Consider the following 55,519-nt stretch of genomic DNA (forward strand, 5'->3'; position numbering starts at 1 on the left):
GCGCCGAGCGAAAGCCCTCGCAGGCCGTTGCCCGGCAATCCGTTCAGCGGTATGACGGCCGTTTTGAAATCACCCTACCTGCTCGGCATCTGCGGCTTTGTGGTGCTGCTGGCGACAGTCTCCACCTTCCTTTATTTCGAGCAGGCACGCGTCGTCGCCGAACACTTCCCGGACCGCGAGGCGCAGGTGCGCGTGTTCGGCATCATCGACTTTGTCGTGCAGGCGGGCGCCCTGCTCTGTCAGCTGTTCATCACTGGACGCCTCGCGCAAAGGCTCGGCGTCGGCGTGCTGTTGGCCATGGTGCCGCTGGTCATGTGCGCGGGGTTTATCGGACTGATCTTCGCGCCCAGTTTTGGCCTGATCGCCGCGCTGATGATCGTGCGCCGCATCGGTGAATACGCCTTCGTGCGCCCAGGCCGGGAGATGCTGTTCGCCCCGCTCGATGCCGAAAGCAAATACAAGGCGAAGAACTTCATCGACACCGTGGTCTATCGCGCCGGCGACGCCATCAGTGCCTGGGCAAAAAGCGCGCTGGACGCCCTCAGCCAAGGTGCAGGCATGGCAGCGCTGGTCGGCGCGTTGTGTGCATTGCTGTGGGGGCTGCTGGGATGGCGGCTCGGCGAGCGGGCGGACCGCCGAGCCAGTTTGTCGGCGGCGCGGCAAAACCCCGCCTAGCGTTCATCGGTCATTGACTGAGACAGGCATTGCCGTAGAATCGCCCGCCCAAAAAATCAGCTTGCAGAGCGAGAAGGAGCTTCGATGCAACGGGTGATGATTGTTGGTCAGCCTGGGTCTGGCAAAAGTACGTTGGCACGCAAGCTGGGTAAGCGCACGGGGTTGCCGGTCGTGCATATCGACACGATCCATTGGCAGCCAGGCTGGATCGAGCGAAGCCCGGATGAGAAGACCCGACTCTGCCTGGAGGTCGAGGTGCGTGATCGCTGGATATTCGAAGGTGGCCATTCAACCACTTGGGAAAATCGCATCGCCCGTGCAGATCTGATGATCTGGATCGATCGTTCGCCACCGCTTCGATTCTTGCGCGTCCTGCGTAGAAGGCTGCTCAACCACGGTCAGTCTCGGCCTGACTTGCCGGAAAACTGCCCCGAACAGCTGGCGAATCTGCCGGAGTTTCTAAAGTTCATGTGGCGGACGAGAAAAACCTCGCGAGCCAAAATGCGCCAATTCGTGTCAATGGCGCCATCGGCTTGCCGGGTGGTTCATCTGCGGTCCAATCGAGAGACGAGGATTTTTCTCGAAAGCATTCGCCATGCACAGGGCCAGTCTTTGCAGACTGACTGACGGCTGACCGCTCCACCAGGGAACTGCCGGTGCCAGGCATCGTCCGAGCTTAAGCGTTTAAGCAAACTGCTCGCCACGAGGTTTCCGTTTGAAAGCTGCCATCGTCAAAAAATACCGTCTGATCATCAAGACCCTCGGCTACGTGGGCTGGTCTTTGTTCTGGTTGCTGCTCTGGGACATCGCCGTCACCGTCGACTTCATGCTGTTTCTCAACGCCAAGCTGAACCTGCCGTTGATGCCGCTGACCTTGCTCGGTTCAGCGTTGATCGTGTTGATCAGTTTTCGCAACAGCAGCGCTTACAACCGCTGGTGGGAAGCGCGGACGCTGTGGGGATCGATGATCAACAATTCCCGCAGCTTCGCCCGGCAGGTGCTGACGCTGCTGGACGACGCTGGTGGCGAGGTGAATCCGGTCAAATCCACGCTGCTGCGCCGCCACGTCGCTTACGTAAATTGCCTCGCCGCGCATCTGCAAGGCCAGCCATGTCCCGACGAGGTGCGGGCGTTTATTCCCGCTGAAGAATTCGCCCGCAGTGGCACGACCAATAACTTTGCCAACGATATCCTCACCGGCTCGGCGACTTTGCTCGCTCGCGAATACAAGGCCGGGCACCTGGACAGTATTCGCCTGGCGCGGCTTGAGTCGACCCTGGTGGACTTGTCCAACAGCCAAGGCGGCATGGAGCGGATCGCCAACACCCCGCTGCCCTACCCTTACGTGTATTTTCCACGGCTGTTCATTTCGCTGTTCTGCCTGATCGTCCCGATAGGACTGGTGGAATCCCTCGGTTGGTTCACGCCGCTGGCGTCGACCGTGGTCGGGTTCATGCTGCTGGCCATCGAGCGCATTGGCACCGATCTGCAGAGTCCGTTCCGCCACAGCGAACACCAGATTCAAATGGAAGCGCTGTGCGAAACCATCGAAAAGAATTTGCAATCGATGCAGCGTGATTCCTTGGGGGATGTGCGCAGGGTTGAGGAGCCCGCATGAGGCGCTGCTTAAGCAGCAGCGCTTTTCATCAGATGCGCAGTGACTATTGACGAGTGTCCGCCGCCTCGGCCGGGTAAAACTCGCCCTGCTTGCCCATTTCTTCGAGTCGTTCGCGCGCTACCGCCTCAACGCGGGCCACTGCGTCTCGATCGTCAGGGTCAACCAACTGCAAGCACAGGCGTCGCACATTTTGGTCATGGGTCCCCTCGCTGAGCATTTCGTGGGTGAAGACTTGTTCAGCACGCCATAGGCATAACTGGGTATGGGTCCCGCCGAGCCATATCTCGTTGATTGATCCAAGATCAGTGGTTGCGAGTTGATCCACGGTGATTGTCTTATCCATTGCGCCGTACCTTGAAAGAGCTTGTGTACAGGTACGACTTGCAGGCGTAGCTAGACGTTCAAGTCGTCGACAGTCCACCCACGCCCCACTTATTCGGAAGACTCTTATGAAATCGCCAAAAATTGAAGATTACATCGCTCAATGGCCATTACTGGGCGTGGACTCCGCTGCCCCTTGGGCGGTGGTTCAGGATTGCGAGAGCCGGATTCTGGAATTGCTTGAAACGCTCGGCCCGGGATACCGGCGCCACAGCAATTGTGCGATTCATGAAACCGCCATTGTTGAGCAAGGCGCCGTTCTCAAAGGCGCAATCATCATCGGCGAAGGCTGTTTCGTCGCGGCGGGCGCTTACCTCCGTGGAGGCGTTTACCTGGGCAGAAACTGCATCATTGGCCCCAGCAGTGAGCTGAAAAGTACCTTCATGCTCGATGGCAGCAAGCTTGCCCACTTCAACTTCGTCGGCGACTCATTGATTGGTGAAGCGGTCAATATTGAAGCCGGCGCGATCATCGCCAACTATCGTAACGAACTGGACGGGGCTGATATCAGGATCCGCCACGAAGATCAGGTGATCGACACAGGCGTCAGCAAGTTCGGAGCGCTGGTGGGTGACGGCTGCAAGATTGGCGCAAACGCTGTGATTGCTCCTGGCGCTTTGTTGCGGCCCCACACACGTGTTCCTCGTCTGGGGTTGATTGATCAGTTTGCTTATGAGTGAAACCAATTTTGGCGAGAGTACGTCTTCGGCCAATGGCATCCATCTTCATAGGCGCGTCCGTTATGCCCGCTTTCATAACATCGATTTTTCCTGGCCCAGATCCCAAACACCTCTTGCACAAAGGATGACCGCTTTGGGCCGAAATCGGCCAATAGCAAAAATCCGACCTTCGCCACCCCACCGACTGACACCTTGTTCAATCAGAATGCTTGGGCAAAGTCTGCTTGTGCACGCGATTTCTTGGTTCACCTCCAGCCATTTCGTATGATGAGCAATCTAAGTTTGGGATGCTTGGCGTGAAACCGTCATCAAAAAAAGCTTCAACCACTCCGCCCGTACCAACCGGCGTCACCCAGAATTTAAGCGATGCTGTAAGTCAGCTTTCTTGGGACGACTTGCGAATCATCAAAACGCTAAGCGAATGCGGTAATAGAGCCACGACAGCGAAACGGTTGGGGATCAATGTATCCACCGTATCGCGTCGCGTGGCTCAAGTGGAAAAGACACTTGGGGTCGCCCTATTTGACCACCGTCGCTCTGGGTACATGCTCACGCCAGAAGGCATCGAGTTAAGGGCGCTCGCCGAACGCGTCGAGCTTGATATCGTCAGCGTTACACGTCGGGTTTCTCGGGCAGGTCAAGGGCCACAGGGAAAGCTTCGGATCACTACCAGCGACTCCCTGCTTTTGTATTTCCTCACACCGATCATCGCCGACTTCAAGGCGCTTAATGAAGGAATTGCCATCGAGGTGCTGGTCGGCAACGAGACGTTAAGTCTCGCCCGCGATGAATCTGACGTAGCGGTAAGAGCGACCAAAAAACCTGCCGAAAGTCTCGTCGGGCGCAAGCTCGCTTCGATCGCATGGGCGCCTTATGGCAGCATAAAACACGCGACTACTACCCCCTTCGCAGAAGGCCAGCGATGGGTGTCGTATTCCGCAGGATTATGTGGACTGAAGGCCAAAAGCTACGTCGAAGACAGAATCGGCGCCGACTGTATTTCTTATCGTACGGACTCCGTCGCGGCCGCGAGCGTCGCCATTGCGGCAGGACTTGGTTACGGCTTTCTTCCGTGCATGCTGGGAGACATTACGCCTGGGTTAACACGCGTAGGGCCAGTTGTGCGCGAACTACAGGACGAGCTCTGGCTGCTTACGCATCAGGACATTCGAAAGTCATGGAGAGTCAAAGCATTCATGACTTTTTGTGCAGCAGCCGTAGCGCATCAAAAGCCTTTGATCGAAGGGCAATTGGATCTCCCGGTTGCGCAGGGCGAAACCGGGAGCGTCTCTTAGTCGGCGCGAGATCCGATGACAGCTTTGCAGACAATTTCAATCAGCTGTGAACGTTGAGCCAACCTGGATACACCGATGATATTGCTCGCGCACTGTGGCCGCTCAGTGCGATATGCGGCTTTGCGCACATCACCTACGACGGCGAATGCTGCGTCCATATCCAATACGTACAGCGTTTCTTCGACGACATCATCAAGGGTTGCTCCATAGAGCGCGAGCAGCTTTGCGATATTGTCGTAGGAGGCGCGCATTTGCTCTCCTATCGCCGAGAAATCGCTGGGTTTACCCTCGCTATTCAGGGGCGCGGGAGCAACGAGATTACCCTCCTCATTGTGGTTGAACTGACCCGAGATATAGATCTCGTTTCCGACTTTTCTGGCCTGGGGATAGCCGTAGCCCTCCTCCCATGAGACTCCCCAGTAAGCGGTGTTTTTGCCGTGCGGTTGTGAGGCAGCCATTGCTTTCTCCTTGCAGATGACGAATCGAATGATGTCGATTCGAGTTGTCGGGAGGCAAAGGCTAGCATCGGGAACGCGACTGGGAATGTGCATTTTTGCGCCTCCAGTAGCGCAAAATTGCGCCCCCATCCCGTCGCGCCTTCCGTTAGATTTTTCCCATCGACTGACCGCTGGATTGAGCTGATCAACCGGCTAATGGGAAAAAGGAATCAGGATGAACAAGGAAACATGCGCGTCCTCACAAAAGGATCCGGCTAAACAAACCGGACAATTGAAACCCTGGCAGATCCAGCGCGCCAAGCAGCTGATGCTCGATAACCTGGACGCACATATCTCCGTGGCAGCTATCGCACAGGCGTGTGCGCTGTCGCGCAGCCATTTCACTCGTCAGTTCAAAAAAAGCACTCTCGTCTCACCCAAAGAATGGATGCGAGAGCAAAGGATTCTACGGGGCAAGCAGCTGCTTCAGACGTCAAGATTGTTGGTTGCAGAGATCGCACTAGAATGTGGTTTCTTTGATCAGTCTCACTTCAGTCGAACATTTGTGCAAACCGAAGGTGTGACTCCCAGGGCTTGGAAACAGAACAGTCAATCGCCTGCGCTGTGATTTGATGAGCTGCATAACGGGGCTAATTCGTACTTGCAGATTTAACCCCAGAATGCTGCGAATGGAGATAACAGAATCAGTCCGCCGACGACAACTGCCCAACCCCATGCTAAACCACTCTCTACCTTGAAACGGCCGTCATTCATTAAGTCCAACACGAACACGCCAATCCGATGACCTAACAAATCGATAATCAAGTCCATGGTCCTTTCTCATAACAATCTTTGCATGAGAAGTCAGAACCCGCTTTTAACTCATAGCTGCTGGTCAGGTCAGCAATTGCAACTCTGCGCAGACATTGCACAGGATGTGCGTTGGATTATATCCAGACGTCGTTCAAAGCCGTTCTTTCGCCATCTTCATGCCCCGTGTTCAAGATGCCTCGCGGCTCGATCATCATCAGCTTGGCTTCACCTTGGGCAGCCGTGCGATGTTTCACGCCGCGGGGTACCACATAGAGTTCACCTGGATTCACATAGACGCAGCCTTCCAGCAGATCAATGCGCACGGTGCCTTCCAAAACAAGAAATGCTTCATCGGTCTCAGGATGCGAGTGCCAGATGAATTCGCCTTCGATTCGCACAACCTTGAACTGGTAGTCATTCATCTCTGCCACAACCCTGGGACTCCATTGTTGTTCGATCAGCGAAGCCTTATGTGCCAGGTTTACAGGAACTGATGGATATTGATGACGGAGCTCTGCCATGACGAATCCTCTGTGGTTGAAGTCGCCAGCCTATAGAGCAAGGAATAGGGTCTCTTGTACGATCCTGCAACTCAGCGTGCGGCGCGCAATCGTTCCAGCCAGCGCATGGGCGAGATGCCGTAACAGCGGGTGAAATGTCGCGTCATATGACTTTGATCGTGAAACCCCGCGACGAGCGCTGCATCGACCAGGGTGAAACCTTCAACCACCAATGAGCGGAACCGGTCCAGGCGGCGCAGGGTGACAAATCGGTAAGGACTCGTACCGTAAAGCGTTCTGAAGTCGCGTGACAGGCTCCAGCGTTCGCGCCCGCTGGCACACTCGAGCATCTCCAGCGTGATGCATGAATCCAAGTGTTCCAGGATGAACGCTCTGGCACGCTCGGCTGCGCGGTAATCCAGGCGCTTGCGCCCGCGCGGCTTGCCCGCGACGGCACGCAACGCCATTGCCAAGTCATACAGCGCGTCCTGTTGCTCCAATGCTTCCAGCGGATGATCCACTGCTTGCACAAATGTTTCACTGGCATGGAACAGCCGTGGGTCGTTTGAAAGCCCCCCCGTGATAAAAGGCAAGGGCTCGCCACCCAGGATGTTTTGAATCATTGCCGGATCAATGTAAGCCATCCGATAACGAAAGCCTGCATCAGTCCCGGCCATACCATCGTGAAGTTCGTCTGGATGAAGCACGAGCGTATTGCCGGGGATACCGTGGCGCAACGAGCCTACATAGTGAAAGCTCTGGACGCCCGCCAACGTGCGGCCGATGGAGTAGGTGTCATGTCGATGAGGATCGTAGCCGTGGCTGCCGAACCACGCTTCAATACGCTCGATTCCTCCTGGTTGAACACTGCGGATGACCCAGTCAGTGCTGTCTGGTTGGCCTTTTTTCCTATCCATGAATGCGTACGTTCCCGAGTCTGTTCGGTCGTGGTGATCCGTCTGCCGGGAATATACAAGTGCAAGTATTGGCTGTCTGCTTTTGCCTGAAAGCAGTCCATGGTTCCAGCCTTGTCACTGAACCGTCACACCCGCCTCCTACGCTCGACCGATCTCGACCGTCGCCCCAAGAGCCCGCATTCCAAAATGCCGCCCATCACCGCCACCTCCCCACTCCGCCAAAAGATCATCCTGCGCTCCGACAACCTCACCTCTTCCGACTTCGGCGCCCTGTTCTCCAGGCTCTTCGGCAACCGCTACGCCGATACTCCGCCGCCACCTTCCAACATCATCATCGGCGGGGTCTACGGGCGGCACGACGGGGTGAGTTTTCGGCGTATGCATTACCACGGCGACTTCAGCGTCGCCCTCCCCGAGCCGCAGAACGAAATCACTTTCGTCATCCCTACCGCCGGCAAGATCGTTTTCAACCACGTCACTGAATCCATTGGCATGGCGCACATCGGTCTGGCGATCGACAAGGCGGATATCCGTTCGATGCGCTTTGTCGATGATCACGCCCATCACGGCATTTCGATCAATCGTCAGCAGCTCACCGAGCGGTTGTCGGCGCTGCTGGAGAAACCGGTCGTGCAGAAGATCGTGTTTGAGCCAAGCGTGGATCTGAATACCCCGGTATTTCAGGGCCTCAAGGCGTTGATTGATCTGGCCACGGGCACTGAGTTCGATGCCTTGATCAACAGCGGCACGTTGATGCCGTCACGGTTGCGCGAGATGTTGATCGATGCGGTGCTGGAGGCGTGGCCGCACAATTTCACCGAGGCTTTACGGGGGCCGGCGCCGTGTGTGGCGCCGCGACATGTGAAGGTGGCGATGGAGTTTATTCAGGCGCATCCGCAGCAGTTGGTCAGTGGCGTGGATCTGGCGCGGTTGAGCCATGTCAGCCAGCGCGCCTTGCAGGAAGGCTTTCGACGTTTTGTCGGGATGTCGATCGTGGCGTATCAGCGCCAGGTGCGTTTGCAGCGCGCCTATGAGGCGTTGGCGCGAGGGCATGCAGGCTCTGTGACGGAGGTGGCGTTGCGTTTTGGCTTCAGCAATGTCGGGCGCTTTTGTCAGTATTTTCAGAGTGCTTACGGCGTAAGCCCAGCGGAGTTGAAGGCCAGGCGTTGACCATTCGGTCCGGTGAAACCTGCATTTGATTGAACAGCAGGAATCTCAGGGCGACTAACCCCAGACAGGTCACTTGGCGAAAAGGGGGTTTCCATGACCGAGGATTTCATCGGCTTTTTCACGGCTCACACGATTTTAGGAATTTCACTGGCGAACTGGGTGCTGGCATTTCTCGCCGCGACGCTCAGTTATCTGCTGACCACCACGGCTATCCGTTTCGTTTTCCGCAAGGTGCAGGCGCGGGCCAGCGCCGGCAATGGGCATCTGACCTACATGGCCAGCGAAGTGCTGGCGGCGACCAGCACCACGTTGCTGCTGTTGGCATCGATTCTGGTCGGCATCGGTTTGCTGGATTTGCCGGAGCGCTGGCTCGGGAGGGTCAGCAGTTTATGGTTCGTAGTGGCGGCGTTGCAGGTCGGCCTGTGGACCAACCGCGCGCTGGCGCTGGGGTTGCATCGCTATTTCTCGCGGCATAACGCGACCGGCACTTTTCAGGCGAGCGCCCTGGCGACCCTGAGCCTGTGGGGCGTCAAGGTGTTGCTGTGGGCGGTTATTCTGCTGGCGATGCTGTCGAATCTGGGCGTGAACATCACTGCATTCGTCGCCAGCCTGGGTGTCGGCGGTATCGCGGTGGCGCTGGCGGTGCAGAACATTCTCGGCGACGTGTTCGCCTCGCTGTCGATTGCCGTCGACAAGCCGTTTGAGGTGGGTGATTTCATCGTCGTCGGCACGCTGGCCGGTACGGTCGAGCACGTCGGCCTGAAGACCACGCGCATCCGCAGTCTCGGCGGTGAGCAGATTGTCATGGCCAACGCCGACATGATCGGCAGCACCATTCAGAACTACAAGCGCTTGCAGGAGCGTCGAGTTGTGTTTGAGTTTCGTCTGACTTACGAGTGCACCAGCGAACAGATCCGCCAGATCACTCAACGCGTTGAAAGCATCATCAAGAACGAAAAACAGGCCCGCTTCGACCGCTGCCATTTCCGCAGTTTTGGTGAGAGCGCGCTGGAATTCGAGACGGTGTACATCGTTCTGGACGCCAGCTACAACGTCTACATGGACGTGCAGCAACGCATCAACCTGGCAATCATGGAAGCGGTGGCCGAGCTGGACGCGACGTTCGCCTTCCCGGCGCGCACCGTGCATGTCGCCTCCCTGCCCGAACCCAGCGCGCAGCCAGCACGCACACAGCAACCTTCGCGTGCGCAGCATGCTTGAGCGCAAGAGCCCGGCAATTTGCCGGGCTCGCTGTGTTCAAAACGCGTAACTGGCCTTGAGTCCGCCATTGAAACCATGGCTGTCACCGCCACCGTTGGCGCCGACCTCAGCGCCTACACTCAGAGCGCCGAGGTTGGCCATCAAGCTAACGCCGCCGCTGAACTGGTCGCGGTTGTCGAACGCCGCGCGCTGCTCGATATCCAGCCCCAGCAGGTGGCCTTCGCTGTCGACTTGCTGATTGCCAAGCGCACGTTCATAGCCCACGCGAACCCCCGGGACCAACTGCCACGCACCCATGGCCACTGGGGCAAATGACACGTCGAGATTGGCTACCGCGCTGCGGCGGGTCTGCTTGATGCCATCGACGTCGAGCGCCAGCTCACTGCCCTTCTCTTTGAAACCTTGCAAGTCGAGATGACTGACGCGAAAGCCCAGGCTCGGTTCGACAATCACGCTGCTGAGCGGCAGGCGATAACCCAACGCCACGGTCGCGCCAGTGAGATTGCCGTGAGTGTCGCCCTTGGCAGTGCCGAGGCCACCGCCAAGCTCGCGTTTGCTGTCGTAGTCGACATAACCGGCGCTGGCGTTGGCGTCGACAAACAAGCCGCGCTCAAGGCTGATGAAGCCGTAACGCGCACCGAGGTTGAGGAAGGTGAAGTCCGTATCGGCCTCGCCACCCGCTCCGCCCACGCTGCCCTTGCTGTAGCCAAAGCTGCCGCGCGCGCTGAGTTGTTCGCTGAAGCGCTGGGTGATGCCGAGCATCAGGCCCTGGCTGTGTTCGTTGCTGCTCTCGGCGTGGGCCGAGCCGTCCGTGCCGACGTAGCTGGCGAGCGCGGTGCTCCAGAGGCGGTATTGGCCGACCTTCAAATCGCTGCCGCTGGCGAACGGCGCAGCGGCTTGTTCGATCATCGCGTTCTGCCGCAATAGATAACTGGCCGCATCGGCGTGGACCTGACCGCCGACTTGAGATTCGACACCGCCCAGAGTGCCGGCGTCGATCGCCGATTGCAGGTAGTAGTTATAGGCGCTGTAGGTGCCGGACAGCTCGGAGTTCTGCAACTGCCGCAGCAATTCGGCACCAGCGGCGGCGTTGCCGACCAGCCCGGCCTGCCCCGGCAAGCTGTTGTACTCGACCAGTTTGCCGCGCAGTACGTAAATGGTTTCCTGGGACAGACCGAGGCCCTGCTTGAGGTAGTTGTCCATGCTGCCGTACTCAGCGGCGACCTGGTCGAGACCGGCCTGCAAGTAACTGGCCTGCACCCCGAGCAGCGGCCCGTAGACAGCGGCCATGCTCGGCGGCAGCGCTTTCAGGGTCGCGGCGACACGGGCGGCGGTGTAGTCGTTGGTCGCCAGATAGTTGGCCATGATCGTCGCCTCATCGACGCCAGCGATGCTCTGCAACACGGCGGCGGTCCAGCCGGTGCGGTCCTTGCCGGCGGTGCAGTGGAACAGCTGCGCGGCGTCGACACTGGCCAGCTCATTGAACAACTGGCCGAACTGCCCACGCATGCCGGCATCGCTGACGAAAGCGCGGTTGGTTTCCTCCATCATTGCCACCGCTTCGACGGCGCTGTGGAATGAGATATTGGTGATGTCCGCACCCGAGGTGGTGCTGCCGATGATGTCGATATTGCGGTAGGCCGCGCCGCTGATCATCGTGTCGGGCGTGGCGGCAATTTCGCTGGGCGTGCGCAAGTCGTAAATGGCTTTGATGCCGAGGCCATTGAGTGTCGCCAGATCCGCCGCCGACGGCGTCAATGCGTTGGAGCGGTAGAACACGCCGCTGCGCATAACGCCGTCGTGGGCGGTGGAGTACGCGGTGGTGATGCCGGCGATGTCGCGAAAGTTGTCGATGCCGGACAAGCGCGGCGTATCAAGGGTGACAGGCTCGGCCGCGTGGGCAGCGGCGATGGACAGGCTCAGAACGGACAGCGAACACAGAAGACGTTGGAACACAGTGCAGCCTCATGAAATCAGCGTTGGGCTGGTCACTATGGGCAGACGAGTGGGAGGGAATATGACAGTTTCGGCTGGCTACAAAATGCCTGCGCGAATGGGCCGTGGAGTGCGTGATCGGTCCATCAATCCTGCTTGGATATGTTGAAGATCCCTGTGGCAGCGAGCCTGCTCATGAAAGCGGCGTGTCAGCCGATTATATTCAAACTGAAAAAAAGCTTTCGCGAGCAGGCTCGCTCCCACAGGGTTTGGGGAAGTATCCGTTTTTTCAATTTGTCGCGCGCAATGCCAACGCCTTATAAGACTGCCATCACTTTCAAGAACAAGAGGCTGTACCCATGAGCAACGCCTGGAACGAAGGTTATTTCACCGACGAAGGCTACACCTACAGCTATAGCCGGGAGATCAATCCGGTGTTCCTGCGTTACTGCCTGTTGTTGCGCGGGTTCGCCACGCTGGAAAGCAACGACGGCGTGCACTGCGAACTGGGCTTCGGTCAGGGCGTGTCGATCAACATCCACGCCACCGCCAACCCGGGCTCGTTTGTCGGTACGGACTTTCATCCGGGTATGGCGGCCCATGCCATCGACCTCGCGACTGCCGCCAACAACGGCGCCCGCCTGTACGACGACAGTTTCGAACAGCTGCTGGCGCGCAATGATCTGCCGCAGTTCGACAGCATCAGCCTGCACGGTATCTGGACCTGGGTCAGCCGCGACAACCAGAAGCTGATCGTCGAATTCGCCCGCCGCCACCTGAAACCGGGCGGCATGCTCTACGTCAGCTACAACTGCTTCCCCGGCTGGTCGCCGTCGGCGCCGCTGCGCAATCTGTTCAGCCTGCATGACCGCTTTGCCAATGCCTCGGCGCGCTCCGATGAGCGTATTGACGCCGCACTGGAGTTTTCCGAAGCGCTGCTCGCGGCCAATCCGAAGTATGCCGCTGCGGCGCCGAGTCTCGGCGCGCGGCTGCAAAGCATCAAGGGCCAGGATCGTCACTACGTCGCCCACGAATATTTCAACCGCGACTGGAACTGCATGTACTTCGCCGACATGGTCGACGCGCTGGCCCCGGCCAAACTCGACTACGCCACCACGGCAGTGCCGCTGGACTCAATCGACCCGCTCAACCTGAGCGCCGAAGGCATGGACTTTCTGGAAACCATCGAACACCCGATCATGCGCGAGCAAGCGCGGGACTACTTCGTCAACCAGCACTTCCGCCGCGATCTGTACGTGCGTGGCGCGACGCGCCTGTCCGCTGCCGAACGCCGGGCGAGGATGCTGCACAGCCGTTTCGCGTTGCTGCAACCCTGGGAAACTGTCGCGGGTTCGGTCACCGGTCCTGCCGGCGAAGCGACCCTGCAAGCGGAAATCTACGGCCCGGTGCTCGATGCCTTGGCGGCGCAGAACTATGCGGCCAAATCCATGCGCCAATTGCTCTCCGAGACTGCAATGGCTTACGACGACCTCGAACAAGCCCTGGCCGTGCTGATCGGTATGGGCGCGGTCGCTCCGTGCCAGAGCGAGGCCGCCGAGTCGCAGGTCAGCGGCCGCTGCGCCGCGCTCAATCTGCAACTGTGCAAACGCTCACTGTACGGCGCCAACATCCAGACCCTGGCCAGCCCGGTCACCGGTGGTGGGGTGACGGTCAGCCGCTTCCAGCAGTTGTTCCTGATCTCGATCAAGCAAGGCAAACAGCAGCCGGCCGAATGGGCGCAACTGGCGTGGGGGGTGATCAGCGAACAAGGTGAAGTGCTGGTCGACAATGGCCAACCGCTGCTCACTGCCGAAGCCAACATTGCCGCACTGACTGCACAGGCGCAGGTGTTCGCCGAGCAGACGCTGCCTGTGCTGAGGGCGCTTAAAATCGCTTGATTGCAAACGAACCAAGGTGGGAGCGAGCCTGCTCGCGAAAGCGCTGGATCAGCCGCCAAATCGGTGACTGACGTACCGCATTCGCGAGCAGGCTCGCTCCCACATTGGTCGAGGAACGTGGCTAAGCCAACCGTCCTGTTTGCGGAACTTTCCGCCCTCTGCCGCCCGTCCTGTCACTTGGCAAAAAACGAAATTTCTGCTGCGCGCCCTCCTCACAAACTATGCATGCGCCAACGCCCACAAGGGCAAGGCGCGATAGCCTGGTCTGAGGAAAATTTGAATGTTCATACATAACAAGCGACTTCAGTACACCGTTCGCGTGGCCGAGCCCAACCCGGGTCTGGCCAATCTGCTGTTGGAACAATTCGGGGGCGCCAATGGCGAACTGGCTGCGGCAGCGCGCTATTTCACCCAAGCCTTGGCTGAAGAAGATCCGGGGCGCAAAGACCTTCTGCTGGACATTGCTACCGAAGAGTTGAGTCACCTGGAGGTGGTCGGCTCGATCATCGTCATGCTCAACAAAGGCGCCAAGGGCCAACTGGCAGAGGGCGTTCAAGAGGAAGGCGAGCTGTACCGCGCGCTGAATGGCGCCGGCAATGACTCGCACATCACCAGCCTGCTTTATGGTGCCGGCGCGCCTCTGGTCAATTCGGCTGGTGTGCCGTGGACGGCGGCCTACGTTGACTCGATCACCGAGCCGACCGCCGACTTCCGCTCCAACATCGCAGCCGAAGCGCGGGCGAAAATTCTCTACGAGCGCTTGATCAACATCACCGATGATCCGGGCGTCAAAGAGGCGCTGGGCTTTTTGATGACGCGGGAAATCGCCCATCAACAGTCCTTCGAAAAAGCCCTGCATTCGATCCAGCCCAACTTCCCGCAGGGCAAACTGCCGGGCATGCCGGAGTTCACCAACAAGTACTTCAATATGTCTGGCGAGCCCAACGTTCGTGGTCCGTGGAACGAGGGCGGTGCGTGGGAGTACGTGGAAACTCCAGAGCCGGCAGTTGACGGCGGTGACGGTCTGGCGACCGTCAGCCTCCCTGCTGACGACGCAGAGGTCCTGGAAGCCATGAAGATCCGCACGGCGTCTGACCCACTCAGCGAGCCGGTGACCGGTGCTGATCTGGGCTCCGGTTACGTGCAAGGCAAAGATGTCTGAACCCCGTCCGGCGGCCCCGGATCGGGGTCGCCACCTGCTCAAGGTGATCAACATGAAAAACAGCAAAGTCCTGGCACTGACCTCTGAACATTTTCAACGTTTGATGGAGCACGCATACGCCGGTTTTGAGCTGGACTGCAAACAGGCCTGTCGGGGATTGAAAGTCAGCATGGCGGTGAATGTATTTGGCCTGGGCACCCTGCTGCCGAATAATTTCGCTGAGGAGACTGCCGTCCCGCCAGCGGACGCACATCCAGCCGTCGACGACGCCTTGCCCACGATGCCTGTGGTCGCCAAGCGCGTATTGGCGCAGCGCAACCGTTCAATCGACGGGGCGGAAAGTTTTCATCGGTAACAGGAGCGCGACATGAGAATTGATAAAAACCTGAGTTTCCCCTCAAGCCTGGGTGTCGCCCCGGGACTCCAGTTTCTGCTGGGCTGTGCGATATTCGCCGGCGGAACGCTGATCCTGATGAACGAACTGGCGGCAACCTTCTTTACGATGTGAGCCTTGGTTCGCTATCGGCCATTCAAAACAGCACCGCAGCCGCTTCCCTCATGAAGATCTCAACGGTCTTCGGCCCTATCCCCTCGAACTCGGACAGGCGCTTCTCCAGCGCCTTACGATCCGCGCTCGCCGCCACGATATTGGTGACCTTACCGGCGTACTCGCTGTTGAGCTTGTTGGCCAGCGCAAGTAATCGCGACGCCGTGCTTTCGTCGTAACGAACGTAACGCGCCTGCCCCAGCATTGACACCAGTTGACGGTGCGTACACTGCGCGAGCTTTTGCGGGGTGTCTCGGTGATGCTGCTCTACTATGACTTGATACGCCTTGGCGGCAATGGCCCCCTGAATTCTTTTGCCCATCAGAAAACTCGCCAGCAACCATTTGAACAGGCCAGTTTCGTTGGCATTGCGCAGGTCGATGTTCAAGTCACCGGCGGTGATGATTTCGCTCACAAGTCTCACCTCAAGGCGCGCTTCAATTACAGATGTTGACCCGGCACGGCTTTGAACGATCCAATCGCGACCGCCTGGCCAAGGCAGTAAATTGAATTCCAGGTGGACAAGGATGGTCATCTTTCAAGAGATGAGAGATGACAAGCATAAGGACCCTCAAATGCTCGGTCGTAAGATGCCCAAAACCCGGGGGCATGACGCCGCACAAACCGCTCCCATCAAAGCTGCCAGCGAGATCGCCGCTTTCCGCCTGACAGTCATCTTCATGCTGACGGTCATTCTGGCGTTTCTCGGCGTGGAGGGATGGCGAACCTGGCGTGACTATCATGCAGCCTTCTCGTCGGCGCGCAATTCGGTCACCAACCTCGCGCGGGCAACCGCGCAACACGCTGAAGACGCCATCCGCCAGGTCGATGTGCTGACCGCCGCCCTAGGTGAACGCGTCGAAGGTGATGGCTTGCAAAACATAGACGTTCCGCGCATCCACAACTTGCTGGTGCAGCAGGCCAAATTGATGCCGCAGTTGCATGGACTGTTTATCTACGGCCCGGACGGCAAATGGATCGTCACCGACAAGGAAATGATCCCGGACCCGGCGAACAACGCCGACCGCGACTACTTCCAATATCACCGCGCCAACACTGATCGAAATGTGCGTATCGGTGATGTCGTCAAGAGCAAATCCACCGACGACCTGATCATCCCGATTTCCCGCCGCCTGAATAACCCGGACGGCTCCTTCGCCGGCGTGCTGCTGGGGACGATCAAGGTCAGTTATTTCGTCGACTATTACGGCGATTTCAAGATCGACGACAAGGGTGCCCTGGTGCTGGCGCTGCGCAACGGCACCATTCTCGTGCGTCGTCCTTTCATCGCTTCGGTCATCGGTCAGAGCCTCGCCGACAGTGAGGTGTTCAAGAACTACCTGCCCTTTTCCAGTCAAGGGATCGCCGAGGTCCGAGCCGTCGTCGACGGCACCCAGCGTCTGTATGGTTACAGAGCTTTGAGCACCTATCCGCTGGTAGTCGAAACCGGCCTTTCCCGCGAATCGATCATTGCGCCGTGGCGCTGGGACCTGATCAAAACCGGTTTCGTGCTGATGTCGGTGATTACCGCGTTCACGGTCTTCGGATTGATTGTCTTGAGGCAACTGCGTCAACGCATGGTGATGGAAAAGGACTTGCGCCGTGCACATCAGGCCATGAAGGACATGGCCTTGACCGACAGCCTGACCGGACTGGCCAACCGTCGGCGACTGGACACTGCCTTGGTTGACGAAATTCGCCTGGCCAGACGCCAGGGTTCGTCGATCTCACTGATCATGATCGACGTTGATCACTTCAAACTCTACAACGACAGCTACGGGCACGCTGCAGGTGACGATTGCCTGAGCGCCGTCGGCCAAGCCATTGCGCAAGCAGTAAAACGGCCGGGTGATCTCGCCGTGCGCTATGGCGGCGAGGAGTTCTCCGTGCTGCTGCCCAACACGGATATTCGCGGGGCGGCGCTTGTGGCGCAGGAAATTCTTGAGGCCATTCGATCCTTGCGGATGGAGCACAAAGCCCATCCGCTGGGTCACGTCACCGCCAGCGCAGGTATTGCGGTTGGCAAACCGGCCGAATACGAAGTGAGCCCTGCCATTCTTATCGAGTCGGCAGACAAACTGCTTTATGCCGCGAAGCAGAAAGGCAGGGATCGCTACTGTATCGGCGAGGAAGTGCTCGGCGCCTAGCCACCGTTCCTCAACGGGAGCGCAGCATCACGGCAGCGCGAACCCGCTGCACGCCAAACACCGTCATGCGCAGAAATTCCTGGTGACTGACCGGCAAGTGTTGGCAGTCCAGGCCACGCTTGAGTTTGCTGTGGTCGACATCAGGATCGTGCAAGTAGACGAAGTCCTCGTCGCACCCGGTAATGATGACCCAATGCGGCGCTTTCAAGCGGGTGAATCGGTAGCTGCTGATCAGCACCAGCGGTTTGTATCCGGCCGCCAACGCAGCGCCGATCTGCAGATAATCACCCAGAACCTGCTCGACTTGCGTGGCAGCCAGTTCCTGGGCAAACCCATCCTCGACCAGTTTCATGATCCACTTCTTTTCCGTGCTGCGTACGCCGTGAAGAAAAAGCGAGCCCGCGTGACTGACCTCAAGGCGCACATCGAAACCGCGCCGCCAAGCCGCCAATGCCAGACCCTGAGGACTACAGCCACCGTGCCCCGCCGTCATGAAAATGGTGGTTGCCTCGCGCCACAGCTGGATTTCCTCCGCTCGGGTCATGGCACGGGTCGGATCGATGGCAGACATGGCCATCAGCAGGCACGCAGCGCCGCAGGTGAACTCGGTGGTCTGCTGGTAATACGGCACTTGGCGCGCGGGCGCTGGTGTTTCGCGCAGGATGCGTTTCTCGTAACGCAACGCCTCGCAGTGGTCCTCGTAGTAGCCCTCGACGCTGGCAAAGCGCTGATAGCCGTTGGCTTGGTAGAGGCGGATGGCAGCGCTGTTGTCAGCGCGCACCTCCAGACGCAGCCATGCGCAGTTGCGCGCCAATGCGCAGGCCTGGGCCTGTTCCAGCAGACGCTGGCCAAGCTCATGTCCGCGCCACGCTGGGCTGACCGCAATCGAATACAGGCGTCCAAGTGAGGTGCCACGGTGAAAAAGCACCAGCGCGTAACCGCAAAGTGTTGCGCCCGAGGTAACGACAATCAACGCGGCGTTCGCTCGACTGAGCATCCAGCTGAAGTTGCGCTGATTCAACCGGTCGAGGGTAAAACACACCCGCTCCAATTCGACCAGATCGTCGATATCGTCCGTGGATGCAAAGCGAAAATCAAAAGACATGACCGCACCGTAAAGTTTGAGTAACGAACCGGGACAGACCGAAAGGCCCGTGATTTATTGAAGCGGCGTCTTCTTCAACAGGGATTCATTACTCATGTCAGCGGTGCAAGCCAACGTGAACGAAGTATTAGACAAAACCGAGCATTCGACAATCTCCCTCAGCGAGGAACCTCCCAGTCTCAAACCCTCGGGAAGTCGATTGCTCATACTGGTCGAACGCAAGGATGACTGGGCTGATTACCTGCCCAGCGAGAGCCTGATGCTGGCTCAGGATTACCTTGAACACAGCGATGATTTTCCTCATCGCACCCAGGTCATCAACCTCTGCCGCAACTACAAATACCTCGGTCAGGGCTATTACTGCTCATTGCTCGCCGAGGCGCGTGGGCACAAGGTTTTTCCCTCGGTGCGCACCGTCAGCGAGCTGGCGCGCAAAGCGCTTTACGGGGTCGGGCTGAATGATCTGCAACGCACCCTGGAGCGGGCGCTGGCCAACCACCCGTACGGCGAAACCGAGGCCTTCACGCTCTCGCTGTACTTCGGCAAGGCCTCAATCGAGCCGCTGCAAGAGATCGGTCGCCAGCTGTTCGAGGCGTTCCCCTGCCCTATCCTGCTGGTGGAATTCCGCCGTGGTGAGAGCTGGCAGATCGCAGGCATCAAAGCCGGAGCGCTGCACAAGCTTCGCGACGAACAGCAGCATGTCTTCGCTGACGCACTGGACGCGTTCAATCGCAGAACGTGGCGTCAGCCCGCTTCCAAACGCGTGGCCCGCTACGACCTGGCCATCCTGCATGATCCTGACGAAGCCCTGCCGCCCTCTAACCCCGAGGCATTGCAGCGTTTCATCGCTGCGGGGGAACAGCTGGGTATCGATGTCGAACTGATCGAGAAAAAGGACTACGCACGTCTCGCCGAATTCGACGCGCTGTTCATCCGCGAAACGACGCGAGTGGATGATCACACCTATCGGTTCGCGAAAAAGGCTGAAAGCGAAGGCCTTGTGGTGATTGACGATCCGTCGTCGATCCTGCGCTGCACCAACAAGGTTTATCTGGCCGACCTGCTCAAGCGTCGCGGGCTGGGCATGCCGGCGACGGAAATCCTCTACAAGGATCGTCCGCAGGAGCTCGAAAACGCAGGGCGTCGCCTCGGTTTTCCCCTGGTGCTGAAAATCCCCGATGGCTGTTTTTCACGCGGTGTGATCAAGGTCACCGATGCGCAAGCTCTGGCCACTGCCGCGCAGGAGTTATTCGAACACTCGGTGCTGCTGCTGGCGCAGGAGTACTGCTACACCGAATACGACTGGCGCGTCGGCGTGCTCAATGGCGAAGCGCTGTATGCCTGCCGATACTTCATGTCCAAGGGGCATTGGCAGATTTACAACCACAAGGCGCTGCCCGGCGAGATCAACGGAATGTGCGAGGCGGTGCCGGTCGAGCAAGCTCCGCCGGCAGTCGTGCAGCTCGCCGTACAGACTGCGCGGCTGATCGGCGACGGCCTCTACGGCGTCGACCTCAAGCAGGCGGGTGATCGGGTCCTGGTGATCGAAGTGAACGACAATCCCAACCTCGACGCCGGCATCGAAGACGCCGTGCTGGGCGACGAATTGTACCGGCGCGTATTGCAGGCTTTTACCCAAAGGCTTGAGCTCAAACACCGTGGCCAAGCGTGGTGAGCAATGATTGAAGGCTATGGCATTGATTGCGGCGCCCTCCACAGGATCTCTGGAGAACAGGCGACTGTCTGGCTGTGTGTCGCCCCCGACGCAGCCGAGCAACTGGATCTGCACATACGCCTGGGCATTGGCGCACAAGTGATAGAGTCGTCGCTGGCCCCTGACGAAGTTGCCCGCATTGAGGTCAAGCCTGATCACCTGTTTATGATCTGGAAGCGCCCGGAAAGCTTCGACGGGCGCGCATTCAACGTTTCGTCCTTCGGCGTGGTGCTGAGCGAAAAACGCTTGGTGGTCATTTGTGCGAGCAACTCGCTGCTCTCGGGTCTTGAGCACGATGCGCAAATGACCGGGCCGCTGGACGTGCTGATGGCGTTACTCGCAGAAAGCGTTCACCACTATCTCGGGCATTTGCGCGTGGTCAAACAGATCGCTCGGGAGATCCAACAGCAATTCACCCGGGCGATGGACAATCAACAATTGGCGCAGATGTACAACCTGAGCGAAAGCCTCGTGTACTACGTCAACGCGATTCAAAGTAACGGAGCGGTGCTGACGCTGCTGCGCAACCACGGCCAGCGTCAGGGCTTCAGCGACAGTCAATTGGCTGCGCTGAACGATCTGATCGTGGAAAACGAACAAAGCTTCCAGCAGGCCAGAATTCACGCCAAGGTGTTCGCCAACCTCATCGAATCCCACGGCAATCTTGCCAACAACAGCATGAACCGGGCGCTGCGCAAGCTGACGCTGATCAATGTCGTATTCCTTCCCTTGAACCTGATCGCCGGCATCGGCGGCATGTCGGAGTTCAGCATGATGACGTCCGGCGTTCCGTGGTGGATGTCCTTTCCCGTGCTGATTGCCTGCATGGGCCTCGTGGGCGCGGGGATGGTGCTGATATTGCGGCGCATGGCCTGAATTCAGAGCACATTCTGCTAACGCCTGCGCCGCATGCGGGCGTCAATTGGTCCGGCTGACCACCCGGATATGCGTAATCCCTACCCGCTCAGCCTGCTCGAGAATCTGCTCTGGCGTCGAATCCGCCGTGGGCATGACCAGGCTGTTTTCGGCATCGCCCAGATGCAGTTCCAGCAGATGCATCGCCGCGTCGTGCTCGGCCAGTTGCGCTTCCTTGAGTTCGAGCAGATAAGTACGAGGCTCGCCATTGAAACGGTATTCGATGTGATAGGTGTACATGATGTCGTCCGCGTCGGTGGGAAAAGGCAGTGTTTATCCTGACGCGACGGTCAGCTTTTAGTTCAACCTGACTGCCATTTTGCGTTTGCAAACAAACTTTTTGCACAGCGAAGCGTCCTCTTCTTAACTCTCCATAACAGCTGATCACAGCTAAGGACTGGCAATGACCTTTTTCATCTTCCTTTTGGCCTGCGCGGCGGCGGCAACCACTGGCGTGATGTTCAAACCCGGCCCGTGGTACGAATCGCTGACCAAACCCTCTTTCACCCCACCCAACTGGGCCTTTCCCGTAGCGTGGACGATCATCTACCTGCTGCTGGCCTGGGCCGGTTATCGCTTGAGCCTGATCCCCGGCAGCCAAACGGTGCTGGCCTTGTGGGCTGCGCAAATCGCCCTGAACACGCTGTGGACGCCGGTGTTCTTCGGCGCGCATCAGGTGCTGGCGGCGCTGGTGATTCTGGCAGTGCTGTGGGTGGTGGTCGCGGTGATGGTCGTGCTCGCCCTGCAACTGGACGTGGTCACCGGGCTGATTCTGTTCCCGTACCTGGCGTGGCTGTGCGTTGCGCTGGCGCTGAACTGCTCGATCCTGATGAAGAATCGCCTGTGAGCGATTTTCCATGGCCGCAAGGCGAGCGCGAGCTGGCGCAGGTGCGGGGGTTCAACAAAAAGCTCGCCTGGCTGCCGCGCTTCAAGATCCGCAATCGGCTCACTCCACGGTTGATTCAGGCGTTGCTGCGGGCGGGTCAGCTCGGCGGCGACGGCAAGCTGCGCCAGCATGGGCTGAGCGCCGAACGGAAGATCATCGACACGGTGCCCGTGCGCATCATCCGCCCCAAGGGCAAAGCCAAAGGCGTGGTGCTGGATTTCCATGGTGGCGGCTGGGTGATCGGCAATGCGCAGATGAACGACAACTTCAACATCGCCATCGTCAACACCTGCGACGTGGCGGTGGTGTCGGTTGATTATCGGCTGGCCGTTTCGACGCCAATCGAGGGCTTGCTGGACGACTGTCTGCGCGCCACTCGCGGCATCTTGAACGATGGCGAATTTGCTGGACTGCCCGTGGTCGTCGTCGGTGAATCGGCCGGTGGGCATCTGGCGGCGGCCACTCTGCTCGCCCTCAAATCTTCGCCGCAACTGCTGCAACGGATCTGCGGCGCGCTGTTGTATTACGGCGTCTACGACCTGACCGGCACACCCAGCGTACGCACCGCATCCGCCGATACTCTGGTGCTCGACGGCCCCGGCATGGTCGAAGCGTTGCGCCTGCTCACGCCGGACATCAGCGACGAACAACGACGCCAGCCACCGCTGTCGCCGCTGTACGGCGATTTCAGCGGACTGCCACCAGCGCTGCTGTTTGCCGGCGACCTCGATCCGCTGCTGGATGACACGCGCCTCATCGCTGAGCGCTGGCAACACGCGGCGCCGGTGGAGATGTATGTGCTGCCGGAGTGTCCGCATGGGTTTATTCACTTCCCGACCGCCACTGCTGACCATGTGCTGGGTTACAGCCGCAAGTGGATCTCGGCGCGAGTGGCAAGCTACTCAGTGAAATCCGCCGAGATCAGCCCGGCGCTTTCGTAGCTGACGATTGCATGGCGAGCCGAAAAAAACCGGGATAAGCAAAAGGCGCCCTCACCGGCGCCTTTTTTTGTTTGCGCTGAACCCTGCGCGATCGTTCACCCCATGCCGATTGTGGCTCAAACCGTAAACAGTCTTTACCCAATCCGCGCCTGTTTCCCCCGCCAGCCGCCGCATAGAGTTTGTTCCAGCAGCACACTCAACTTCAGCAAAGGAACATCTTCCATGAAAGTCTCAATGCTCGTCCTCGCACTCTTCGGCTTCAGCTCGGTGGTCATGGCTCAGGACTCGACTACCACGCCTCCCGTCGAGCAATACACCTACGCCAGTCACCTCGACGTCGCCAAAATCATCTCGGAAGATCCCGTGCCGGATGTCTGCGCCGTAGTGCCGGTGCACATGACTTATCAGGATTCCCAAGGCAAACAGCACATCCTGCAATACGAGGTCATGGGCAGCGGCTGCAGCAACGGTTGATCTGGCCAATACCTCGCACACCCATTGCGTCTCAGAGTTGGCTCGCTGAGACGCAAATGCCTTTACCGCTTCAATCGATCAGCGCCTGAGCAGTGCTCGCCAACTGCGCGCCCACCCGGGTTTTCAAGGTATCGATGAATCGCGTGATCTTCGCATCGACAAACTGGCGAGACGTGTAGACCGCGTAAACATTGCGCTCGTAGGTGTGGTAATCGGGCAGCACCCGCACCAGCCTGCCGGTACGCAAATCGTCGATCGCCGTGAAGCCTGCCAACAGACCAATCCCCGCCCCGTCGCGAATGGCCACGGCCATTGCGTCCATATCGTTCACGCTGAAACTCGGCCCGCTCGGGATGAACGTCGCGTCGCCCGCCTTGCTTTTGAGCTGCCATTCATCGCGCACGTAATCCACGGTACCGAGCAGCAGGCATTGATGATCGCAAAGCTGCTCCGGCGTTTCGGGTGCGCCATGCCGCGCCAGGTATTCCGGGGAGGCCACCAGTACACAGTGACTGACGCCGATCTTCTGGCTGACATACGCCGAATCCGGCAGCGTTCGCGCGATCAGAATGGACACGTCCAACTGATCCTCAAGCAGATTGGGCATGCGTTGGGAGAGCATCAAATCGACGGTCACTTCGGGAAACGCCTGGCGATACTCCAGCACCGCGCCGGTCACCAGTTGCCGGGCCAGTCCGGGCACGCAGTGCACCCGTAACGTCCCTCGTGGTTGCAAGGCGGCATTGCTCGCCTCGGCTTCGGCGCTTTCCAGGTCAGCGAGAATCTTCACACAGCGTTCATAAAACCGCCGGCCCGCGTCGGTCACCGAGAGACGCCGGGTCGAGCGCTGCAACAGCCGAGTGTCGAGCACGTTTTCCAACGCCGAGACCGCACGCGATACGTTACCGACGGTGGAGTCGAGATGGTTGGCCACGGCAGTGAAACTGCCCATCTCGACTACCTTGATGTACACCGACATGTTTGAAAGTTTGTCCATCCTGATCGTCCTGTAGACCTGCCACTCACTGCGGATAACGTCGGATGCTACACGCTCGCTCCTGGGCTCGATATTACCTTCTGGGACAACAATGATTCCCTCGTGGCCGGCTAAATCAAACGGCACGCCTTCCATAGACTGGATTCCACGGGACGCCTGAACCGCTGCGTACAAGGCGCCGAATGAATCCTCAACCATGAAGGCGACATCCATGAACACTCCTTACGATCCGCTCTATCTCTTCATCGGTGGTCAATGGCTCACCGCCCAGGACCGCGCGACCGCCGCCGTGGTCAACCCTGCAACCGGCGAGGAACTCGGCCAGGTGCCACTGGCCACCGCCGAAGACCTGGATCACGCCCTCGAAGTGGCCCGACTGAGCTTCGACCAATGGCGCCAGACCGTGCCGGACCAGCGCGCAAAAATCCTCAAGCGCGCCGCCGACCTGATCCTCGAACGCGCCCCGCACATCGCTGGGCAAATGACGCTGGAAGAAGGCAAGCCACTGCGCGAAAGCCTCGATGAAGTGACCCGTGCGGCGGAATATTTCGAGTGGTTCGCCGAAAGCGCACGACGCATCGACGGCCGTGTCGTCCCGGCCAATCGTCCGGGTGTACTGCAACTGGTCAAACGCCAAGCCATCGGCCCCGTCGCAGCGTTCACACCGTGGAATTTCCCGGCCATCACCCCGGCGCGCAAGCTCTCGGCAGCGCTGGCCGCCGGTTGCAGTGTGGTGCTCAAGCCCGGCGAGGAAAGCCCTTCCACCGCGCTGGCACTGGCCCGAGCGCTGGACGATGCCGGCCTGCCTAAAGGCGTGCTGCAAGTGGTGTTCGGCGTGCCGGATCAAGTGTCCAGCCATTTGATTGCCTCACCGATCATTCGCAAAGTGACCTTCACCGGTTCGGTGCCGATCGGTCGGCTGCTCTCGGCCCGCGCTGCCGAAGGCGTCAAGCCGATCACTCTGGAACTGGGCGGCCACGGCCCGGTGCTGGTGTTTGCCGACGCCGACATCGAAAAGGCTGCTGTGGAAGGCGTCGCCAATCGCTTTCGCGGCACCGGCCAGGTGTGCATTTCCTCGACTCGTTTCCTGATCCAACGTGAGGCCTACGCCGACTTTGTCGAGCACTTCGTCGCGGCCACCCAAGCGTTGAAAATCGGCGATGGCATGGATCCGCAAACCCAGGTCGGCCCTCTGGCCAACCCACGGCAACTGGCGAAGATGGAGCAACTGATCGCCGACGCCGTCGAGAAAGGCGCGCGGGTGCTGGCCGGTGGCGAAGCGTTGCCGGGCGCAGGCTTCTTCTTTCAGCCCACCGTATTGGCCGATGTGCCGATGAGTGCGCGAATCATGCACGAAGAACCCTTTGGCCCCATCGCGATACTGATGCCTTTCGATGAGTTAAGCGACGGCCTGCAAGAAGCCAACCGCCTGCCCTACGGCCTCTCGGCCTACGCGTTCACTTCCAATGCGCGCACCGCGATCGACGTCGCCGATGGCCTGGAAGCCGGAATGATCGGCATCAACCAGTACCGCATCGTCGCCACCGAACTGCCGTTCGGCGGCATGAAGGAAAGCGGCCACGGTTCCGAAGGCGGCATCGAAGGCATCGAACACTATCTCACCAACAAATTCATCAGCCAGGTTTAAGGGGATTTCCATGTCGACCATCGATTTCAGCAGCCCACGCGAAGCCGCCCGCGCCTTCACCCCGAAACTGGCGCAATTCGTGGACTCTACGCTGTACCCGCAGATCTGGAGTGACCCCGCCTTGTCACCCCGCGACCGCAGTCTGATCACTGTCGCTGCGCTGATTGCCGGCGGCCACTGTGAAGAATTACCCGCGCACCTGCGCCGCGCTGTCAGCAACGGCGTGAGCCATGAAGAGTTGTCGGCGGCGATCACTCACCTGGCCTTTTACGTCGGTTTCCCGGGCGCCATCACTGCCTCGGCCATCGCCAATGCCACCCTTGCCGACACGGAGCAACGCTGAGATGAAAGCCATCAACCTGAAAGCATTCGGTTCGGCAGAAGTGCTGCAACTTGGCGAAGCGCCCAACCCTGAAGTGCGCCCGACCGACCTGCTGGTGCGGGTCTATGCGGCCGGCGTGAACCGTGCCGACCTGACCCACCGAACCGGCGGCTACGGCCATGCGAACTTCGGCGACTCGTTGATCATCGGTCTGGAGATTGCCGGGGAAGTGCTGGAGACCGGCAGCGAGGTGAGCGGATTCGCCGTCGGCGACCGGGTAATGGGCGTGGTCGGCGGCGGCGCCTACGCCGAACTGGCGCGCATCGACTACCGCATGGCCATGCCGATTCCGGCACAGCTCGACTATGTGCACGCAGCGGCGATTCCCGAAGTGTTCGTCACCGCCCACGAAGCGATGCTGCACCTGGCCCGACTCAAGTCAGGCGACTCGGTGCTGATCCATGCCGCCGCCGGCGGCGTTGGTTCCGCTGCCGTGCAACTGGCCTACGCCACAGGCGCCACGGTGTACGCGACCACCGAAGGCAGCAAATTGTCGCGCGTCGAACATCTGGGCGCCGACGTGGCCATCGACTACAAGACCGAGGATTTCGCCGCAGTCATCGCCGACAAAACCCAAGGGCGCGGCGTCGATGTGATCATTGATTTTATCGGCGCGCCCTACTTCGCCCGCAACATCGCCTCGCTGGCCCACGGCGGCCGCCTGGTCCAGGTCGGCATTCTTGGCGGCGGCGGCAAGGTCGACGTGGAGCTGGAGCACATCCTCTACCGGCACCTGCAAATCATCGGCACGGTGATGAAGTCGCGCACCCAGCCGGAGAAGCACGCGATGATCCAGCGCTTTCGCGACCACTGGCTGAAACGCTTCGCCGGCGCTGCGAGTCTGGAACCGGTGGTGGACAGCACCTTTCCGTTGTCCCGCGCAGCCGATGCCCATCTGAGGATGGAGTCTTCGCAGAATGTCGGGAAGATTATTCTGACGATGCAGGCCGAGGATTTGCGTTAAGGCAGGTCGATCAAATCTGGCCTTGCACCGTCCTGTTGCAAGGTCAGCGGCCAGCGCACTCAAGACTTAACACTGATCCCGCGAGCAGCAAAGACTTCACGCGCAGCCGTTATACCGTTCAAGGCACTGGGAAACCCTGCATATACGGTCATTTGCAAGATCACATCGACCACCGCCTCCGGTGTGCACCCGACGTTCAGGGCGCCGCCGATATGCACTTTCAGTTGTGGCTGGGCATTGCCCAGTGCGGTCAGTGCCGCAACGGTTGCCAGCTCACGAGTGCAGTGATCGAGCCCGGGGCGGGCGAAGACATCGCCGTAGGCGAAACTCAGAATCCAGTCCGCAAGCTCTGGAGCAGTATCCTTCAATGAATCAACCACTGCCTGACCAGGTCCGCCAGTAATCTGCGTCAGAGCGGCTTCTCCGCGCGCTCGACGATCGGTCATCTCCACCGGCGCTGCGACACTGGTCACGCTGGCGCCAATCAATGTGGCGGACAGCAAACGATTGAATCCGGGAAGTTTACGGATCATGGTGATGCTCCTTTTGCTCGAGTTGGTGGTAGATCTGAATCTTGTTATCCAGAACCTCCAGGGACTGGCTCAACTGGCTGATCTGCGCTTGCACGTCCCGGCGATGCTGCTCGAGAAGTTCGCGGCGTTCTGCCAGGGTCGAGTCGCCAGATCGACGCAATTCGGCATACCGCAGCATTTGCTGGATCGGCATTCCGGTCGCCTTCAGCCGGAGCAGAAACTCGGCCCACAGCACATCCTTCTCGGCGTACACCCGGTGGCCATTGCCACCGCGCCCAACCGGATCGAACAGCCCGATGCGCTCGTAATAGCGGATCGTGTGAGCGCTCAAATCAAGGCGTTTGGCCAACTTTGAAATTGTCAGTTCTGGATTCATGTCATCACCGTAAAGGTTTGAGCGCGCTCTAAGTCAATGGCTATTTTCCATCGAGCAGAATCAGGCAAATCGCCGACAGTATCCGCCTAACGCCGACACCGCCCTGCCCCCTAATCTGAACCCATGCAGAACACACCACTGCAACGGGTTAACCAGAGACTGATCTGAACGACCCGGACCTCAATCGAAATTTGACCGGAGTCACCGCCATGAAAACTGTAAGCCAACTGATCGCCGTCGCCACCTTCGCCCTCAGCGCCAGCGCATTCGCCGTACCGAGCAATCAGGAAGATCGTTTCTTCACCCAGGTCAACGAACCACAGCAGACTGTTGCTGCCGATGGCTCGGAACGTACGCCGCAGGGCCAGGCTCTGGCTGAAAACGGTCGCAACCGCCTCGAGGAACAAGGCCTGGTTGAAGACGGCTATGACAAGACCCCACAAGGCCAGGCCATCACTGCCGACGGCTCAGACCGCACCCCACTGGGTGAGGCGCTCGCCGCTGATGGATCGGACCGTACACCGGGTCGTCGCGCAGCATAAGTGCGTGTTGCCGAGACAAGAAAAGTCCTGCAGGTTTGAAACCTTCAGGACTTTTCCGCTTTTTGAGGCAACATCCGGGAAACCCTATTGATAGGAACAGGCAATACTTCGATCCGATTCGGCATCGTCCGCCAGCGTTATCCGCCCTAGCATGGCCTCTCCAATTGCCTCCTGGAGTACAAATCCATGAAGACCCTTTTCATCACCGGTGTCAGCAGCGGCTTCGGCCAGGCGCTGGCCAAGGAAGCGCTCGCTCAAGGTCACAGGATTATCGGCACAGTGCGCAGTGAATCCGCTCTGGCAGCCTTCGAAGCGCTGTCGCCCGAGCGCGCGCATGGGGTGGTGCTGGACGTTACCGATTTCGATGCCATCGATGGGGTGGTTGCAGCAGTGGAGGATCGTCACGGCCCGGTGGACGTGCTGGTCAACAACGCAGGTTATGGCCATGAGGGGATTTTCGAAGAGTCCTCTCTGGAAGAAATGCGCCGCCAGTTCGACGTCAACGTGTTCGGCGCGGTGGCGGTGACCAAGGCTTTCATCCCGTATTTCCGCCAGCGCCGCGCGGGGCATATCCTCAACATCACCTCCATGGGTGGCTACATCACCATGCCGGGGATCGCCTATTACTGCGGCAGCAAGTTCGCTCTGGAGGGGATTTCTGACACCTTGAGCAAGGAGCTTGCGCCCTTCAATATTTTTGTCACCGCTGTGGCGCCGGGGTCATTTCGCACCGACTGGGCAGGCCGCTCGATGCAACGCACGCCGCGTAGCATCAGTGACTACGATGCAAGCTTCGATCCGGTGCGCAAGGCCCGGGAGGAGAAAAGTGGCCATCAGTTGGGCGATCCGCAGAAAGCTGCACGGGTCATGCTGACGATCATCGACAGTCCAAACCCGCCGGCTCACCTGCTATTGGGCAGTGATGCGCTGGTGCTGGTGCGTGACAAGTTGCAGCAGACGGCGGAGAGTATTGAGCAATGGGCAGCGCTTAGCCGCTCGACGGATGGCTGAGCAACGCGGAGAACCTCAATGCGGAAACCGAAAGACCCGCTCACAGCGCGCATGGTCCAGCTAATGAGCCAGCTCGCCCCGCTGGAAGGTTACAACCTGAGCCCGCTGGACGATGTGCGTTTCCTGCGTTCCAACCGACCGCTGACCCGCACGCCGGTGTTGTACGAACCGGGCATCGTGATCCTTTGTCAGGGGCGTAAACGCGGTTATCTCGGCGATGAAGTCTACGTCTACGACGCTCAGCACTATCTGGTGGTGTCGGTGCCGGTACCCTTCACCATGGAAACCGACGCCAGCGAAGCCGAGCCAATGCTCGCGGTGTACGTGCGCCTGGATTTCGCTTTGGCTGGCGAGCTGATCCAGCAAGTGGACGAGCGGTGGGATTTCCCCACAGCGCAGCCGATGGGCATGTACGCCTCGCCTCTCGACGAACCGCTGCGCCGGTCAACCCTGCGTTTTCTTGAAGTGATGAGCGACGATGCCGACGCGCAAATCCTCGGCCCGGCGATGCTGCGCGAGCTCTACTACCGTATCCTCACCGGCGAACAAGGTGGCACCCTGCGCGCCGCCATCGCCCAACAAGGCCAGTTCGGCAAAGTGACCCGCGCCATCCACAAGATCCACAGCTGTTTTCACCAACATCTCGACGTAGAAACCCTGGCCGAGGAAGCGCAGATGAGCGTGCCGAATTTTCATCTGCACTTTCGCAAGGTTACCGATTCCTCGCCGATGCAGTATCTGAAGTCGACGCGGCTGCACCAGGCGCGATTGCTGATGCTGCGTAACGACCTGACTGCGGCAAAAACTGCATTTCTGGTCGGCTACGAAAGCGCCTCGCAATTCAGCCGCGACTTCAAACGCCTCTTCGGCCGCACACCGCTAGCGGAAGTTGCGTGGATGAAACAGGCCTATGCGCTGCCGGCACCGACGACTGCTTCGCCGTTTGTGTCTTCGCACTGACTTCATCCGCGTCTTGAACAAACAGAAATCCACATTGAAGGGAAGAAAGTGAATCTGAGAGCTGAGATCGAAAAAGCATTTGGACCCCAGGCATTCGCCCGTCCGCTTTTCTATTCCTGGCCGGGAGGATTGCGTTTCGAACTCTCCGAAACGGGCGGAATGATCGAGCAATTCCTGACCGCTATGCGCAAATCCATAACCATCTGCGGCGACATTTTCCAAGGGGACGCATCGTTTGTCGCATGCCTGCGCATTCATTCCGGTCGCAATCGATTCGCCCACCGCAGCACTCTTCGCGCCCTTAAATCTGCTGGAATCGATACTCCATCAGCGCTGTGCATCTGGAGCGAAGAAATAGACAACGAGGAATGGTTAACCGAGGAAGAACCGGAATACTGGGTCAACGTCGCCTTCGAAGCGTCTGTCGCGAGCATTCAAGCATTACTCTGGTGCGCATTGGCCAAGGACTTCGGTGCTATCCAACCGCGTGCGAACTGTGCTGTCTACCTGTTCAATCTGCCCAAGCGAGTCATGATCTTGCCTTATGATGACAGAGGCATGGACGTGGTTGGAGCCAACACCGAACTACTTTTGCAGCTTTATCAACGACATCATGCCTGGTTGCTCGACCATGACCGGGCAGCGATGGAAGCCACATTCGGCAGGCTTAAACGTTAGGTGAACGCTATCGTTGGTCAGTTCCGTGTACAGCACTTATCGCAGCAAATTCCCCATCCGCATAGTGCTTGCCCCCTTCTGTGTTTCCTCGCCCAATCACACAGGTCAGCCACCTGCATCAGGATGGGATCATGAACACCACGGCCATTCCCGAAGGTTTCACTCCATTCACCCGCAGCAGTCCGTTGCTGGATCTGCTCGGCCCGATCTACGCTAGGGGTCAGGGGCTGCACTTGGAATTGGGTTTACTGACCGACTCACGGCATGCCAATGGTCGCGGCAATTTGCATGGTGGTGTATTGGCGACTTTGGCCGATGTCGGCATGGGCTACGCCATGGCCTTCTCCAGCGATCCGCCGCAGCCGTTGATCACGGCGAGCATGACCCTGGATTATCTCGGTGCAGTGCAAATCAACGAGTGGCTCGAAGTGCGTCTTGAACACTCCAAAAAGGGCCGCCAACTGGCGTTTGCTGGCGTCAGTCTGCACGTCGGTGAGCGAACGGTTGCGCGCGCCAGTGCCGTGTTCGCGGTGCCGCTGAGCTGAAGCGCGAAACCTCAGTCTGACGCTTCAGAATCATCCCGCGCTGGAACAGGAATTTGCCATGAGGGTTTCTTGCCGATCTGGCTATCGAACGTGCGTCGCGCTTGGCGGAAACCCTCGACGTTTTCCACCACCCAAGTCCAGATCGGCGACATCCGCACCAGCAAGCCCATGCCCAATGGCGTCAGCTCGTACTCGACGTGTGGCGGCACCTGGTCGAGCTCGCGCCGGGTCAGCAGGCCGTCGCGTTCCAGCGCACGCAGGGTTTTGGTCAACATGCGCTGAGTCACGCCGGTCATCTGCCGTTTGATCTCGGCGTGACGCATCGTGCCGTACACCCCCAAGGCATGCAGGATGCCCAAAGACCAGCGACTACCGGCGTGCGCAAGCACTTCGCGGCGCACGCCATCATCGTCTCGTCTGAGCGTCTGGCAGATTGCTTCTGCCTCACTGAGCGCTTGCTGATCAGTCATTTCTTCACCTGGTATCACGCGTGTGCCTTCTTCTGAGTGCTGCCCGATCGTGCCAGCATTTGCCGATCTTACATGCAGATCTCAGGAGACATCATGACCGAATCGAACCACCCTTGCCCGCAATCCATTCTCGTCCTGGGCGCAGGCGAGCTCGGCCTGCCGGTTTTGCGCAACCTTGCGCGAGTGGCAAAGCGCTCGCCCGGCAGCACGATCAGCGTCCTGCTCAGGGCCTCGACGATCGACAGTCAGGTGCAGGCAAAGAAAGCCGAAATCGATGAACTGCGCAGTCTCGGCGTGCAGATGGTGGCGGCAGATCTGGTCAACGATTCGATCGACCAACTGGCCGAAGTCTTCGCACCTTTCGATACCGTCATCGGCTGCGCCGGCATGGTCGCTGGTCGCGAGACGCCGATGAAGCTGGCGACCGCTGCGCTCAAGTCGGGCATCAAACGCTACTTTCCCTGGCAGTTTGGCGTGGACTTCGAAGTGATCGGCCGGGGCAGTCCGCAGGATCTGTTCGATGCTCAGCTCGACGTGCGCGAACTGCTGCGCGCGCAGGACAAAACCGAATGGGTGATCATCTCGACCGGCATGTTTACCAGTTTCCTCTTCGAGCCGGTGTTTGAAGTCGTTGATTTCGACAACGACACCGTTAACGCCCTGGGCAGCCTGGACACCGGCGTGACGCTGACGACCCCGGACGACATCGGCAAACTGACTGCAGAAATCGTTTTCTTCGAACCGCGTTTTCGCAACGAGATCGTGTATCTGTCGGGCGACACGCTGACCTATGAACAGGTCGCGGGCCTTCTCGAACGCGTGCTCGGACGGCCCTTCAAGCGTAACGTCTGGACAGTGCCACACCTGATGGAGGAACTGGAAAAAGACCCCACTCACCACATCAAAAAATACCGCGCGGTGTTTGCCCAAGGTCGAGGTGTGGCGTGGCCGAAAGCGGGCACGTTCAATGAGCAGCGGGCGATACAGGTCACGACGGCCGAGCAGTGGGCGCGGGAAAATCTTGCGAACGAGTGAAAGCAGATTTTGCGCAGCGGGGCGTTGTGGGCGCTTTATACTCCCGCAAGCACCAGCTCCGCTGCCCGCTCACCAATAACGACACACGGCGCCATCGTGTTGCCAACGGTAATGCGCGGCATGATCGAAGCATCTGCAACGCGCAGCCCGTCGATCCCGTATACGCGTAATTGATGGTCAACCACCGACAGCGCATCGCGGCCCATTTTTGCCGTACACGACAGGTGCCAGTAGGTCATCGCCGAGTTGCGGATGAACTGTTCCATAGCGCGGCGTTCTCTCGGCCCGGGCACCACTTCGCGCTTGATCAGCCCATTGAAGGCCTGGCTGTTGCCGAGTGCGCGGCACAGTTCGATCGTCGCATGGGCTGCGGCCATGTCCTCGGGTTCACTCAGCGAGTTCGGCTCAATGATCGGTGCATCCAGCGGCCCTGCACCTGACAACCGCAAGCGTCCGCGACTGGCAGGTCTGGCCAGCCCGGCGAACATGGTCCAGCCATGCTCCGGCGGCTCGATGGCGACCTCAGGCGGAGACGGTACCGCGAATGCCAACTGGCACTGCAACAGGTCCGGAGCTTCCAGGCGGCTGTCGCTTTTCCAATACAAGGTGGTTTCGCATCCGCTGCCAGCGACCGCCTGGGGTTGTTGGTATTCCCACGTGCAGCCGAAAGCCAGATGATCCTGCAAATTCTCGCCGACACCGGGTAAATGAACGACCGGTGCGATGCCGTGTTTTCGCAGTTCATCCGCCGGGCCGATGCCCGACTGCATGAGCACTTTCGGTGATTGCACCGCGCCCATGGACAGGATGACTTCAGCTGCGGCATGAAAGCGCCGCCGCTCGCCGGCGATCAACACTTCGACACCGACGGCCCGGGTGCCGACCAGCAACACGCGGGTCACCAACGCCCCGGTCAGCACCGTCAGGTTCGGAAAGTGCAGGCGTGGCCGGATGTAGGCGTCGTAAACCGACTCGCGCTTGCCCTGTTTGATGCGCAAGTCGGTGACAGCGATCCCACCTGCGCCTTCCATCATCTCGCCATTGGGGCTGTCGAATCGGGGGATGCCCAGATCGCCGGCCGCCTCCAGCGTTGCCAACGCAAGGGGTTGAGGTGTGGCCGGCTGCTCGACATGTACCGGCCCACCTGAACCACGCCGGGTGGCGTCCGGGCTGCCTTGCCAGTTTTCGATCCTGCGGTAGTAATCGAGTACCGATGCGTAGCCCCAGGCCGGGTCGCCAGACTCGGCAGCAAAATGCTCCCAATCGCAGCGATGGCCGCGCGACCAGACCATCACGTTGATGCTCGAACCTCCGCCGAGCCCCTTGCCCATGCTCAACGGTAGCCGTCGACCGTTCAAGCGTGGATCGGATTGCCCCTCGAATGCCCAGTCGCGCGCAGAGCCGAGGTTCAGCGGCCATTGCGCCGGTTCTGTCACCTCGGGGCCCGAATAGTCTTCGCCGGCCTCAATCAGCAGAACCCGTGCGCCTGACTCATCGGCAAGCCGCGCAGCGACCACGCAGCCCGACGTGCCGGCACCACAGACAATGAAATCGTAGTCGTGAGCGCTTCGATGGTCCATACGCCCGCTCCCCTTCGATGCCGCGATCACTGTTCAGCAACGCTGTGCACGGCCTTGAGAATCACCGCCGCGACTTGCGCCGGCTGCGACTGCTGCGGGACATGGCTGGCGTGCACCTCTTCAAGGCTCGCGCCGATACGCTTGGCGGCAGCACGCTGGACGTCGGGATGAATCATCCGGTCTTCGGTAGCGAGCAAGTACCAGGACGGCTTGGTTTTCCAGGACGAAACGGTGGTTTTATCTTCGAAAGCCGAGGCCTTGATCGGCCCTTGCGTGGCAGTCATGACGGCAGTTTGCGCGGCCGGCAGATCCTGAGCGAAGCCCTTGGCCATGCCTTCGGGGGTCAGATAGAGGAAGCCGTTACCGTCGGCCTTGATCTGACTGATGCCCGGCGGCGTGGGCGCGCCTTTGCCCTGTTCGCCACTGGTTTGCCCGGCCTCTGGCGCGAAGGCGGCGACATACACCAGCGCGCTGACTTTCTGGTCGTTCCCGGCTTCGGTGATCACCGTGCCACCCCACGAGTGACCGACCAGCACCACCTTGCCCTGCTGGTTGTTCAGAGCGCGGCGCGTGGCGGCAACGTCGTCGGCCAGCGAGGTGAGCGGGTTTTGCACAACGGTAACGGCCACGCCTTTGGCTTGCAGCAGTGGCACCACTTTGGCCCAGTCGGAACCGTCAGCGAAGGCGCCGTGTACGATCACCACCGAAGGCGTTGTATCCTGCGCGTGGCTGGCGCCAGCCATGAACGTACTGGCCAGGGCAAAGGCGACGGTGGCGAATTTCGATTTGATTGTTTTCATTGGATGAGCTCCTGTTCGGGAGTTCAGATTCTGCTGACTGGCCTGCGTTGTGGGCATCGGTCAATTATCCGACCCCGGGGCATTTTTCATGGATAGTGGCTTGCAACTGGACATCTCGCTGGACGGCGCACTGGCAACCATCGCCCAGGTCGGTGACCTCAGCATGGGGCAACCGCTCGGTCATTCCCGGCGCGTTGCCGCTTTGGCGCGGATGCTCGCGCAGGCATGCCACGGCGCCGGTGAGCATTTGCAGGTTGCAGAGCAGATTGCCTTGCTGCGCTGGTCTGGGTGCACGGCCAACGCCGAAGGCTTTGCCGACCTGCTGGGCGACGACGTCGATGGTCGCCGCGCAATGCTCGATCTGACCCTCGGCAATGAACAGATGAACGCGGTGCATCAGGCAACCCCGCTGGCCGTGGTGCACTGTGAAGTGTCCGGTGCAATCGCCAAAACCCTCCAGCTCGGAACCGCCGTCGAAGCGGGCCTGTGTCGGGTGTTCGAAACCTACGACGGCACTGGCCGACCGCTGGGCGTAAGCCATGAACACATCCCTGAAGTCGCCTATCAGGTGGTCATGGCCGGTGATCTGGACATTCTCACCCGCGCCCATGGCCTGGACGCGGCGCTGCGCTGGATCAGCGAGCAGTCGGATCGGCGCTATCCCGCATCGCTGGTGTCGTTGCTGGTGGCCAATGCCAAGACCTGGCTGGCGGATCTGGAAACGCTTTGCACAAAAGTTGAACCCGTGCCTGAGCAGCGTCGTGTCTCGCTGACTTTGGTCGGAGACGTCATTGACTTGAAGCTGCCATGGCTGGCCGGGCATTCGCGTCAGGTCGCGCATGTTGCCATGGAAGCGGCACGCCTGTGGGGGCTGAGTGAGCCGACGCTGACAGACATTGGCAAGTCCGCGCTGATTTACGGCCTCGGCCGCGCAGCCGTTTCCAATCACCTATGGAATAGCCCAGGGCCGCTGCCCTACGGTGCGGCAGAGCGAGTGCGCCTGGTGCCTTACTGGACGCAACAGGCGCTCAGGCCGGTAATGGAACTGGCCGCGCCCGCCGAGATAGCCACCCACGCGTATGAACGGCTCGATGGCAGCGGCTATTTTCGCGGCGTGGCGGGTGATGCACTGAATGCCGAACATCGGCTGTTCGCCACCTCGGTCGCCTGGGTGGCGTTGAGGCAGGCCCGGCCCTGGCGATCAGCCCACGACGAAGCCGCAGCGGGCAAGCTACTCAAAGAGGATGCTGGCCGTGGCCTGTTCGATAACGATGTCTGCGAAGCGGTCATTGCTGCCGCCAGTGGCGAGCGCCGCCTGCGGCAACCCAAGCCTTCGCTGCTGACAGCCCGTGAGTGCCGCATTCTTCTGGAGATCAGCCGTGGCGCCAGCAACAAACAAGTCGCGCAACTGTTGGCTATCAGTCCGAGCACGGTGCGCACGCACATGGAAAGCATCTTTCGCAAACTGCAGTGTTCGACCCGGGCAGCCGCCACCCTGAAGGGGCTGACACTGGGCTTGATCGCCTGAGTCCACCCGGTCACGCCTGATCAGCCTGCCTAGCGCGAGCAAGTTCGATGAATGCCTTGGCGGCCGCAGAGGGATTGCGGCGGTTCGGGTAGTACAGGCACAACCTGTCTCGGGGCGGGGTCCAGTCCTCGAGTACCTGCACGAACTCGCCGGTGCGGATTTCGTCACGAACGTCCTGCTCCATGAAAAAGCCCAGCCCCATGCCCGCCTGCACCGCGACCTTGACCACGCTCGATTCATCCAGCGTAAGCGGACCGTTCACATCCAGACGGGTAACTTCTCCGTCCCGTTCGAAATACCAAGGGAAAATCGCCCCGTTCGGCAGTCGCAAGCGGATGCATCGATGCCCGAGCAGCTCGGACGGCGTGCGCGGTTTGCCGTGTTGTGCAAAATACGCCGGCGAACCGACCACTGCGTAACGTTGCGGCGGGCCGACAGGCACCACAATCACATCGTTGGGCACAAGGCCTGCCGAGCGCACGCCGAAATCGAAGCCGTCAGCCACGATATCCACCAGCCGGCCCTCGGTTACAAGGTCAATATGGATTTTCGGATGCTGCTGCAAAAACTCGATCACCAGTGGCAGCAACGCCGAACGCGCAGCACTGGCGAAGGCGTTGATGCGCAACGTGCCCGAGGGCCCGGCGTTCTGCGAGCGCACTGCGTCGAGTGCCGCACGCAAATCCTGCAAGGCTGGCCCCACCTGTTCGAGAAACACTCTCCCCGCTTCGGTGATGGCGACGCTGCGGGTGGTGCGGTTGAACAGTCGCGATTCGAGGCGCGCTTCCAGTTGCGCAATGGTGTTGCTCAGCGCGGTGGTGGAGACGTCGAGATCAATGGCGGCCTGGCGAAACGACCCCCTTCGCGCCACGGCTATGACGGCGTCCAGTTCATTGAGGGCCAAGCGATCCTGAACCATGGATTGTCCTGTTTTTCGGGATAGGTCATTAAGGTTTGTCCCAGTTGAACAAACTATCTGTGGCGCAGCAAGATGACTCCAGTTAATCAATCAGGAGTCAGCCAATGAACCTTCAACATCCCGCCGTCGTGCAGACGTATGTCACAGTCATCGACGAGAAAGAAATCTACGACGCGATCCATCAATTCCGAGTGCTGGAGATCTCGCCATGCTGAATTCAGGATTGACTGGCAAACGGGTCCTCGTCACCGGCGGTACCAAAGGAATCGGCAAAGCCGTTGTGGATTGGTTCATAGCCGAGGGCGCGAAAGTCATCACCTCGGCTCGGCAAGTGGACGTCCAAATGCCGGGCGCACTGCTGGTCGCGGCTGATCTTTCGACCCGGGAGGGTTGTGACGCACTCATCGCAGCGGTCCAACAGCAACTGGGCGGCGTCGACATAGTGGTTCATGTCCTGGGTGGCTCGTCGGCCCCCGGTGGTGGTTTTGCAGCGCTCGACGAGGAGCAGTGGCAACGCGAGCTCAATCTGAATTTGCTGCCAGCGGTGCGCCTCGATCGCGCCCTGCTCCCGGGCATGCTCGAGCGTCGGGATGGCGTGGTGATCCATGTCACCTCCATCCAGAGTCGATTGCCGCTGCCGGAATCCACCACAGCGTACGCGGCGGCCAAGGCTGCGCTGTCGACCTACAGCAAGAGCCTGTCGAAAGAGGTGTCGCCCAAAGGGGTCCGGGTGGTTCGGGTTTCCCCGGGCTGGGTCGAAACCGAAGCATCGGTGGCATTGGCCGAGCGACTCGCGCGGGAGGCTGGCACTGACTATCAGGGGGGCAAGGACATCATCATGCAAGCCTTGGGCGGTATTCCGCTCGGCCGCCCATCGACGCCAGCTGAAGTGGCTGAGCTGATCGGGTTTGTGGCGTCGCCCCGAGCGGCTTCGATCACAGGAAGTGAATTTGTGATCGACGGCGGGACCATCCCGACAATCTAGCCGGCAGTTTGCGGGTCAGGGATGACTCGCTGAATCCGACCGGCACGCTTACATCCGATGCTGCTCCAGCAAAAAATCCACAAACAAGCGCACCCGCACCGGCATCGCCGCGCCGCCGACGAACACCGCATGAATCGGTTCCTCATCGCCCGGGTTAAACGCTTGGAGCAGCGGGATCAGCGTGCCGCGCTGCAAGTCTTCCCTGACGGTGAACTCGCCAATGCGCGCAACGCCTGCGCCGAGTCTGGCGAACTGGGCCAGTGCTTCGCCGCTGCTGCATTCGATGTTGCCGCTGACTTTCAGCGAGAACTCCTTGCCGTCGCGGATGAACGGCCAGTTGGCTTCGGCGCGGCGGAAGTTGAAGCGCAGGCAGTTGTGCTTGAGCAGGTCTTCCGGTTCGAGAGGCGTGCCGTGGCGTTTCAGGTAATCGGGCGATGCGACCACGACCTGGCCGGTGTGGCCGAGCCGGCGCGCGGTGAGCGGGCTGTCGGGCAGATGGCCGAAGCGGATGGCGACGTCCGCCTGGCCGGCGAGGATGTCGACGACTTCGTCGCCGAGGCTGAGGTCGACAACGATGTTCGGGTAACGGGTGGTGAAGGCTGCGACCAGCGGCACAATGGTCAGCCGTCCATGGCCAAGGGCGGCACTGACACGCAAGCGGCCCTTGGGTACGCCTTGATCGGTGATGGCCCCTTCCACTTCGTCCATGTCGGCCAGAATCCGCCGGGCACCGCGCAGGAAGGCTTCGCCCTCGGCGGTAAAAGTGAGTGCGCGGGTGGTGCGCAGCAGCAAGCGGGTGCCGAGTCGCTGTTCAGCACGGGCGATGATCCGACTGACCGCCGAAGGCGTCAGCCCCAACGCGCGCGCAGCTGCTGAGAGGCTGCCCTCCTGCGCCACGGTGACGAACACGCTCATTTCCCCTGATCTGCCGTTGAAGTCCATTCGTGCCTCTTACGCAAAGGTGATTGCCAAAATCGCCATCTACCGCCGGAAAACGTTGGATCGTAGCATTGGCGGCATAGATAAGGAGACTTTCCATGCGTATCAATCCACCACTTGTTGCACTCGCTGTCGGCGCCTTTGGCATCGGCGTCACCGAGTTCGCGCCGATGGGCATGTTGCCCGGCATCGCTGCCGATCTCGGCGTTTCCATTCCCGCTGCGGGGTTGTTGGTCAGTGCCTACGCCTTGGGCGTGCTGCTCGGCGCGCCGCTGATGACCCTGACCACCGGCAAAATTCCGCGGCGCTATCTGCTGATCGGGCTGATGGCGATTTTCAGTCTGGGCAATCTGATGTCGGCGCTGGCCACCGATTACTCCAGCCTGATGGTCGCCCGGGTGATCACCTCGCTTAATCACGGCGCATTCTTTGGGGTCGGCTCTGTGGTCGCCGCCAGTGTGGTCGCGCCGGAAAAACGTGCCGGCGCCGTGGCGGCGATGTTCATGGGCCTGACGTTGGCGACTATCGGCGGTGTGCCGCTGGCAGCCTGGTTTGGTGAACTGTTTGGCTGGCGCACCGCGTTCTGGGGCATTACCGGCCTCGGCGTACTGACCATGATCGCCTTGTGGTTCGCCCTGCCCAATCTGAAAGCAGAGCAAGGCGCGGGTGCGCTGGCGGAAATTCGTGTGCTAGGCCGAGGTCCGGTACTGGCCGCGCTGGCCCTGACCGTGGTCGGCTCGAGCGCGATGTTCACCGTGTTCACTTACATCGCGCCGATTCTCAGCAGCGAGACCCACGCCTCCGCCGCGTTCATCACCGCCATGCTCGTGTTGTTCGGAATCGGTTTGACGCTGGGCAACATGTGGGGTGGCAAGGCTGCCGACCGTTCGATCGACCGCACCCTGATCGTGTCGCTGAGCGCATTGATTGTGGTGTTGTTGGCGTTCACGGTGCTGATGCGCTGGCCGCTGCCGGCCGCCGTGGCCATTCTGATCTGGGGTATCGCCAGCTTCGCTCTGGTGCCGCCGCTGCAGATGCGCGTGATGGAAGCCGCCAAGGACGCGCCGAATCTGGCTTCGGCGGTGAACATCGGTGCGTTCAATTTCGGCAACGCGATCGGCGCGGCGCTGGGTGGCGCGGTGATCAATGCCGGGCTGGGTTATCCAGCGATTTCCCTGGCCGGCGCGGCGATGGCTGGTCTGGGGTTGCTGATGGTGCTGACGTTCGCCTGGCGCTCCAGAGCCAGTACCGCTGCGCTGGCGTAAGTCTTCGCAGCGCTACGCCCCGCCCTGCTGATATTCGCGGGGCGTGCAGCCGAACTCGCGACGGAACACCGTGTGCAGATATTGCGCAGACTTGAAGCCGCACGCCTGGGCAATGTCGGCAATCGCCGCATCGGTGTTCTTCAAACCGCTGGTAGCCGCCGCCAGTTTGAAACGCAGAATCTCGTCATGCACGCTGCAACCGCGCTCGGCGCGGAAATGCGCTTCCAGCGACGAGCGCGACACGCCGACATACGCCGCCACTTGCGCGGTCTTGATGCCCTGGCAGGCATATTGGCGGATGAACAGTAGCGCTTGCATGACGTAGGGATTGCCCAGCGGTTGATGCAGGCTCGACACCTGCACGTTGACCGCGTCCGGCGGAATCAGAATATGCGTACCGGTGGACGGCATGCCGTGGAGCATCTGGTGCAGCAATTGCGCAGCGGTGCGGCCCATGGTTTCGGTGCCCTGAATCACCGAACTCAGCGGTACGCGAGTCAGGCTGCGGGTCAGCGGGTCGTTGTCGATGCCGATCAGCGCGACCTGCTCCGGCACGGCGATGCCGGCAGTCAGGCAGGCTTGCAGCAACTGGCGGGCGCGGGCGTCGCTGACGGCGATGATGCCGATCGGTTTCGGCAGGCTGTGCAGCCAGGCGATCAGTTGTTCGACGGCGCTGTCCCACAGCGGTGCGCTGGTGCCCATGCCGCGATAGATTTCCGCGTGCAGGCCGTCGCGCTGCATCAGTTTGCGAAAGGCTTTTTCCCGCTCCTGCGCCCAGCGATTGGCCTGCGCTTCCGGCAGGCTGAAACAGGCAAAGCGCTGCAACCCCGCCTCGACCAGATGCGAGTAAGCCAGCGTGATCAATGCGTTGTTGTCAGTGGCAACGTAGGGAATCGCTTTTGGATAAGCGCGTGCATCCTCGTAGGAACCGCCCACCGCCACCACCGGCAAATGAATGTCGGCCAGCGCCTCGCCAATCAGCGGATCATCGAAGTCGGCAATGATCCCGTCACCCTGCCAGCGCTCGATGCCTTTCAAGCGGCAGAGGAAGTCCTCTTCCAGAAACAGGTCCCAGGAAGCGCGGGTGCTGCTCAGATAGTTGCCGATGCCGCTGATGATTCCACGGTCGTAGATCTTGCTGCCGTTGAACAACAGGGCGATGCGGTGCACGGGCGGTAGGCTTTTCATTGTTTTTAGGCTGTTCCAGGCCGCCATGTCGCGGCGACGATGGACACAGACTAGGCCTGCGAGCGCTGAAGCTCAATACGCAAAATCGCACTCGCAGTTGAGGCTTTTCATAATCAGCGGGCACGGGGCCGTTGCTAGTATCGAGACACCGCCAAGAACAACAAGGACAAGGTCCATGCAGTATTTTCCCAATATCGAGCCGGTTCGCTACGAAGGCCCGAACAGTGATTCGCCCCTCGCTTTCCGCCACTACGACGCCGACAAACTGATCCTCGGCAAACCCATGCGTGAACACCTGCGCATGGCCGCCTGCTACTGGCACACTTTCGTCTGGCCGGGCTCCGATGTGTTCGGTGCCGGCACCTTCAAACGCCCGTGGCAACGCAGTGGCGAACCGATGGAACTGGCTATCGGCAAGGCTCAAGCCGCATTCGAGTTCTTCAGCAAACTGGGCATCGATTACTACTGCTTTCACGACACGGACGTCGCCCCGGAAGGCAACTCGCTGAAGGAGTACCGCGAACACTTCGCACAAATGGTCGATCGCCTTGAGCAACATCAGGAACAGAGCGGTATCAAGTTGCTCTGGGGCACCGCCAACTGCTTCAGCAATCCTCGTTTTGCCGCCGGTGCCGCGAGCAATCCCGATCCGGAAGTGTTCGCCTGCGCCGCCGCGCAAGTGTTCAGCGCAATGAACGCGACTCATCGCCTCAAGGGTTCCAACTACGTGCTATGGGGCGGTCGTGAAGGCTACGAAACCCTGCTCAATACCGACCTGAAACGCGAGCGCGAACAACTCGGGCGCTTCATGCGCATGGTGGTCGAGCACAAGCACAAGATCGGTTTCACCGGCGACCTGCTGATCGAACCCAAGCCGCAGGAGCCGACCAAGCACCAATACGATTACGACAGCGCCACGGTGTTCGGCTTCCTCCAGCAGTACGGTCTGGAGAAAGAAATCAAGGTCAACATCGAAGCCAACCACGCGACCCTGGCCGGCCACAGCTTTCATCACGAAATTGCCACGGCTGCCTCGCTGGGTATTTTCGGCAGCATCGACGCCAACCGTGGCGATCCGCAGAACGGCTGGGACACCGACCAGTTCCCCAACAGCGTCGAAGAAATGACCCTGGCGACCTATGAAATCCTCAAGGCCGGCGGTTTCAAGAATGGCGGTTTCAACTTCGACTCCAAGGTGCGCCGGCAGAGCCTCGACGAGATCGACCTGTTCCACGGTCATGTTGGTGCCATGGACGTCCTCGCCCTGTCGCTGGAGCGCGCCGCTGCGATGGTTGAGAACGATCAATTGCAAACCCTCAAGGACCAACGCTACGCCGGCTGGCGTCAGCCGTTCGGGCAAGCGGTGATGGCGGGCGACTTCAATCTTGAGTCGCTGGCCGAGCACGCGTTCACCAACGAGCTGAACCCGCAAGCCGTCAGCGGCCGCCAGGAAATGCTCGAAAACATCGTCAACCGTTACCTGTATCGCTGATCGCCGAGACCCTCTGTCGACGCAACGACGCTGTGACAATTGCACGACAATTCTGTGCCTGCTGCGTCGGCAGATTCACTACAGTTCTACCAGCCCGATTCATCGTCAGGCCGTGTCTTTCCAACAAAAATAAAAGGACGCACCACCATGAAGAACTTGAAACGTACGCTGCTGGCCAGTGCCCTGGCGTTGTTGGCCCTGCCGGTAATGGCCGACGCAACCCATCCGAAAATCGGTTTCTCCATTGATGACCTGCGTCTGGAACGCTGGTCGCGCGATCGCGATTACTTCGTCGCGGCGGCGGAGAAAATGGACGCCAAAGTCTTCGTGCAATCGGCGGACGCCAACGAGCAGAAGCAGATTTCGCAGATCGAAAACCTCATCTCTCGCGGCGTCGATGTAATCGTCATCGTGCCGTTCAACGCGACAGTGCTGACCAACGCCGTGGCCGAGGCGAAGAAAGCCGGGATTAAAGTGGTGTCTTACGACCGGCTGATTCTCAACGCCGATGTCGACGCCTACATTTCCTTCGATAACGAAAAAGTCGGCGAGATGCAGGCCGGCGGCGTGCTGAAAGCAGCGCCCAAGGGCAATTACTTTCTGTTAGGTGGCGCGCCGACCGACAACAACGCCAAGATCCTCCGTGAAGGCCAGATGAAAGTGCTGCAACCGGCCATCGACAAGGGCGATATCAAGATCGTTGGCCAGCAGTGGGTCAAGGAATGGAACCCGACCGAAGCGCTGAGCATCGTTGAAAACGCCCTGACCCGTAACAACAACAAAATCGACGGCATCGTCGCCTCCAACGACGCTACCGCTGGCGGCGCCATCCAGGCATTGGCCGCGCAGCAACTGGCCGGCAAGGTGCCGATTTCCGGTCAGGACGCCGACCTGGCAGCGGTCAAACGCGTGATCGCCGGCACGCAAACCATGACCGTGTATAAACCGCTGAAACTCATCGCCTCGGAAGCGGCCAAGCTCTCGGTGCAACTGGCACGCAACGAAAAACCGGCCTACACCTCGCAGTACGACAACGGCAGCAAAAAGGTCGACACCATCCTGCTCACGCCAACGCCGTTGACCAAGGACAACATCGACTTGCTCGAACAGGATGGCTTCTACACCAAGGCGCAGATTGCCGGGCAGTGATCCGGTCGTAAATCTTGATCAGACCTGTGGGAGCGAGCCTGCTCGCGAAAGCGGTGTATCAGTCAGCGATGCATTGCTTGAACTGACGCTTTCGCGAGCAGGCTCGCTCCCACAGGTCTCGTGGTGTGTGAGTCTTCGATATACGAGCCTTTTCCATGTCCGACTACCTGCTGCAAATGAACGGCATCGTCAAAACCTTCGGCGGTGTCAAAGCGCTCAACGGCATCGACATCAAGGTCCGGCCCGGTGAATGCGTGGGCCTGTGCGGCGAGAATGGCGCCGGCAAGTCGACGCTGATGAAGATCCTTTCGGCGGTCTATCCCCATGGCACCTGGGACGGTGAAATCCTCTGGGACGGGCAACCGCTCCGGGCGCAATCGATCAGCGAAACCGAGGCCGCCGGCATCGTCATCATCCATCAGGAACTGACCCTGGTGCCGGACCTTTCGGTGGCGGAAAACATCTTCATGGGCCATGAGCTGACGCTGCCCGGCGGGCGCATGAACTACCCGGCGATGATCCACCGCGCCGAAGCCTTGATGCGTGAATTGAAAGTGCCGGATATGAACGTGTCGCTGCCGGTTTCGCAGTACGGCGGCGGTTATCAGCAACTGGTGGAAATCGCCAAGGCCCTGAACAAACAGGCGCGTCTGCTAATCCTCGACGAGCCCTCCTCGGCGCTGAGCCGCTCGGAAATCGAAGTGCTGCTGGACATCATCCGCGACCTCAAAGCCAAGGGCGTCGCCTGCGTCTACATCTCGCACAAACTCGATGAAGTCGCCGCCGTATGCGACACCATTTCGGTGATCCGCGACGGCAAACACATCGCCACCACCGCCATGGCCGACATGGACATTCCACAGATCATCACGCAGATGGTCGGCCGCGAAATGAGCAACCTCTACCCCAGCGAGCCGCATGAGATTGGCGAGGTGATTTTCGAGGCGCGCCACATCACTTGCTACGACGTCGACAACCCCAAGCGCAAACGGGTCGACGACATTTCCTTCAGCCTCAAGCGCGGCGAGATTCTCGGCATTGCCGGGCTGGTCGGGGCCGGCCGCACCGAACTGGTCACCGCACTGTTCGGCGCCTACCCCGGCCGCCACGAGGGCGAAGTCTGGCTGGACGGCCAGCCAATCGACACGCGCACGCCGCTGAAAGCGATCCGCGCCGGCCTGTGCCTGGTGCCCGAAGACCGCAAGCGCCAAGGCATCATTCCCGATCTCGGCGTCGGCCAGAACATCACCCTCGCCGTGCTCGAGAGCTATTCGAAAATGACCCGCATCGATGCCGAAGCCGAACTGGGCTGCATCGACCGGGAAATCTCCCGTCTGCATCTGAAGACCGCAAGTCCGTCCCTGCCGATCACCAGCCTGTCGGGCGGCAATCAGCAGAAAGCCGTGCTGGCGAAAATGCTGCTGGCCAAACCGCGCGTACTGATTCTCGACGAGCCGACCCGAGGCGTGGACGTCGGCGCCAAGTACGAGATCTACAAGTTGATGGGCGCGCTGGCCGCCGAAGGCGTGTCGATCATCATGGTTTCGTCGGAACTCGCCGAAGTGCTCGGCGTCTCCGACCGCGTGCTGGTGATCGGCGAAGGCCAGTTGCGTGGTGACTTCGTCAACCATGAGCTAAGCCAGGAACAGGTACTCGCCGCCGCCCTCAGCCAGCCGGGCAGGCATAACAATAATGATCGGAAAACCGCGTAAATGAATCAGGTCAAACAACTGTTCACCCGCTACAAGATGCTCGCGCTGGTATTCGCCGTGGTGCTGATCTGGCTGTTCTTCAGCTGGCAGACCGAGGGCGGCTTCCTCACCCCGCGCAACCTTTCCAACCTGCTGCGGCAGATGTCGATCACCGGAATCCTCGCCTGCGGCATGGTGCTGGTGATCATCAGCGGCGAGATCGATTTGTCGGTGGGCTCATTGCTCGGCCTGCTCGGCGGCCTCGCGGCGATACTCGACGTGGTCTATCACATTCCGCTGCTGGCGAATCTGAGCCTGGTCGCCCTGTGCGGCCTGATGATCGGCCTCGCCAACGGCTACATGGCGGCGTACTTGCGCATACCGTCCTTTATCGTCGGGCTGGGCGGCATGTTGGCGTTTCGCGGGATTTTGCTGGGGATCACCGGCGGCACCACCATCGCCCCGGTATCGCCGGAGCTGGTCTACGTCGGCCAGGGTTATCTGCCCCACGCGATCGGCACTGGCCTGGGTGTGCTGCTGTTTGTGCTGACGGTGTTCCTGACCTGGAAACAACGACGCAATCGCGCCCTGCATGGCCTAGCGGCGCATTCGCTGGTGCGTGATGTTGTGCGCGTGCTGGTGATCGGCGCGGTGCTGGCCGGTTTCGTCCAAACCCTCAACAGCTATGACGGCATTCCCGTGCCGGTGCTGCTGTTGCTGATTCTGCTCGGCGTGTTCAGCTACGTCACCAGCCAGACCGTGTTCGGCCGCCGGGTCTATTCGGTCGGCAGCAACATGGAAGCAACGCGCCTGTCGGGCATCAATGTGCAGGCGGTCAAGCTGTGGATCTTCGGCATCATGGGCGTGATGTGCGCCCTCGCCGGCGTGGTCAACACCGCACGCCTCGCCGCCGGCTCACCGTCCGCCGGCAGCATGGGCGAGCTTGACGCCATCGCCGCCTGCTTCATCGGTGGCACCTCCATGCGCGGCGGCTCCGGCACCGTCTACGGCGCCCTCCTCGGCGCACTGGTGATCACCAGCCTGGATAACGGCATGTCCATGCTCGACGTGGATAGCTACTGGCAGATGATCGTCAAGGGCAGCATTCTGGTGTTGGCGGTCTGGGTGGATGTGAGTACGCGCACGGCGCGGCGTTGATCGCCGCGAGCCTGGAGATATCTGCGTCAAAAGGGAGCAAGAACGCAAGCCGCTGCTACGCTACGTAACACAATATTATGGAATACCAGATACCATAAAACGCTGCTTCAATCGCTTGGTCCGCTCTGGCTCAATGGCTTCGAAGGCCTTGCACAGCTTGGCCCGTATCTTGCTCCTCCAGTGCATATCGCGCTCAAGGTTTATGGCCATGCCTGCATCCTCCGCACAATTCGGCGACGCTCACACCTGCTCTTCAAGCGCGGCGTGTGCGTTGCCGTGCGCAGCCATGGCGCGTTATCTCCGTCGATTCCGCTCTTCGTCCTCCATCGTGCTGCCGCAGCTGCCATCCTGCGTGAGCGCGAAGCAAAACGGTTTCTGGCAGATAGTCAGGTAACACCTCCCCACGAGAGTCTCTCTCGCACTCTCGCAGTTTCCGCCTTGGCGGATCGCTGCGCACCGTCATTACCGAGTTTTCTGGTGAGTCCCTCCGGCTCGCCCGACGCTCTGCATCCGGAACAAACCTGATGAACCAAAACACCGCCTTGCTTGTGATCGATATGCAAAAGGAAGATGGCTTCCCGCTCGAACGCTTCGATCAAGTGGTCGATAACGCCGCATCCCTGATCGATCGCGCTCGCCAGTTGCACATCCCGATTTTCTATACCCGCCATGTCAACGACGCTCCGGGCCGCGATCTGGCGCTGGGCGAACCGGTAGACGACCAAGGCAGGCCAACGACTTACCGCGCCGGCACATCTGCGATCGAGATCATTGACGCTCTGGCGCCTCGAGACGCTGACGTCGTCATCGATAAACGCCGCTACAGCGCCTTCCACGGCACCCGTTTGGCTCAGATGCTCAACCGCCGAGGCATCAAGCACCTGGTGGTCATCGGCGTGCTGACGGATGTGTGTGTCATGAGCAGTCTGTTCGACGCCTATCAGCACGACTTCCAGATCAGCCTTGTCGCTGACGCCTGTAGTGCGACTACAGAGGGAGCGCATTACTCGGCACTGTTCATCCTTTCCAACTGGCTGTACGGGCTGGAGCTCTTCACCACCGAGCAGTTGTCGAGACGCTGGAACAACGAGCCGGCAACATCGCTTCGAACCGCCGAACCCGATCACCTCGCCTTCCAGCCAGATGAATTCCCACAAGTCGTAGCGCGCTTTCAACGCCGCCTCGTCGACGCCTGCTGAACGGAGAACAGACATGAAAGTTGAAAAACGCAGCATCGACTTTATCCCTGAGAGCGAGCGTCACGGTCGGCCCCGTTCCTTGTTCTTCGTCTGGTTTGGTGCCAACGCCAACATCACCACGGTAGCGGCTGGAGTGTTGCCCATCAGCCTGGGACTCAATCTTTTCTGGAGTGCGCTATCGATTCTTATCGGTTCGCTGATTGGTGCAATCTTCATGGCTTCGCACTCCGCACAGGGGCCGAGACTGGGTATTCCGCAGATGATCCAGAGCCGGGCACAATTCGGGGTTTTCGGCGCTATCGTACCGCTGCTGTTCGTCATGCTTATTTATTTGGGCTTTTTCGTCAGCAACACGCTGTTGGCTGCTCAGGCGGTGAGCGACCTGAGCCCGTTGAGCACCGCTGGCAACATCGCTCTGCTGGGCGCGGCATGCTTCCTGGTCGCGCTGTTCGGCTACCAATTGATTCATCGCGTACAGAAGCTGCTTTCGCTGATTTCGATTGCCGTGTTCGGCATCGCCACCCTGCTCGCTCTCGCGCTGCCGATAGAGGCCGGCCAATGGACCGCGCAGGGTTTCAATCTGGTCAGCTTCCTCGCCTCTGTCAGTATCGCGGTCACTTGGCAACTGTCCTACGCACCTTACGTGGCGGACTACTCTCGCTATTTGCCGAGCGACACTTCCGCCCGCCAAGTGTTCTGGTACAGCTATGCCGGTACCGTTATCGGCGGAAGCTGGATGATGTTGTTAGGCGCCGTACTGGCCAAGGGCATGGTGGGGTTCTCCGATAACGTCGGGCTGCATCTTATAGGCCTGCTCGGAGGAGGCACGCTGCTGATGGTGGCATTCGTGCTATACGGCCAGATCGCCATCAACGTGTTCAACCTGTATGGCGCTTTCATGTCGACGGTCACGATGATCGAGCCTTTCTCTGCGCTCAAAATCACCCCGTCTGTACGTGCGGGATTTCTGCTGATCATCTGCACGACCGCTACCGGTTTATGCACTCTGGCGCAGGACGACTTTCTGCAGTTCTTCCTGAATTTCATCTTTTTCATGAGCTACTTTCTGATCCCCTGGACGGCGATCAATCTTGTCGACTACTACGCGCTGCGCAAAGGCGTTTACCGGATTACCGACATCTTCGATCCGGCAGGTATCTACGGTCGGGTGAACTGGACAGCAATCGCAATATTCATTTGCACTATTGCTCTGGAAATTCCGTTCATGAACACCTCGATGTACGTCGGGCCTGTTGCCACCAGCCTGCAAGGCGTCGACCTGGCGTGGGCCGTTGGCTTGCTGTTCCCTGCGTGCGCTTACTACGCCCTCATGCGCCGGCGCGGTTCGCTGTTGATCAAGGCATCGCAAGTTTGATGTTCGCAGGCTGAGAGCGTTTGTGCTCTTTTATCGGAACAGTACTGAGGCCCGTATTCACGGGCCTCTTACTTCCTGTGCAAGTTTGTGTAACATCCGGGAAACTGGACGATTCGATTTATACGTAAGTCAAAACAATTACTGGCAGTGATTTATTGTCAGGGACATGATCAACGGCCCAACCCAACTCTCTGCAGTTGTACAAGCGCAGCGGTAATCGTTGAGTCTTGCCGAATTTCATCAGCCGCCTCGTTTGCGAGCTGAAGCGAACATCAGCGTTTCGCTGATGGCTTGAACTGACGATCAATGTCCAACATCTTCGCGGCACACAAGGCCAGGCGCTGACTGATCACCCGCTCCTGCTGGTTTTTGAGACATTTTTCACAAAGCCCGGCATGTCCGGCACTTGCCTTATAACGCTCCGCTTGCGGCGAGGTTTTGTACAGCTTATTGCACTTTGTACAAGTGTGGCGCAGCTCGTCGTTTTCCATGGCCCTTCTTCCTGTCAAGGCACAATCGGGTCATTAACCATTACATGAGCTTCGCTGAATCTGTACAGGAAATTGTTCGTTTATCGCCTCGCTTGCGAAGCTTGCTAACTAAAATATTCCACTGGTTAAATGCACCAACGTACCAATTTTACAGTATCGGCAGCGATCTACAGATTACGCGCTAGTTAAACGCAGCGATGTGCCTCGTCAATATCAAATGACATTCAAACGCCATCACACCGGACAAGCGTCGATATATTTTGCCGTTTCGCTTAGTTACGCTGATCAAACTTTCGCAATCACATAAGGAGCGTTGTTATACCGCAAGCGCATGCTTGTATAAGTGATTTTTCAACCGGTGCGGACGCATGTCGAGATGTTAGAAAAAACTGTGAATTTCCTGGCGCGAGGAACATCCCTCTTTCATGAGTAACAGGAGAGCCTCATGAGCCAGACAGATTTGTACATGATTAAGTACCGACTTCACGGTGTGCCCAAATCCTTCATTATCCGCGCCAAATTGATGAACAACGCAGAAGCCTGGCAGTGGGCGAGTTGTGATGCCGGGTTGACGCCAATTCCCAAGCCAGGCCGGCCTCCATTGAAGCGCTTCTCGAAACCGATGGCCGAGCGATTCGGCGTCACCGACGTGCAATGGCACGAATCAAAGGCCGTGTGTTGGGACGAGGACCTGGCGATATGAGAATCCCGCGCCGCCAACCCGAGGCCTATCTGCCCGGTTCACCTTCAGCAGCGGGCACTTGAAATTCAAACATCACTCGTCGCCGGGTAATCCCCATACCGTTCACGGCCCTGACGGAACCACGTACTCAGTTCACTCGCTACTGTTTTGCGGTTTTCTGGTCAATTCCCCGGCAAATCAGATATTTCTGCCTAGACTTGAACATGTCTCGGCACTTGAACGCGTTCAGCGCGTCGAGCGGTCATCACAATAAAAACAAGAGGAATCACCCAGATGCTCAGATCTCTGTTCAGCGCACTTGCCTGCGCTTTGGCGGTAAGCAGCATGAACCCGGCCATGGCGGCAGACCCGGTGATCATCAAGTTCTCGCATGTGGTCGCTGACCAGACGCCCAAGGGGCAAGGTGCGTTGCTGTTCAAGAAACTGGTCGAGGAACGTTTGCCGGGCAAGGTCAAGGTCGAGGTGTATCCCAACTCCTCGCTCTTTGGTGACGGCAAGGAAATGGAAGCCCTGTTGCTCGGCGATGTGCAGATGATTGCGCCGTCGCTGGCCAAGTTCGAGCAGTACACCAAGACCGTGCAGCTGTTCGACCTGCCCTTTCTCTTCAATGACATCAACGCTGTCGACCGCTTTCAACTGAGCCCGCAGGGTCAGGGCCTGCTCAAATCCATGGAAAGCAAAAACATCACCGGCCTGGCTTATTGGCACAACGGCATGAAACAACTGTCGGCCAACAAGCCACTGCGTGTACCGGCGGATGCGCGCGGCCTGAAGTTCCGCGTGCAGGCCTCGGCGGTGCTGGAGGAGCAGTTCAAGGCGGTGCGGGCCAATCCGCGCAAGATGAGTTTTGCCGAGGTATACCAAGGCCTGCAGACCGGAGTGGTCAACGGGGCGGAGAATCCTTACTCGAACATCTACAGCCAGAAGATGCATGAAGTGCAGAAGTACATCACCGAATCCAACCACGGTGTACTGGACTACATGCTGATCACCAACACCAAATTCTGGAACGGCCTGCCGCCCGACGTGCGCAGCGAACTGGACAAGATCGTCGTGGAAGTCACCACGCACGTGAACAAGGAAGCCCAACAACTGAACGAGGGTGACAAGCAGCGCATCCTTGCCGCCAAAACCACGGAAATCATCACCCTCACGCCAGAAGAACGTGGGCAATGGCGCGATGCGATGAAACCGGTGTGGAAGAAGTTCGAAGGCGAAATCGGCGCTGAGCTGATCTCTGCTGCCGAAGCCGCAAACCAGGCGCAATAATCGCAAGGCAGGCGCCGCTGCGTCGGCGCCTGCCCGTCTTCACTCGACGTGAGATGCCATCCATGAAAGCGCTTCGGCGAATCTGGGAACACTTCGAGGAAGGCTTCATCGTCTTCCTTCTGGCGGCCATGACCCTCGTCACGTTTGTCTACGTGATCCTCAACAATTTCTACAGTCTGTTTTACTGGCTCGCCGATCATTGGCCGGCGGCCAGTGTTCCGCTGTTCGCTGTTGGCGATCAGATCATGGGCATGGCGCAGGCCATGACCTGGAGCACTGCCCTGACCAAAGCGCTGTTCGGCTGGCTGATTTTCTTCGGCCTGGCCTATGGCGTGCGCACCGCCGGGCATATCGGTGTCGACGCACTGGTCAAACTGGCGCGCAGATCGGTACAGCGTTACATCGGCATCCTCGCCTGCCTGTGCTGTCTGGCCTACGCGGGGCTGCTCGCCGTCGCCAGCTTCGAATGGATCGAAACCTTGATGAACGCCGGTATCGGCGCCGAGGATCTCGGCCATTTCGGCGTCATGCAGTGGCATATCGGGTTGATCGTGCCGCTGGGCTTCGCGCTGGTGTTCATCCGCTTCGCTGAAATTCTCCTGCGCATCCTGCTCAACCGTCAGACCGGCCTCGGCCTGGCCGATGAAGCGGCCGACGCGCTGAAACTTGCCGAACACGAGGATGACAAGCCATGACCATCGCCTTCCTGTTCGTGGCCCTGTTCGCCTTGATGTTCATCGGCGTGCCGATCGCCATCTCACTGGGGCTGGCCGGCTCCCTGACGATCATTTTCTTCAGTCCCGACTCGGTGCGCTCGCTGGCGATCAAACTGTTCGAGACCTCGGAACACTACACGCTGCTGGCCATTCCGTTTTTCCTGCTGGCCGGGGCCTTCATGACCACCGGCGGCGTCGCCCGCCGGCTGATCGACTTCGCCAACGCCTGTGTCGGGCATATTCGCGGCGGCCTGGCCATCGCGGCGGTGCTGGCCTGCATGCTGTTCGCCGCCCTCTCCGGTTCAAGCCCCGCCACGGTCGCTGCGGTGGGCTCGATTGCGATTGCCGGGATGGTCCGTTCCGGCTATCCGCAGGCGTTCGGCGCAGGGATCATCTGCAACGCCGGTACGCTGGGCATCCTGATCCCGCCGTCGATTGTGATGGTGGTTTACGCCGCTGCTACAGAAACCTCCGTGGGCAAGCTGTTCATGGCCGGCGTGGTACCGGGCCTGCTGCTGGGCACGGCATTGATGGTGGCGATCTACATCGTTGCGGTGAAGAAAAATCTCCCCGCCTTGCCGCGTGCGACGCTTCGCGAGTTTCTGAGTACGGCACGCCAGGCAATATGGGGCCTGTTGCTGATGGTGATCATCCTCGGCGGCATCTATTCGGGCATGTTCACCCCGACCGAAGCTGCCGCAGTGGCAGCCGTCTATTCGGCCTTCATCGCTTTGTTCGTCTACAAGGATCTGACCTTTCGCGAGACCCCCAAGGTTCTGCTCGACTCGGCCAAGCTGAGCATCATGCTGATGTTCATCATTGCCAACGCCATGCTGTTCGCCCACGTGCTGACCACCGAACAGTTACCTCAACAAATCACTGCCTGGGTGATCGACGCCGGCCTGACGCCGGTGACGTTCCTGCTGGTGGTCAACATTGTGCTGTTGATTGCCGGCGCGTTCATGGAACCGTCAGCGATCATCCTGATCCTGGCGCCCATCCTTTTTCCTATCGCGATGAAACTGGGCATCGATCCGATTCACCTCGGCATCATCATGGTGGTCAACCTTGAGATCGGCCTGATCACGCCACCGGTGGGCCTGAACCTGTTCGTGACCTCCGCGGTGACCGGCATGTCCTTGCCCGCCACAGTCAAAGCCGCGATGCCCTGGTTGTCGATTCTGCTGTTGTTCCTGATCCTGATTACTTACGTGCCATGGATCTCACTGGTGCTGCCGAACTGGCTGGGGATGAACTGACGTCGTGACGATCACGTTCAGCCGGGACCGGCCAGAGTGCAATCACTCTGCTTAAAACCATAACAAGACGGAGAAGTGCCCCCATGCGAGTCAAAACACGCTTTGCCCTGCTGGCCGCCGCCACGCTGACCCTTAGCAGTGCTGCGCAGGCCGCGCCCGTGTTCATCAATATCCTCACCGGCGGAACCAGCGGGGTTTACTACCCGATCGGGGTCGGTCTGTCGCAAATCTACAGCGACGG

The 55,519-nt window shown here is 59.6% G+C and carries 59 protein-coding genes (2 of these 59 cut by a window edge); 41 read left to right on the top strand and 18 right to left on the bottom strand.

Annotation, left to right across the window (positions count from 1 at the left end):
- The 3 genes from AB4N47_RS12135 to AB4N47_RS12145 form a co-directional block, all read left to right on the top strand.
- Window positions 1-675: the 3' portion of an NTP/NDP exchange transporter gene (locus AB4N47_RS12135; RefSeq protein WP_460154554.1), read on the top strand. It extends 636 nt beyond the left edge of the window; 675 of the gene's 1,311 nt are visible here — the last part of the coding sequence; its start codon lies beyond the left edge, outside the window; it ends in the stop codon at window positions 673-675.
- 84 nt (window positions 676-759) lie between these two features.
- Window positions 760-1,302 carry a P-loop NTPase family protein gene (locus AB4N47_RS12140; protein ID WP_460154555.1) on the top strand — a complete coding sequence of 181 codons (543 nt, stop codon included), beginning with the start codon at window positions 760-762 and terminating at the stop codon, window positions 1,300-1,302.
- An 88-nt stretch (window positions 1,303-1,390) separates the two neighbouring features.
- Complete coding sequence (locus tag AB4N47_RS12145; protein ID WP_024012629.1) at window positions 1,391-2,293, top strand: bestrophin family protein; 903 nt, start codon at window positions 1,391-1,393, stop codon at window positions 2,291-2,293.
- A gap of 43 nt (window positions 2,294-2,336) precedes the next feature.
- Here AB4N47_RS12145 and AB4N47_RS12150 read toward each other — a convergent pair whose 3' ends face one another.
- Entirely contained in the window at window positions 2,337-2,636 is a 300-nt protein-coding gene (locus tag AB4N47_RS12150; RefSeq protein WP_016774369.1) for a hypothetical protein, read from the bottom strand.
- 106 nt (window positions 2,637-2,742) lie between these two features.
- Between AB4N47_RS12150 and AB4N47_RS12155 the strand changes: the two genes are divergently transcribed.
- Entirely contained in the window at window positions 2,743-3,354 is a 612-nt protein-coding gene (locus AB4N47_RS12155; protein WP_341637759.1) for an LbetaH domain-containing protein, read from the top strand.
- 287 nt (window positions 3,355-3,641) lie between these two features.
- Entirely contained in the window at window positions 3,642-4,649 is a 1,008-nt protein-coding gene (locus AB4N47_RS12160; protein WP_125926186.1) for a LysR family transcriptional regulator, read from the top strand.
- Here AB4N47_RS12160 and AB4N47_RS12165 read toward each other — a convergent pair.
- Window positions 4,646-5,107, bottom strand: coding sequence for a Rid family hydrolase (locus AB4N47_RS12165; RefSeq protein WP_341637760.1), 462 nt, complete (start codon window positions 5,105-5,107; stop codon window positions 4,646-4,648). The genes AB4N47_RS12160 and AB4N47_RS12165 overlap by 4 nt on opposite strands.
- Before the next feature lie 214 nt (window positions 5,108-5,321).
- Between AB4N47_RS12165 and AB4N47_RS12170 the strand changes: the two genes are divergently transcribed.
- Window positions 5,322-5,714, top strand: coding sequence for a helix-turn-helix domain-containing protein (locus AB4N47_RS12170; RefSeq protein ID WP_039758866.1), 393 nt, complete (start codon window positions 5,322-5,324; stop codon window positions 5,712-5,714).
- Window positions 5,715-6,033: 319 nt separating this feature from the next.
- Here the strand turns inward: AB4N47_RS12170 and AB4N47_RS12175 are convergent, their stop codons facing one another.
- Window positions 6,034-6,420: a cupin domain-containing protein gene (locus AB4N47_RS12175; protein WP_341637762.1), complete on the bottom strand. Its 387-nt coding sequence runs from the start codon at window positions 6,418-6,420 to the stop codon at window positions 6,034-6,036.
- A 71-nt stretch (window positions 6,421-6,491) separates the two neighbouring features.
- Window positions 6,492-7,316: an AraC family transcriptional regulator gene (locus tag AB4N47_RS12180; protein ID WP_125926131.1), complete on the bottom strand. Its 825-nt coding sequence runs from the start codon at window positions 7,314-7,316 to the stop codon at window positions 6,492-6,494.
- 186 nt (window positions 7,317-7,502) lie between these two features.
- On the opposite strand from AB4N47_RS12180, the gene AB4N47_RS12185 reads away from it, so the two are divergent.
- Together AB4N47_RS12185 and AB4N47_RS12190 are read left to right on the top strand one after the other, a co-directional pair.
- Window positions 7,503-8,486 (top strand): helix-turn-helix transcriptional regulator, encoded by a 984-nt coding sequence (locus tag AB4N47_RS12185; protein WP_460154556.1) that lies wholly within the window; start codon window positions 7,503-7,505, stop codon window positions 8,484-8,486.
- A gap of 93 nt (window positions 8,487-8,579) precedes the next feature.
- A complete protein-coding gene (locus AB4N47_RS12190) occupies window positions 8,580-9,707 on the top strand; it encodes a mechanosensitive ion channel family protein (protein ID WP_016774365.1) in 1,128 nt (375 codons plus the stop codon).
- 36 nt (window positions 9,708-9,743) lie between these two features.
- Here the strand turns inward: AB4N47_RS12190 and AB4N47_RS12195 are convergent, their stop codons facing one another.
- The gene (locus AB4N47_RS12195; protein WP_341637764.1) at window positions 9,744-11,663 is read right to left on the bottom strand and encodes a tyrosine-protein phosphatase; all 1,920 of its coding nucleotides are present in this window, start codon (window positions 11,661-11,663) and stop codon (window positions 9,744-9,746) included.
- Window positions 11,664-12,001: 338 nt separating this feature from the next.
- On the opposite strand from AB4N47_RS12195, the gene AB4N47_RS12200 reads away from it, so the two are divergent.
- The 4 genes from AB4N47_RS12200 to AB4N47_RS12215 all read left to right on the top strand — a co-directional run bounded on the left by AB4N47_RS12200 (window position 12,002) and on the right by AB4N47_RS12215 (window position 15,210).
- The gene (locus AB4N47_RS12200) at window positions 12,002-13,540 is read left to right on the top strand and encodes a class I SAM-dependent methyltransferase (RefSeq protein WP_281119407.1); all 1,539 of its coding nucleotides are present in this window, start codon (window positions 12,002-12,004) and stop codon (window positions 13,538-13,540) included.
- Between the two features lie 280 nt (window positions 13,541-13,820).
- Window positions 13,821-14,702, top strand: coding sequence for a manganese catalase family protein (locus AB4N47_RS12205; RefSeq protein WP_016774362.1), 882 nt, complete (start codon window positions 13,821-13,823; stop codon window positions 14,700-14,702).
- A gap of 52 nt (window positions 14,703-14,754) precedes the next feature.
- Complete coding sequence (locus tag AB4N47_RS12210; protein WP_136493579.1) at window positions 14,755-15,057, top strand: hypothetical protein; 303 nt, start codon at window positions 14,755-14,757, stop codon at window positions 15,055-15,057.
- A 12-nt stretch (window positions 15,058-15,069) separates the two neighbouring features.
- On the top strand, window positions 15,070-15,210 hold the full coding sequence (locus AB4N47_RS12215; RefSeq protein WP_177434158.1) for a hypothetical protein: 141 nt from the start codon (window positions 15,070-15,072) through the stop codon (window positions 15,208-15,210).
- Window positions 15,211-15,232: 22 nt separating this feature from the next.
- Here AB4N47_RS12215 and AB4N47_RS12220 read toward each other — a convergent pair whose 3' ends face one another.
- The gene (locus AB4N47_RS12220; RefSeq protein WP_341637765.1) at window positions 15,233-15,664 is read right to left on the bottom strand and encodes an HhH-GDP family DNA glycosylase; all 432 of its coding nucleotides are present in this window, start codon (window positions 15,662-15,664) and stop codon (window positions 15,233-15,235) included.
- A gap of 160 nt (window positions 15,665-15,824) precedes the next feature.
- Between AB4N47_RS12220 and AB4N47_RS12225 the strand changes: the two genes are divergently transcribed.
- On the top strand, window positions 15,825-17,396 hold the full coding sequence (locus AB4N47_RS12225) for a sensor domain-containing diguanylate cyclase (RefSeq protein ID WP_341637766.1): 1,572 nt from the start codon (window positions 15,825-15,827) through the stop codon (window positions 17,394-17,396).
- A 10-nt stretch (window positions 17,397-17,406) separates the two neighbouring features.
- On the opposite strand, the gene AB4N47_RS12230 is transcribed toward AB4N47_RS12225, so the two are convergent.
- The gene (locus AB4N47_RS12230) at window positions 17,407-18,501 is read right to left on the bottom strand and encodes a GNAT family N-acetyltransferase/peptidase C39 family protein (protein WP_341637767.1); all 1,095 of its coding nucleotides are present in this window, start codon (window positions 18,499-18,501) and stop codon (window positions 17,407-17,409) included.
- 94 nt (window positions 18,502-18,595) lie between these two features.
- Between AB4N47_RS12230 and AB4N47_RS12235 the strand changes: the two genes are divergently transcribed.
- Together AB4N47_RS12235 and AB4N47_RS12240 are read left to right on the top strand one after the other, a co-directional pair.
- Window positions 18,596-20,176, top strand: coding sequence for a RimK family protein (locus AB4N47_RS12235; protein ID WP_341637768.1), 1,581 nt, complete (start codon window positions 18,596-18,598; stop codon window positions 20,174-20,176).
- A 3-nt stretch (window positions 20,177-20,179) separates the two neighbouring features.
- Entirely contained in the window at window positions 20,180-21,091 is a 912-nt protein-coding gene (locus AB4N47_RS12240; protein WP_341637769.1) for a magnesium transporter CorA family protein, read from the top strand.
- A gap of 42 nt (window positions 21,092-21,133) precedes the next feature.
- Here AB4N47_RS12240 and AB4N47_RS12245 read toward each other — a convergent pair whose 3' ends face one another.
- The gene (locus tag AB4N47_RS12245; protein ID WP_016774354.1) at window positions 21,134-21,370 is read right to left on the bottom strand and encodes a hypothetical protein; all 237 of its coding nucleotides are present in this window, start codon (window positions 21,368-21,370) and stop codon (window positions 21,134-21,136) included.
- 163 nt (window positions 21,371-21,533) lie between these two features.
- Here AB4N47_RS12245 and tspO point away from each other — a divergent pair, with 163 nt between their 5' ends.
- From tspO to AB4N47_RS12260, 3 genes are all read left to right on the top strand, one after another.
- Complete coding sequence (gene tspO, locus AB4N47_RS12250; RefSeq protein ID WP_039758892.1) at window positions 21,534-21,977, top strand: tryptophan-rich sensory protein TspO; 444 nt, start codon at window positions 21,534-21,536, stop codon at window positions 21,975-21,977.
- Window positions 21,974-22,957 (top strand): alpha/beta hydrolase, encoded by a 984-nt coding sequence (locus AB4N47_RS12255; protein WP_341637770.1) that lies wholly within the window; start codon window positions 21,974-21,976, stop codon window positions 22,955-22,957. The genes tspO and AB4N47_RS12255 overlap by 4 nt, the downstream gene beginning before the upstream one ends.
- Window positions 22,958-23,179: 222 nt before the next feature.
- Window positions 23,180-23,431: a DUF2790 domain-containing protein gene (locus AB4N47_RS12260; RefSeq protein WP_039758903.1), complete on the top strand. Its 252-nt coding sequence runs from the start codon at window positions 23,180-23,182 to the stop codon at window positions 23,429-23,431.
- Between the two features lie 70 nt (window positions 23,432-23,501).
- Here AB4N47_RS12260 and AB4N47_RS12265 read toward each other — a convergent pair whose 3' ends face one another.
- Entirely contained in the window at window positions 23,502-24,428 is a 927-nt protein-coding gene (locus tag AB4N47_RS12265) for a LysR family transcriptional regulator (protein ID WP_110599187.1), read from the bottom strand.
- 211 nt (window positions 24,429-24,639) lie between these two features.
- On the opposite strand from AB4N47_RS12265, the gene AB4N47_RS12270 reads away from it, so the two are divergent.
- The 3 genes from AB4N47_RS12270 to AB4N47_RS12280 are packed head-to-tail and all read left to right on the top strand — an operon-like array spanning window position 24,640 to window position 27,422.
- On the top strand, window positions 24,640-26,076 hold the full coding sequence (locus tag AB4N47_RS12270; protein ID WP_024012616.1) for an NAD-dependent succinate-semialdehyde dehydrogenase: 1,437 nt from the start codon (window positions 24,640-24,642) through the stop codon (window positions 26,074-26,076).
- A gap of 10 nt (window positions 26,077-26,086) precedes the next feature.
- Complete coding sequence (locus tag AB4N47_RS12275) at window positions 26,087-26,419, top strand: carboxymuconolactone decarboxylase family protein (protein ID WP_024012615.1); 333 nt, start codon at window positions 26,087-26,089, stop codon at window positions 26,417-26,419.
- 1 nt (window position 26,420) lies between these two features.
- Window positions 26,421-27,422: an NAD(P)H-quinone oxidoreductase gene (locus tag AB4N47_RS12280; protein ID WP_341637771.1), complete on the top strand. Its 1,002-nt coding sequence runs from the start codon at window positions 26,421-26,423 to the stop codon at window positions 27,420-27,422.
- A 59-nt stretch (window positions 27,423-27,481) separates the two neighbouring features.
- Here AB4N47_RS12280 and AB4N47_RS12285 read toward each other — a convergent pair whose 3' ends face one another.
- Together AB4N47_RS12285 and AB4N47_RS12290 are read right to left on the bottom strand one after the other, a co-directional pair.
- Window positions 27,482-27,874, bottom strand: coding sequence for a carboxymuconolactone decarboxylase family protein (locus AB4N47_RS12285; RefSeq protein ID WP_016774346.1), 393 nt, complete (start codon window positions 27,872-27,874; stop codon window positions 27,482-27,484).
- 70 nt (window positions 27,875-27,944) lie between these two features.
- Entirely contained in the window at window positions 27,945-28,331 is a 387-nt protein-coding gene (locus AB4N47_RS12290; protein ID WP_016774345.1) for a MerR family transcriptional regulator, read from the bottom strand.
- A gap of 209 nt (window positions 28,332-28,540) precedes the next feature.
- Here AB4N47_RS12290 and AB4N47_RS12295 point away from each other — a divergent pair, with 209 nt between their 5' ends.
- The 5 genes from AB4N47_RS12295 (at window position 28,541) to AB4N47_RS12315 (ending at window position 32,067) form a co-directional block, all read left to right on the top strand.
- A complete protein-coding gene (locus AB4N47_RS12295) occupies window positions 28,541-28,873 on the top strand; it encodes a hypothetical protein (protein WP_460154557.1) in 333 nt (110 codons plus the stop codon).
- A 186-nt stretch (window positions 28,874-29,059) separates the two neighbouring features.
- Entirely contained in the window at window positions 29,060-29,884 is an 825-nt protein-coding gene (locus AB4N47_RS12300; RefSeq protein ID WP_341637772.1) for an oxidoreductase, read from the top strand.
- 18 nt (window positions 29,885-29,902) lie between these two features.
- Window positions 29,903-30,844 carry an AraC family transcriptional regulator gene (locus tag AB4N47_RS12305; protein WP_341637773.1) on the top strand — a complete coding sequence of 314 codons (942 nt, stop codon included), beginning with the start codon at window positions 29,903-29,905 and terminating at the stop codon, window positions 30,842-30,844.
- 48 nt (window positions 30,845-30,892) lie between these two features.
- On the top strand, window positions 30,893-31,522 hold the full coding sequence (locus tag AB4N47_RS12310) for a DUF3885 domain-containing protein (protein WP_341637774.1): 630 nt from the start codon (window positions 30,893-30,895) through the stop codon (window positions 31,520-31,522).
- 131 nt (window positions 31,523-31,653) lie between these two features.
- Window positions 31,654-32,067, top strand: a complete 414-nt coding sequence (locus AB4N47_RS12315) for a PaaI family thioesterase (RefSeq protein ID WP_341637775.1) — start codon at window positions 31,654-31,656, stop codon at window positions 32,065-32,067.
- 11 nt (window positions 32,068-32,078) lie between these two features.
- Here AB4N47_RS12315 and AB4N47_RS12320 read toward each other — a convergent pair whose 3' ends face one another.
- The gene (locus AB4N47_RS12320; RefSeq protein ID WP_130911018.1) at window positions 32,079-32,537 is read right to left on the bottom strand and encodes a winged helix-turn-helix transcriptional regulator; all 459 of its coding nucleotides are present in this window, start codon (window positions 32,535-32,537) and stop codon (window positions 32,079-32,081) included.
- A 93-nt stretch (window positions 32,538-32,630) separates the two neighbouring features.
- Between AB4N47_RS12320 and AB4N47_RS12325 the strand changes: the two genes are divergently transcribed.
- Entirely contained in the window at window positions 32,631-33,572 is a 942-nt protein-coding gene (locus AB4N47_RS12325; RefSeq protein ID WP_341637776.1) for an aromatic alcohol reductase, read from the top strand.
- Between the two features lie 35 nt (window positions 33,573-33,607).
- Here the strand turns inward: AB4N47_RS12325 and AB4N47_RS12330 are convergent, their stop codons facing one another.
- Entirely contained in the window at window positions 33,608-35,152 is a 1,545-nt protein-coding gene (locus AB4N47_RS12330) for a GMC family oxidoreductase (RefSeq protein WP_341637777.1), read from the bottom strand.
- Window positions 35,153-35,178: 26 nt separating this feature from the next.
- Window positions 35,179-35,952: an alpha/beta fold hydrolase gene (locus AB4N47_RS12335; protein ID WP_341637778.1), complete on the bottom strand. Its 774-nt coding sequence runs from the start codon at window positions 35,950-35,952 to the stop codon at window positions 35,179-35,181.
- 88 nt (window positions 35,953-36,040) lie between these two features.
- On the opposite strand from AB4N47_RS12335, the gene AB4N47_RS12340 reads away from it, so the two are divergent.
- Window positions 36,041-37,480 carry an HD domain-containing phosphohydrolase gene (locus AB4N47_RS12340; protein WP_197890395.1) on the top strand — a complete coding sequence of 480 codons (1,440 nt, stop codon included), beginning with the start codon at window positions 36,041-36,043 and terminating at the stop codon, window positions 37,478-37,480.
- Between the two features lie 10 nt (window positions 37,481-37,490).
- Here AB4N47_RS12340 and AB4N47_RS12345 read toward each other — a convergent pair whose 3' ends face one another.
- The gene (locus AB4N47_RS12345; RefSeq protein WP_460154558.1) at window positions 37,491-38,399 is read right to left on the bottom strand and encodes a LysR family transcriptional regulator; all 909 of its coding nucleotides are present in this window, start codon (window positions 38,397-38,399) and stop codon (window positions 37,491-37,493) included.
- Between the two features lie 208 nt (window positions 38,400-38,607).
- Between AB4N47_RS12345 and AB4N47_RS12350 the strand changes: the two genes are divergently transcribed.
- Window positions 38,608-39,384 carry an SDR family oxidoreductase gene (locus AB4N47_RS12350; protein ID WP_341637779.1) on the top strand — a complete coding sequence of 259 codons (777 nt, stop codon included), beginning with the start codon at window positions 38,608-38,610 and terminating at the stop codon, window positions 39,382-39,384.
- A gap of 48 nt (window positions 39,385-39,432) precedes the next feature.
- Here AB4N47_RS12350 and AB4N47_RS12355 read toward each other — a convergent pair whose 3' ends face one another.
- Window positions 39,433-40,326: a LysR family transcriptional regulator gene (locus tag AB4N47_RS12355; RefSeq protein ID WP_341637780.1), complete on the bottom strand. Its 894-nt coding sequence runs from the start codon at window positions 40,324-40,326 to the stop codon at window positions 39,433-39,435.
- Between the two features lie 95 nt (window positions 40,327-40,421).
- On the opposite strand from AB4N47_RS12355, the gene AB4N47_RS12360 reads away from it, so the two are divergent.
- On the top strand, window positions 40,422-41,588 hold the full coding sequence (locus AB4N47_RS12360) for an MFS transporter (RefSeq protein WP_341637781.1): 1,167 nt from the start codon (window positions 40,422-40,424) through the stop codon (window positions 41,586-41,588).
- A gap of 12 nt (window positions 41,589-41,600) precedes the next feature.
- On the opposite strand, the gene AB4N47_RS12365 is transcribed toward AB4N47_RS12360, so the two are convergent.
- A complete protein-coding gene (locus AB4N47_RS12365; RefSeq protein WP_341637782.1) occupies window positions 41,601-42,776 on the bottom strand; it encodes a XylR family transcriptional regulator in 1,176 nt (391 codons plus the stop codon).
- Window positions 42,777-42,951: 175 nt separating this feature from the next.
- Here AB4N47_RS12365 and xylA point away from each other — a divergent pair, with 175 nt between their 5' ends.
- The 6 genes from xylA (at window position 42,952) to AB4N47_RS12395 (ending at window position 50,840) form a co-directional block, all read left to right on the top strand.
- Complete coding sequence (gene xylA, locus AB4N47_RS12370) at window positions 42,952-44,268, top strand: xylose isomerase (RefSeq protein WP_041480538.1); 1,317 nt, start codon at window positions 42,952-42,954, stop codon at window positions 44,266-44,268.
- 147 nt (window positions 44,269-44,415) lie between these two features.
- A complete protein-coding gene (xylF, locus tag AB4N47_RS12375; protein WP_016774327.1) occupies window positions 44,416-45,417 on the top strand; it encodes a D-xylose ABC transporter substrate-binding protein in 1,002 nt (333 codons plus the stop codon).
- Window positions 45,418-45,572: 155 nt separating this feature from the next.
- Window positions 45,573-47,129, top strand: a complete 1,557-nt coding sequence (gene xylG, locus AB4N47_RS12380; protein WP_341637783.1) for a D-xylose ABC transporter ATP-binding protein — start codon at window positions 45,573-45,575, stop codon at window positions 47,127-47,129.
- Window positions 47,130-48,266, top strand: coding sequence for a sugar ABC transporter permease (locus tag AB4N47_RS12385; RefSeq protein WP_016774325.1), 1,137 nt, complete (start codon window positions 47,130-47,132; stop codon window positions 48,264-48,266).
- Window positions 48,267-48,790: 524 nt separating this feature from the next.
- Entirely contained in the window at window positions 48,791-49,465 is a 675-nt protein-coding gene (locus AB4N47_RS12390; protein ID WP_024012592.1) for a cysteine hydrolase family protein, read from the top strand.
- A gap of 13 nt (window positions 49,466-49,478) precedes the next feature.
- Complete coding sequence (locus AB4N47_RS12395; RefSeq protein WP_341637784.1) at window positions 49,479-50,840, top strand: purine-cytosine permease family protein; 1,362 nt, start codon at window positions 49,479-49,481, stop codon at window positions 50,838-50,840.
- A 272-nt stretch (window positions 50,841-51,112) separates the two neighbouring features.
- Here the strand turns inward: AB4N47_RS12395 and AB4N47_RS12400 are convergent, their stop codons facing one another.
- Window positions 51,113-51,331 (bottom strand): hypothetical protein, encoded by a 219-nt coding sequence (locus AB4N47_RS12400; protein WP_341637785.1) that lies wholly within the window; start codon window positions 51,329-51,331, stop codon window positions 51,113-51,115.
- 445 nt (window positions 51,332-51,776) lie between these two features.
- On the opposite strand from AB4N47_RS12400, the gene AB4N47_RS12405 reads away from it, so the two are divergent.
- The 5 genes from AB4N47_RS12405 to AB4N47_RS12425 form a co-directional block, all read left to right on the top strand.
- Entirely contained in the window at window positions 51,777-52,034 is a 258-nt protein-coding gene (locus AB4N47_RS12405; protein WP_039758965.1) for a DUF6555 family protein, read from the top strand.
- Between the two features lie 273 nt (window positions 52,035-52,307).
- The gene (gene dctP, locus AB4N47_RS12410) at window positions 52,308-53,303 is read left to right on the top strand and encodes a C4-dicarboxylate TRAP substrate-binding protein DctP (RefSeq protein WP_073475082.1); all 996 of its coding nucleotides are present in this window, start codon (window positions 52,308-52,310) and stop codon (window positions 53,301-53,303) included.
- Window positions 53,304-53,365: 62 nt separating this feature from the next.
- Window positions 53,366-53,998, top strand: coding sequence for a TRAP transporter small permease (locus AB4N47_RS12415; protein WP_024012587.1), 633 nt, complete (start codon window positions 53,366-53,368; stop codon window positions 53,996-53,998).
- Complete coding sequence (gene dctM, locus AB4N47_RS12420) at window positions 53,995-55,278, top strand: C4-dicarboxylate TRAP transporter large permease protein DctM (RefSeq protein WP_041480541.1); 1,284 nt, start codon at window positions 53,995-53,997, stop codon at window positions 55,276-55,278. Before AB4N47_RS12415 ends, dctM begins: the two co-directional genes overlap by 4 nt.
- Window positions 55,279-55,361: 83 nt before the next feature.
- A protein-coding gene (locus tag AB4N47_RS12425) for a TAXI family TRAP transporter solute-binding subunit (RefSeq protein WP_341637786.1) crosses the window boundary here: on the top strand, window positions 55,362-55,519 show its 5' end (the start). It continues 793 nt past the right edge of the window; the window shows 158 of its 951 coding nt (coding positions 1-158); its start codon is at window positions 55,362-55,364; its stop codon lies beyond the right edge, outside the window.

It is taken from the genome of Pseudomonas sp. S3_G06 (assembly GCF_054667565.1).

Coding starts and splice junctions, on each gene's coding strand:
- AB4N47_RS12140 (WP_460154555.1), top strand. CDS start 760: ATGCAACGGGTGATGATTGTTGGTCAGCCTGGGTCTGGCAAAAGTACG.
- AB4N47_RS12150 (WP_016774369.1), bottom strand. CDS start 2,636: ATGGATAAGACAATCACCGTGGATCAACTCGCAACCACTGATCTTGGA.
- AB4N47_RS12155 (WP_341637759.1), top strand. CDS start 2,743: ATGAAATCGCCAAAAATTGAAGATTACATCGCTCAATGGCCATTACTG.
- AB4N47_RS12160 (WP_125926186.1), top strand. CDS start 3,642: ATGCTTGGCGTGAAACCGTCATCAAAAAAAGCTTCAACCACTCCGCCC.
- AB4N47_RS12165 (WP_341637760.1), bottom strand. CDS start 5,107: ATGGCTGCCTCACAACCGCACGGCAAAAACACCGCTTACTGGGGAGTC.
- AB4N47_RS12170 (WP_039758866.1), top strand. CDS start 5,322: ATGAACAAGGAAACATGCGCGTCCTCACAAAAGGATCCGGCTAAACAA.
- AB4N47_RS12175 (WP_341637762.1), bottom strand. CDS start 6,420: ATGGCAGAGCTCCGTCATCAATATCCATCAGTTCCTGTAAACCTGGCA.
- AB4N47_RS12180 (WP_125926131.1), bottom strand. CDS start 7,316: ATGGATAGGAAAAAAGGCCAACCAGACAGCACTGACTGGGTCATCCGC.
- AB4N47_RS12185 (WP_460154556.1), top strand. CDS start 7,503: ATGCCGCCCATCACCGCCACCTCCCCACTCCGCCAAAAGATCATCCTG.
- AB4N47_RS12190 (WP_016774365.1), top strand. CDS start 8,580: ATGACCGAGGATTTCATCGGCTTTTTCACGGCTCACACGATTTTAGGA.
- AB4N47_RS12200 (WP_281119407.1), top strand. CDS start 12,002: ATGAGCAACGCCTGGAACGAAGGTTATTTCACCGACGAAGGCTACACC.
- AB4N47_RS12205 (WP_016774362.1), top strand. CDS start 13,821: ATGTTCATACATAACAAGCGACTTCAGTACACCGTTCGCGTGGCCGAG.
- AB4N47_RS12210 (WP_136493579.1), top strand. CDS start 14,755: ATGAAAAACAGCAAAGTCCTGGCACTGACCTCTGAACATTTTCAACGT.
- AB4N47_RS12215 (WP_177434158.1), top strand. CDS start 15,070: ATGAGAATTGATAAAAACCTGAGTTTCCCCTCAAGCCTGGGTGTCGCC.
- AB4N47_RS12225 (WP_341637766.1), top strand. CDS start 15,825: ATGCTCGGTCGTAAGATGCCCAAAACCCGGGGGCATGACGCCGCACAA.
- AB4N47_RS12230 (WP_341637767.1), bottom strand. CDS start 18,501: ATGTCTTTTGATTTTCGCTTTGCATCCACGGACGATATCGACGATCTG.
- AB4N47_RS12235 (WP_341637768.1), top strand. CDS start 18,596: ATGTCAGCGGTGCAAGCCAACGTGAACGAAGTATTAGACAAAACCGAG.
- AB4N47_RS12240 (WP_341637769.1), top strand. CDS start 20,180: ATGATTGAAGGCTATGGCATTGATTGCGGCGCCCTCCACAGGATCTCT.
- AB4N47_RS12245 (WP_016774354.1), bottom strand. CDS start 21,370: ATGTACACCTATCACATCGAATACCGTTTCAATGGCGAGCCTCGTACT.
- tspO (WP_039758892.1), top strand. CDS start 21,534: ATGACCTTTTTCATCTTCCTTTTGGCCTGCGCGGCGGCGGCAACCACT.
- AB4N47_RS12260 (WP_039758903.1), top strand. CDS start 23,180: ATGAAAGTCTCAATGCTCGTCCTCGCACTCTTCGGCTTCAGCTCGGTG.
- AB4N47_RS12265 (WP_110599187.1), bottom strand. CDS start 24,428: ATGGACAAACTTTCAAACATGTCGGTGTACATCAAGGTAGTCGAGATG.
- AB4N47_RS12270 (WP_024012616.1), top strand. CDS start 24,640: ATGAACACTCCTTACGATCCGCTCTATCTCTTCATCGGTGGTCAATGG.
- AB4N47_RS12275 (WP_024012615.1), top strand. CDS start 26,087: ATGTCGACCATCGATTTCAGCAGCCCACGCGAAGCCGCCCGCGCCTTC.
- AB4N47_RS12280 (WP_341637771.1), top strand. CDS start 26,421: ATGAAAGCCATCAACCTGAAAGCATTCGGTTCGGCAGAAGTGCTGCAA.
- AB4N47_RS12290 (WP_016774345.1), bottom strand. CDS start 28,331: ATGAATCCAGAACTGACAATTTCAAAGTTGGCCAAACGCCTTGATTTG.
- AB4N47_RS12295 (WP_460154557.1), top strand. CDS start 28,541: ATGAAAACTGTAAGCCAACTGATCGCCGTCGCCACCTTCGCCCTCAGC.
- AB4N47_RS12300 (WP_341637772.1), top strand. CDS start 29,060: ATGAAGACCCTTTTCATCACCGGTGTCAGCAGCGGCTTCGGCCAGGCG.
- AB4N47_RS12305 (WP_341637773.1), top strand. CDS start 29,903: ATGCGGAAACCGAAAGACCCGCTCACAGCGCGCATGGTCCAGCTAATG.
- AB4N47_RS12315 (WP_341637775.1), top strand. CDS start 31,654: ATGAACACCACGGCCATTCCCGAAGGTTTCACTCCATTCACCCGCAGC.
- AB4N47_RS12320 (WP_130911018.1), bottom strand. CDS start 32,537: ATGACTGATCAGCAAGCGCTCAGTGAGGCAGAAGCAATCTGCCAGACG.
- AB4N47_RS12325 (WP_341637776.1), top strand. CDS start 32,631: ATGACCGAATCGAACCACCCTTGCCCGCAATCCATTCTCGTCCTGGGC.
- AB4N47_RS12330 (WP_341637777.1), bottom strand. CDS start 35,152: ATGGACCATCGAAGCGCTCACGACTACGATTTCATTGTCTGTGGTGCC.
- AB4N47_RS12335 (WP_341637778.1), bottom strand. CDS start 35,952: ATGAAAACAATCAAATCGAAATTCGCCACCGTCGCCTTTGCCCTGGCC.
- AB4N47_RS12340 (WP_197890395.1), top strand. CDS start 36,041: ATGGATAGTGGCTTGCAACTGGACATCTCGCTGGACGGCGCACTGGCA.
- AB4N47_RS12345 (WP_460154558.1), bottom strand. CDS start 38,399: ATGGTTCAGGATCGCTTGGCCCTCAATGAACTGGACGCCGTCATAGCC.
- AB4N47_RS12350 (WP_341637779.1), top strand. CDS start 38,608: ATGCTGAATTCAGGATTGACTGGCAAACGGGTCCTCGTCACCGGCGGT.
- AB4N47_RS12355 (WP_341637780.1), bottom strand. CDS start 40,326: ATGGACTTCAACGGCAGATCAGGGGAAATGAGCGTGTTCGTCACCGTG.
- AB4N47_RS12360 (WP_341637781.1), top strand. CDS start 40,422: ATGCGTATCAATCCACCACTTGTTGCACTCGCTGTCGGCGCCTTTGGC.
- AB4N47_RS12365 (WP_341637782.1), bottom strand. CDS start 42,776: ATGAAAAGCCTACCGCCCGTGCACCGCATCGCCCTGTTGTTCAACGGC.
- xylA (WP_041480538.1), top strand. CDS start 42,952: ATGCAGTATTTTCCCAATATCGAGCCGGTTCGCTACGAAGGCCCGAAC.
- xylF (WP_016774327.1), top strand. CDS start 44,416: ATGAAGAACTTGAAACGTACGCTGCTGGCCAGTGCCCTGGCGTTGTTG.
- xylG (WP_341637783.1), top strand. CDS start 45,573: ATGTCCGACTACCTGCTGCAAATGAACGGCATCGTCAAAACCTTCGGC.
- AB4N47_RS12385 (WP_016774325.1), top strand. CDS start 47,130: ATGAATCAGGTCAAACAACTGTTCACCCGCTACAAGATGCTCGCGCTG.
- AB4N47_RS12390 (WP_024012592.1), top strand. CDS start 48,791: ATGAACCAAAACACCGCCTTGCTTGTGATCGATATGCAAAAGGAAGAT.
- AB4N47_RS12395 (WP_341637784.1), top strand. CDS start 49,479: ATGAAAGTTGAAAAACGCAGCATCGACTTTATCCCTGAGAGCGAGCGT.
- AB4N47_RS12400 (WP_341637785.1), bottom strand. CDS start 51,331: ATGGAAAACGACGAGCTGCGCCACACTTGTACAAAGTGCAATAAGCTG.
- AB4N47_RS12405 (WP_039758965.1), top strand. CDS start 51,777: ATGAGCCAGACAGATTTGTACATGATTAAGTACCGACTTCACGGTGTG.
- dctP (WP_073475082.1), top strand. CDS start 52,308: ATGCTCAGATCTCTGTTCAGCGCACTTGCCTGCGCTTTGGCGGTAAGC.
- AB4N47_RS12415 (WP_024012587.1), top strand. CDS start 53,366: ATGAAAGCGCTTCGGCGAATCTGGGAACACTTCGAGGAAGGCTTCATC.
- dctM (WP_041480541.1), top strand. CDS start 53,995: ATGACCATCGCCTTCCTGTTCGTGGCCCTGTTCGCCTTGATGTTCATC.